Source organism: Achromobacter sp. 413638 (assembly GCF_043119405.1).
In the GTDB taxonomy this organism is placed as follows: Bacteria; Pseudomonadota; Gammaproteobacteria; order Burkholderiales; family Burkholderiaceae_B; genus Achromobacter.
In genome coordinates this window covers 56015-111319 of sequence record NZ_JBICCO010000010.1, presented here as the reverse complement: position 1 = coordinate 111319, position 55305 = coordinate 56015, and the positions used below count along the sequence as shown (strand labels likewise).

General features: G+C 69.4%; 48 protein-coding genes (1 of these 48 running past the window's edge). 29 read left to right on the top strand and 19 right to left on the bottom strand.

Features of this window, described 5'->3' with window-relative positions:
- Positions 1–40 precede the first annotated feature (40 nt).
- From ACEU5R_RS06690 to ACEU5R_RS06680, 3 genes are read right to left on the bottom strand one after another with little or no spacing between them, the layout of a single operon-like run.
- The gene (locus tag ACEU5R_RS06690; RefSeq protein WP_392409574.1) at positions 41–2248 is read right to left on the bottom strand and encodes a phosphocholine-specific phospholipase C; all 2208 of its coding nucleotides are present in this window, start codon (positions 2246–2248) and stop codon (positions 41–43) included.
- Between the two features lie 38 nt (positions 2249–2286).
- A complete protein-coding gene (locus ACEU5R_RS06685) occupies positions 2287–2457 on the bottom strand; it encodes a hypothetical protein (RefSeq protein WP_212319004.1) in 171 nt (56 codons plus the stop codon).
- Positions 2458–2478: 21 nt separating this feature from the next.
- Entirely contained in the window at positions 2479–4491 is a 2013-nt protein-coding gene (locus ACEU5R_RS06680) for a LamG-like jellyroll fold domain-containing protein (RefSeq protein ID WP_392409573.1), read from the bottom strand.
- A gap of 238 nt (positions 4492–4729) precedes the next feature.
- Here ACEU5R_RS06680 and ACEU5R_RS06675 point away from each other — a divergent pair, with 238 nt between their 5' ends.
- The 9 genes from ACEU5R_RS06675 (at position 4730) to ACEU5R_RS06635 (ending at position 10432) form a co-directional block, all read left to right on the top strand.
- On the top strand, positions 4730–5167 hold the full coding sequence (locus ACEU5R_RS06675) for a general secretion pathway protein GspC (protein ID WP_103273968.1): 438 nt from the start codon (positions 4730–4732) through the stop codon (positions 5165–5167).
- 65 nt (positions 5168–5232) lie between these two features.
- Positions 5233–5661, top strand: a complete 429-nt coding sequence (gene gspG, locus ACEU5R_RS06670; protein WP_103273967.1) for a type II secretion system major pseudopilin GspG — start codon at positions 5233–5235, stop codon at positions 5659–5661.
- Positions 5633–6121: a GspH/FimT family pseudopilin gene (locus ACEU5R_RS06665; RefSeq protein WP_392409572.1), complete on the top strand. Its 489-nt coding sequence runs from the start codon at positions 5633–5635 to the stop codon at positions 6119–6121. The genes gspG and ACEU5R_RS06665 overlap by 29 nt, the downstream gene beginning before the upstream one ends.
- 17 nt (positions 6122–6138) lie before the next feature.
- A complete protein-coding gene (gspI, locus tag ACEU5R_RS06660; protein ID WP_392409571.1) occupies positions 6139–6543 on the top strand; it encodes a type II secretion system minor pseudopilin GspI in 405 nt (134 codons plus the stop codon).
- Positions 6540–7154: a type II secretion system protein J gene (locus ACEU5R_RS06655; protein WP_392409570.1), complete on the top strand. Its 615-nt coding sequence runs from the start codon at positions 6540–6542 to the stop codon at positions 7152–7154. Before gspI ends, ACEU5R_RS06655 begins: the two co-directional genes overlap by 4 nt.
- Entirely contained in the window at positions 7151–8101 is a 951-nt protein-coding gene (gspK, locus tag ACEU5R_RS06650) for a type II secretion system minor pseudopilin GspK (protein WP_392409569.1), read from the top strand. The genes ACEU5R_RS06655 and gspK overlap by 4 nt, the downstream gene beginning before the upstream one ends.
- Entirely contained in the window at positions 8098–9090 is a 993-nt protein-coding gene (gene gspL, locus ACEU5R_RS06645; protein ID WP_392409568.1) for a type II secretion system protein GspL, read from the top strand. The genes gspK and gspL overlap by 4 nt, the downstream gene beginning before the upstream one ends.
- Positions 9087–9674, top strand: coding sequence for a type II secretion system protein GspM (gene gspM, locus ACEU5R_RS06640; protein ID WP_392409567.1), 588 nt, complete (start codon positions 9087–9089; stop codon positions 9672–9674). Before gspL ends, gspM begins: the two co-directional genes overlap by 4 nt.
- On the top strand, positions 9674–10432 hold the full coding sequence (locus ACEU5R_RS06635; protein ID WP_392409566.1) for a type II secretion system protein N: 759 nt from the start codon (positions 9674–9676) through the stop codon (positions 10430–10432). The genes gspM and ACEU5R_RS06635 overlap by 1 nt, the downstream gene beginning before the upstream one ends.
- A gap of 66 nt (positions 10433–10498) precedes the next feature.
- Here ACEU5R_RS06635 and ACEU5R_RS06630 read toward each other — a convergent pair whose 3' ends face one another.
- A complete protein-coding gene (locus tag ACEU5R_RS06630) occupies positions 10499–11437 on the bottom strand; it encodes a LysR family transcriptional regulator (RefSeq protein ID WP_392409581.1) in 939 nt (312 codons plus the stop codon).
- A gap of 138 nt (positions 11438–11575) precedes the next feature.
- Here ACEU5R_RS06630 and gcl point away from each other — a divergent pair, with 138 nt between their 5' ends.
- The 13 genes from gcl (at position 11576) to ACEU5R_RS06565 (ending at position 26446) form a co-directional block, all read left to right on the top strand.
- Positions 11576–13366 (top strand): glyoxylate carboligase, encoded by a 1791-nt coding sequence (gene gcl, locus ACEU5R_RS06625; RefSeq protein WP_392409564.1) that lies wholly within the window; start codon positions 11576–11578, stop codon positions 13364–13366.
- A gap of 74 nt (positions 13367–13440) precedes the next feature.
- A complete protein-coding gene (hyi, locus tag ACEU5R_RS06620) occupies positions 13441–14220 on the top strand; it encodes a hydroxypyruvate isomerase (RefSeq protein WP_103273956.1) in 780 nt (259 codons plus the stop codon).
- Between the two features lie 59 nt (positions 14221–14279).
- Complete coding sequence (gene glxR / locus ACEU5R_RS06615; RefSeq protein ID WP_392409563.1) at positions 14280–15182, top strand: 2-hydroxy-3-oxopropionate reductase; 903 nt, start codon at positions 14280–14282, stop codon at positions 15180–15182.
- Positions 15183–15185: 3 nt separating this feature from the next.
- Positions 15186–16520 carry a glycerate kinase gene (locus ACEU5R_RS06610; protein ID WP_392409562.1) on the top strand — a complete coding sequence of 445 codons (1335 nt, stop codon included), beginning with the start codon at positions 15186–15188 and terminating at the stop codon, positions 16518–16520.
- 3 nt (positions 16521–16523) lie between these two features.
- Positions 16524–17951, top strand: a complete 1428-nt coding sequence (gene pyk, locus ACEU5R_RS06605; protein ID WP_392409561.1) for a pyruvate kinase — start codon at positions 16524–16526, stop codon at positions 17949–17951.
- A gap of 57 nt (positions 17952–18008) precedes the next feature.
- Positions 18009–18359, top strand: coding sequence for a hydroxyisourate hydrolase (gene uraH, locus ACEU5R_RS06600; protein WP_212322525.1), 351 nt, complete (start codon positions 18009–18011; stop codon positions 18357–18359).
- Between the two features lie 221 nt (positions 18360–18580).
- Positions 18581–19852: a urate hydroxylase PuuD gene (locus ACEU5R_RS06595; RefSeq protein WP_392409560.1), complete on the top strand. Its 1272-nt coding sequence runs from the start codon at positions 18581–18583 to the stop codon at positions 19850–19852.
- 73 nt (positions 19853–19925) lie between these two features.
- Positions 19926–20870 (top strand): allantoinase PuuE, encoded by a 945-nt coding sequence (puuE, locus tag ACEU5R_RS06590; RefSeq protein WP_392409580.1) that lies wholly within the window; start codon positions 19926–19928, stop codon positions 20868–20870.
- Positions 20871–20887: 17 nt separating this feature from the next.
- Entirely contained in the window at positions 20888–22666 is a 1779-nt protein-coding gene (gene uraD / locus ACEU5R_RS06585) for a 2-oxo-4-hydroxy-4-carboxy-5-ureidoimidazoline decarboxylase (RefSeq protein WP_392409579.1), read from the top strand.
- A 17-nt stretch (positions 22667–22683) separates the two neighbouring features.
- Positions 22684–23913 (top strand): M20 family metallopeptidase, encoded by a 1230-nt coding sequence (locus ACEU5R_RS06580; protein ID WP_392409559.1) that lies wholly within the window; start codon positions 22684–22686, stop codon positions 23911–23913.
- A 170-nt stretch (positions 23914–24083) separates the two neighbouring features.
- Entirely contained in the window at positions 24084–25586 is a 1503-nt protein-coding gene (locus ACEU5R_RS06575; RefSeq protein ID WP_392409558.1) for a nucleobase:cation symporter-2 family protein, read from the top strand.
- Between the two features lie 186 nt (positions 25587–25772).
- Positions 25773–26027, top strand: coding sequence for a plasmid stabilization protein (locus ACEU5R_RS06570; protein ID WP_103273946.1), 255 nt, complete (start codon positions 25773–25775; stop codon positions 26025–26027).
- The gene (locus ACEU5R_RS06565) at positions 26024–26446 is read left to right on the top strand and encodes a type II toxin-antitoxin system VapC family toxin (protein ID WP_103273945.1); all 423 of its coding nucleotides are present in this window, start codon (positions 26024–26026) and stop codon (positions 26444–26446) included. Before ACEU5R_RS06570 ends, ACEU5R_RS06565 begins: the two co-directional genes overlap by 4 nt.
- Positions 26447–26477: 31 nt before the next feature.
- On the opposite strand, the gene gspE is transcribed toward ACEU5R_RS06565, so the two are convergent.
- Both gspE and gspD read right to left on the bottom strand, forming a co-directional pair.
- Positions 26478–27905: a type II secretion system ATPase GspE gene (gene gspE, locus ACEU5R_RS06560; RefSeq protein ID WP_212321123.1), complete on the bottom strand. Its 1428-nt coding sequence runs from the start codon at positions 27903–27905 to the stop codon at positions 26478–26480.
- A 34-nt stretch (positions 27906–27939) separates the two neighbouring features.
- A complete protein-coding gene (gene gspD / locus ACEU5R_RS06555) occupies positions 27940–30531 on the bottom strand; it encodes a type II secretion system secretin GspD (RefSeq protein ID WP_392409557.1) in 2592 nt (863 codons plus the stop codon).
- A 175-nt stretch (positions 30532–30706) separates the two neighbouring features.
- Here gspD and gspF point away from each other — a divergent pair, with 175 nt between their 5' ends.
- Entirely contained in the window at positions 30707–31912 is a 1206-nt protein-coding gene (gspF, locus tag ACEU5R_RS06550; RefSeq protein ID WP_392409556.1) for a type II secretion system inner membrane protein GspF, read from the top strand.
- Between the two features lie 124 nt (positions 31913–32036).
- Here the strand turns inward: gspF and ACEU5R_RS06545 are convergent, their stop codons facing one another.
- The 3 genes from ACEU5R_RS06545 to ACEU5R_RS06535 all read right to left on the bottom strand — a co-directional run bounded on the left by ACEU5R_RS06545 (position 32037) and on the right by ACEU5R_RS06535 (position 35463).
- Complete coding sequence (locus ACEU5R_RS06545; protein WP_103273941.1) at positions 32037–32375, bottom strand: P-II family nitrogen regulator; 339 nt, start codon at positions 32373–32375, stop codon at positions 32037–32039.
- A 63-nt stretch (positions 32376–32438) separates the two neighbouring features.
- Positions 32439–34079, bottom strand: coding sequence for an NAD+ synthase (locus tag ACEU5R_RS06540; protein ID WP_392409555.1), 1641 nt, complete (start codon positions 34077–34079; stop codon positions 32439–32441).
- A 73-nt stretch (positions 34080–34152) separates the two neighbouring features.
- Positions 34153–35463, bottom strand: a complete 1311-nt coding sequence (locus ACEU5R_RS06535; RefSeq protein ID WP_392409578.1) for a mechanosensitive ion channel family protein — start codon at positions 35461–35463, stop codon at positions 34153–34155.
- A 187-nt stretch (positions 35464–35650) separates the two neighbouring features.
- On the opposite strand from ACEU5R_RS06535, the gene argH reads away from it, so the two are divergent.
- Together argH and ACEU5R_RS06525 are read left to right on the top strand one after the other, a co-directional pair.
- Positions 35651–37072: an argininosuccinate lyase gene (argH, locus tag ACEU5R_RS06530; RefSeq protein WP_392409554.1), complete on the top strand. Its 1422-nt coding sequence runs from the start codon at positions 35651–35653 to the stop codon at positions 37070–37072.
- Between the two features lie 301 nt (positions 37073–37373).
- Positions 37374–38789, top strand: a complete 1416-nt coding sequence (locus ACEU5R_RS06525; RefSeq protein ID WP_392409553.1) for an MFS transporter — start codon at positions 37374–37376, stop codon at positions 38787–38789.
- A gap of 47 nt (positions 38790–38836) precedes the next feature.
- On the opposite strand, the gene ACEU5R_RS06520 is transcribed toward ACEU5R_RS06525, so the two are convergent.
- The 3 genes from ACEU5R_RS06520 to ACEU5R_RS06510 all read right to left on the bottom strand — a co-directional run bounded on the left by ACEU5R_RS06520 (position 38837) and on the right by ACEU5R_RS06510 (position 40601).
- Entirely contained in the window at positions 38837–39256 is a 420-nt protein-coding gene (locus ACEU5R_RS06520; protein ID WP_392409552.1) for a type II toxin-antitoxin system HicB family antitoxin, read from the bottom strand.
- Between the two features lie 72 nt (positions 39257–39328).
- A complete protein-coding gene (locus ACEU5R_RS06515) occupies positions 39329–39514 on the bottom strand; it encodes a type II toxin-antitoxin system HicA family toxin (protein ID WP_392409551.1) in 186 nt (61 codons plus the stop codon).
- A 160-nt stretch (positions 39515–39674) separates the two neighbouring features.
- Entirely contained in the window at positions 39675–40601 is a 927-nt protein-coding gene (locus ACEU5R_RS06510; protein WP_392409550.1) for a LysR family transcriptional regulator, read from the bottom strand.
- A 133-nt stretch (positions 40602–40734) separates the two neighbouring features.
- Here ACEU5R_RS06510 and ACEU5R_RS06505 point away from each other — a divergent pair, with 133 nt between their 5' ends.
- Positions 40735–41922, top strand: a complete 1188-nt coding sequence (locus ACEU5R_RS06505) for an MFS transporter (RefSeq protein WP_103273935.1) — start codon at positions 40735–40737, stop codon at positions 41920–41922.
- A 110-nt stretch (positions 41923–42032) separates the two neighbouring features.
- On the top strand, positions 42033–44042 hold the full coding sequence (locus ACEU5R_RS06500) for a PEP/pyruvate-binding domain-containing protein (RefSeq protein WP_392409577.1): 2010 nt from the start codon (positions 42033–42035) through the stop codon (positions 44040–44042).
- A gap of 54 nt (positions 44043–44096) precedes the next feature.
- Here ACEU5R_RS06500 and lpdA read toward each other — a convergent pair whose 3' ends face one another.
- The 6 genes from lpdA to cadR all read right to left on the bottom strand — a co-directional run bounded on the left by lpdA (position 44097) and on the right by cadR (position 50705).
- Entirely contained in the window at positions 44097–45500 is a 1404-nt protein-coding gene (lpdA, locus tag ACEU5R_RS06495; RefSeq protein WP_103273933.1) for a dihydrolipoyl dehydrogenase, read from the bottom strand.
- A gap of 2 nt (positions 45501–45502) precedes the next feature.
- Positions 45503–46825 (bottom strand): dihydrolipoamide acetyltransferase family protein, encoded by a 1323-nt coding sequence (locus ACEU5R_RS06490; RefSeq protein ID WP_103273932.1) that lies wholly within the window; start codon positions 46823–46825, stop codon positions 45503–45505.
- A 4-nt stretch (positions 46826–46829) separates the two neighbouring features.
- Positions 46830–47873, bottom strand: a complete 1044-nt coding sequence (locus ACEU5R_RS06485) for an alpha-ketoacid dehydrogenase subunit beta (protein WP_103273931.1) — start codon at positions 47871–47873, stop codon at positions 46830–46832.
- A gap of 2 nt (positions 47874–47875) precedes the next feature.
- Positions 47876–49108, bottom strand: coding sequence for a 3-methyl-2-oxobutanoate dehydrogenase (2-methylpropanoyl-transferring) subunit alpha (locus tag ACEU5R_RS06480; RefSeq protein WP_392409549.1), 1233 nt, complete (start codon positions 49106–49108; stop codon positions 47876–47878).
- Positions 49109–49469: 361 nt separating this feature from the next.
- Positions 49470–50063, bottom strand: coding sequence for a nitroreductase (locus ACEU5R_RS06475; RefSeq protein WP_392409548.1), 594 nt, complete (start codon positions 50061–50063; stop codon positions 49470–49472).
- 204 nt (positions 50064–50267) lie between these two features.
- Positions 50268–50705 (bottom strand): Cd(II)/Pb(II)-responsive transcriptional regulator, encoded by a 438-nt coding sequence (gene cadR / locus ACEU5R_RS06470; RefSeq protein WP_103273920.1) that lies wholly within the window; start codon positions 50703–50705, stop codon positions 50268–50270.
- Positions 50706–50807: 102 nt separating this feature from the next.
- Between cadR and ACEU5R_RS06465 the strand changes: the two genes are divergently transcribed.
- The gene (locus ACEU5R_RS06465; RefSeq protein ID WP_392409547.1) at positions 50808–53189 is read left to right on the top strand and encodes a heavy metal translocating P-type ATPase; all 2382 of its coding nucleotides are present in this window, start codon (positions 50808–50810) and stop codon (positions 53187–53189) included.
- Positions 53190–53280: 91 nt separating this feature from the next.
- Here the strand turns inward: ACEU5R_RS06465 and ACEU5R_RS06460 are convergent, their stop codons facing one another.
- On the bottom strand, positions 53281–53868 hold the full coding sequence (locus tag ACEU5R_RS06460) for a TetR/AcrR family transcriptional regulator (protein ID WP_392409546.1): 588 nt from the start codon (positions 53866–53868) through the stop codon (positions 53281–53283).
- A 73-nt stretch (positions 53869–53941) separates the two neighbouring features.
- Here ACEU5R_RS06460 and ACEU5R_RS06455 point away from each other — a divergent pair, with 73 nt between their 5' ends.
- Positions 53942–55305: the 5' portion of an MFS transporter gene (locus ACEU5R_RS06455; protein WP_392409545.1), read on the top strand. The gene runs 16 nt beyond the window's last position; 1364 of the gene's 1380 nt are visible here — the first part of the coding sequence; its start codon is at positions 53942–53944; its stop codon lies off the right edge, out of view.

Sequence of the window (55305 nt, the reverse complement as noted above, 5' to 3'; positions counted from 1 at the left end):
CCCCCCCCCCCCCCCCCCCCCCCCCCCCCCCCCCCGGGACTCAGGAGCCCATCGCGGGATCGGACGAGCCGTGCCTGCCGGTTTCCACCCGGCCGGCGAAGCGGCGCAGATAGGCCGGATCTTCGTTCAGCGTGACGCTGAAGTCGTACCAGGCGTTGCTGTTGGCCAGCGGCCAGGCCTGTTCCACCTGCCCGCCCGCCGGCACGGTCAGCGTCCAGCGCTCGTGGTTCACGTAGTAGGCGTTGGGCGTGACCACGAAGGTGCACGGCGCGACGCCATTGTTCATGAACTTGGCGTAGACATCGCCGTTGGCGATGTCGTAGCAGACGCGGATTTCGGCATCCAGCTGCGCCGTGCGCGCCAGGGCCAGGTCGCCGGCGAAATGCCGCAGGAAACCGTTGTGGCCCATCACCCACAGATCGTACTTGCCGCCGTCGGCGGCGGCATCCCAGCGGCCCTCGAGCTGCTTGCCGGGTTCCACCGTATAGCGGCGCGGGATGCGGTCCAGATGCAGCTTGTCATAGACATGGAACACCGAGGCCGGCACCGACATCTTGGGAAAGTCCGCCGTGTTGGCGAACACCAGGCCCACGGCGGAAGCACCCGCTTGCGCGCGGCAGCTGACGTGCTGCTCGTAGGGCAAGGCGCGCGAGTAGCGCACGCCGGTGCGCTGCTGCGGCTTGGCCTGCACGCTGGGATCGGGCACCGTGACCTGCGGCAGGGCCTGCTGGTCCGTGCGCAACTGATCGGCGCCGGCGCGCGTCAGCAGCTTCAGGTCCGGCAGCGTTTCATTGTTGGGCGTGACGAAGTTGAAGGCCGAGGTCAGGTCGCCCAGCACCGCGCGGCGCCACGGGCTGATGTTCTCTTCCTTGATCTTGAAGCGCGCCTCCAGGAAGCGCAGCACCGAGGTGTGGTCGAAGGACTGCGAGTTGACCCAGCCGCCGCGGCTCCAGGGCGAGACCACATACATCGGCACGCGTGGGCCCGGGCCATAGACGCGGTGATCGGCCGGGTCCTGCTGCGAGGGCCGGGTGTGACGATCCAGATCGGTATTGACCGTCGACGCGCCGGCCAGCGCGCCGCTGACGGCGCCGGCGGGCAGCGTGCCGTCGGCGGTATCGAGCGAGGGCGCGGCGGGCGGCGGCACATGGTCGAAATAGCCGTCGTTCTCGTCGAAGTTGATCAACAGCACCGTCTTGCTCCAGACGTCCGGATTCGCGGTCAGCGCGTCCAGCGTCTCCTGGATGTACCAGGCGCCCTGCACCGGGCTCGACGGGCCGGGGTGCTCGGAGTAGTTGGCCGGCGCCACGATCCAGGACACCTGCGGCAGCGTGCCGTTGAGCGCATCGTCGCGCAGCGCCTTCAGGAAGCCGCCGTCCGGCATGGTGTTGGCCACGCCCTTGTACAGCGGATTGGCCGCGTCCACCGACGGCGACCACGGGGCGTTGGGATTGTTGCCCGCCAGTTCGTTGGCGCGGCGGAACTGCTTGAAGCCGGCCAGCGGGTTGTCGGTGAAGTTGTCCGGCAGGTTCTGGTAGACCTTCCAGGTCACGCCGTTTTCCTGCAGGCGCTCGGGATAGGTCTTCCAGCTCCAGCCGGTGCTGGACGCGCCCATGCTGTCCCACTGGTTGCGGGTCGACGGGCCGTTGCTCATCGCCAGCGGGTCATTGGTGCCGGTCCAGTGGAACAGGCGGTTGGTATTGGTGCCGCCATGCGTGGAACAGTGATAGGCATCGCACAGCGTGAAGGCTTCGGCCAGCGCGTACTGGAACTCCACCTCCTGCTGCTCGTAGTAGCCCATCGACTGGTTCTGCTTGTAGCGCGGCCATTGGTACATGCGGCCGCCGTCCCAGGCCTGCTGCGCGTCCATGTAGTCGTGCGGCGTGCCGGATACGCGCTGGGCATTGCCCTGCTTGCTGTCCAGGTGGTACGGCATGACCACGCGGGTGCCATTGTGCTGTTCCCAGACGCTGCGGTTCTGCGGCAGCGGGATGGTGATGCGGTCGCCGAAGCCGCGCACGCCCTTGTAGGTGCCGAAGTACATGTCGAATGAGCGGTTCTCCTGCATCAGGATGACCACGTGCTCGACGTCGTTGATGGTGCCGGTGCGGTTGTTCGCCGGAATCGCCAGCGCGCGCCGGATGGCCGGCGGGAACATCGACATGGCGGTCAGGCCCGCGGTCGAGGCGGCGGCGTTGCGCAGGAAGCGGCGCTTGCCGGCATGGACCAGGTCTTTATCGGACTTCACGGATTTCTTTCCTTTCGCGGTATTGGGCTGGGCGCGGCTCAGGGCGCGCAACGCAGTTCGGGCTTGGCCGGCGGCTGCGGCGTCACGGGCGGGTTGCCCGGATCGGCCTTGTCGTCGTCCTTGTCGCTGCCGCAGGCGGCCAGCGACACGCTCAGCGTCAGCGCCGCGCCCAGGCGCAGGGCGTAGCGCAGGATCAGAGGGAGGTTCATGCTTTCTTTATCCTTGGAACATCAGGGGAACAGTTCGAACATCGACTTGCCGGACAGCGCCAGCGACTTGACCTCATCCTCGGTCAGCGCGCGCGACCAGAAGGCCAGGTCGTCGAAATACATGGTGTAGGGGCCCTTGGTGCCGGCGCAGCACACGCCGTACTTGCCGGTGCCGTCCTCGTTCAGCCCCAGGAAGGGACCGTAGCTGCCGGCGATCTGCGCGAAGTTGACCGCGCCCGTGGCGACCGAGCGCTTGGAAAAGCCCAGCTCGCTGTCATACACATAGGCGGTCATGGTCTTGGCCGGCTTATCGATCACCATGGCGATATAGACGGGCTTGTTCGGCGTGAACTTCATGCCGGGACTCTGGACGTCCACGCGTGAGCCGCCGCCGGCCAGGTTGAAGCGCAGCTCCGGACCGGACCACTGGGCGATGGTGATGCCGGGGTTGCCGCCGGAGTTGTAGTCCTTGTTGCCCAGGATCGAGCGGTCGTTGGCGGTGCCATCGGACTGGTACCAGAAACCGATGGTGAAGACCTGCGTGGAGGTCAGCAGCCCGGCCGGGTATTGCCACTTGAACGCGCCCACGGGATCGCCGCTGCGCTCGTTCTGGAAGGTCTTGCCGAACACGCCCGGGCTCTTGAAGACCGGCGCCTGCACGCCGTCGAACGGCACGATGGAGCCGCCGCCAACCGCCTTGTCGGCGAGATCGCCCTCGAACGGGAAGTACATGGTCAGGCCGGTGCGCAGCGAGGCCAGCAGCTGCGGCGGCTTGACGTACACCACCGTGGCGCGCAGCGCGCTGGTCACGCCGCCCAGGGTGATGCCGTAATTGAGCACATGCGTGCCTTCCTCGGTGAAGGTGAAGCCGCTGTCCTCGTACTGCGTCGCCGTCGCGGGCAGCGTCGCGATCTTGGCGCCGTCGCGGGTGATCGTGATTTCGCCAGAGGCATCGCCCAGGCGCACCCAGCTCAGCGCCACGCGCTTGTTGTCCATGGACGTGCGCACCGATGTGCGACGCACCGAAGCGGCGCCCGACAGGGTCGAACCCGCCAGGTCGTTCTTGTCGGCGGCGGGCAAGGCGCCCAGGTAGCCCAGCACCGTGGGCGCGACATCCGCCGCGCTCGGCAGGTCGTACCAGCCCGAGTCCCAGCGACCGTCATAGGAGGCATCGTCGGCGCGGCCGCCCAGCATGGCGATGTTCATCGCCAGCGGCACGGTCTTGTTCTGCGACACCGGCGTGCTGTCGACGGCGCCCGGCCGGCCCGAGCCGCCCAGGCCATAGGCGCTGGTGGCGACCAGCAGCCAGTTTTCCTTCGGGTTCTGCGCGCGGCGCTCGGCGATCTGCTTGAGCAGCGCCGCCACGGCCGCGTCGGTCTTGCGCAACTCGGCGTCGTAGCCTGCGCCGAAGCCGGACTCGGCCGCCACGCGCGCCGGCCCGCCGAACTGAGCCACGACCACGTCATAGCCTTCATTGATGCGGTCGCGCGCCTGCGAGACGACACAGTCGTCGGCGCCGGCGCAGTCGCTCAGGCTCAGCAGGTTGCCGGCCTTGCCGTCGGCGGCGAACAGGCCCGCCACGTCCGTCGAATTGAACGCCGCCGCGCTGCGCAGCGCCGGCTTGGCCTGCTTCAGGCGCGCGAACAGCGTCGCGCTCTTGATGACCTGGCCCGCCGTGTCGGCGCGCACGCCATGCTGGTCGGCCCATTGGCCAGTCAGCAGCGTGGCCCAACCCGGCGCCGGCAGCGTGGGCTGCTGCGTCGGCGCGCCGTTCACGCCGCCGGTCCAGGCGCGCGACAGCGTCAGCTGGGCCAGGCCCGGCAGCGACTTGTCGGCCACGCCGCGATGCCAGGCGTCATAGGTCGCGCCATCGACGCCGACGAACAGCACCTTGGTGGCCGCGACCGGATCGGGCTTGGTCGGCGGCGGCGCGACGGGCGCGGCCTCGTCATCGCCATTGTCTCCGCCGCAGGCGGCAAGCGATCCCAGCATCGCTAACGCGACGCTCCATCGCTTCCAGTTCTTCAATTGCATGGTTCTTTCCCTTGTGACAGCACACTGATGTGATGGCCGACATGGTGCGGCCCCAAGGTGAAAGGTCAGTTAAGGGTAAGGAAGATTCGCTGATCGACGGATCAGGATTTTTTGCTTCAAGCCTCGAAGATCCCAAGCGCGCCGCTGTCGTTCACGGCCAGGACGCGGGCCTGTCATCAAGACCCGCTATAGTCGCGCGCATCGCCACACGCTCGCGCCTTGCCGCGCCGCACCCGCCATGCTGTCCTTGCGCCCCGCCCTGCCCTCCGCTCCTTCCCTGCTGCGCGTGCTCGCCATGCTGGCCGCCGCCGGCGGCATCGGCCTGTGGGGCGCGACGCTGTTCGCGCCGCGTCCCGCCGCCATGCCGCCCGCGCTGGCCCCCGCCGCGCCACGCGCGCCTGACAATGGCCCGGTGGCGCTGTGGTTCGGCAAGGACGAGGCGCTGCGCACGCAGATCAGCGTGCTGGGCGTGATCGCCGGCAATGACGGCGCGGCCGTGCTCAGCGTGGACGGCGGCCCGCCGTCGGCCTGGCGGCTGGGCGACGAGATCGCGCCCGGCATCGCGCTGCGCGGCATCGAGGCCGGCGCCGTGATCGTCGAGCAAGGCGGGCGCAGCAGCCGCCTGCCCGCGCCCCTCATGCCGCCGGCGCCCGCCGCGATCACGCCGGCGCGCTGACCACATATTGCTGTCATATTTCATGTCCACAATTCCCGTCTTCGAATTCAGACCGGAGTTGTAAAGTGCGTCAGTCAGCGCGCGGGCTAGCCCGCCAGCGGGGGTTCACCCTGATCGAGATCATGGTGGTCATCGTCATCATGGGCATCCTGGCGGCCCTGATCGTGCCCCGCGTGCTGGACCGGCCCGACCAGGCCCGGCAGGTCGCCGCGCGCCAGGACATCGCCGGCATCATGCAGGCGCTCAAGCTCTACCGGCTCGACAACGGCCGCTATCCGACCACGACCCAGGGCCTGCGCGCGCTGGTCGAGAAACCCGAGGGCGCGGCCAACTGGCGCGGCTATCTGGACAAGCTGCCCAACGATCCCTGGGGCCATCCCTATCAATACCTGAGCCCCGGCGTGAAGGGCGACATCGACGTGTTCTCGTTCGGCGCCGACAACAAGCCGGGCGGAGAAGGCGGCGATGCCGACATCGGCTCCTGGGAACTCTGAGCGCGGCTTCACGCTCGTCGAGGTGCTGGTCGCGCTGGTGATCGTCGCCATCGCCGCCAGCCTGGTCAGCCTGTCCGTGGGCCGGGGCGACAACCGGCTGCGCGCCGATGCCCAGCGCCTGGCCGACGCCTTCGCGGTGGCCCAGGGCGAGGCCCGCAGCGACGGCCGCCCCATCCGCTGGCTGGCCGACGCTCAGGGCTGGTCCTTCGAGCGGCCCGGCCGCGCCGACGAGCCGGCCGCGTCCACGCATGCCGCCGCGCCCGCCGACAGACTGGAACGCGATCCGATCCTGCGCCCGGCGCGCTGGAGCGCCGGGTCCGTGGATCTCCGGCTCGATCCGTCCCGGCCGCTGGTCTTCAACACCGAGTGGGTCGCCGATCCGCTCGTCCTGCATCTGCGCGCGGGCGAAGCCAGCGTGACGCTGCTGCGCGACGCCGCCGGCCGCTATGAAGTCCGCTGACGATGCCGCACGCTGACATGCGCCGCGCGCGTCAGACGGGCCGCACGCGCCTGCGCCGCCAGCGCGGCCTGACCCTGATCGAGGTGCTGGTGGCGCTGGCCATCATCGCGGTCGCGCTGGCCGCCGCGCTGCGCGCCACCGGCCTGATGGCGGCCAACAACCGCGCCCTGCAGGACAAGGCGCTGGCCCTGATCGCCGCGCAGAACGCGCTGGTGCTGCTGCGGCTGGAACAGACCCTGCCCGCGGCCGGCTCGCGCACCCAACCCTGTCCGCAAGGCGGACTGCGGCTGGAGTGCGAGCTGGTCTTCACCAATTCCATGAACCGCAGCTTCCGCCAGGTCTCCGTGCGCGTGCGCGACGCGGATGCGCCGCGCGGCGGCGCGCTGGCGCAGCTGGACGGGCTGCTGTCGAGCCTGCGATGAGAGCGCCCCCCGCCCGCCGCGCCCAGCGCGGCTTCACGCTGATCGAAGTGCTGGTCGCGCTGGCGCTGATGGCGCTGGTCAGCCTGATCTCATGGCGTGGCCTGGCCAGCGTCTCCAGCGCGCGCGACTGGATCGAATCGCAGGCCGAGGATACCGACGCCATCGTGCGCAGCCTGGGCCAGCTGGGCCGCGACGTGGAGCTGTCCTACGACGGCCCGGTGTTCGATCCGGTTGGCGGCGACGCGGTCGCGCTGTCAGCCGGCGTGCGCCTGCTGCGCCCGCCCAGCGGCGGCGTCGTGCTGGAGATCCTGCGCCCGCATCCGGACAGCCCCGGCCTGTGGCAGCGCGTGCACTGGCGCGTGCGTCCCGACGGCCTGTGGCGCGCCAGCGGCGCCGCGTCCGCGCGCGGCCCGCTGCCGCCGGTCGGCGACGGCGCGCTGCTGCTGCCCGGCGCCAGCAGCATGACGCTGCGCGTCTGGATTCCCGGCACCGGCTGGGCCGAGGCCGCCCGCGCCGCGTCGGCCACCGCCGCGACCGGCCTCGAAGTCACCGTGCAGCGCGGCGACGCGCAGGCCCCGCAACGCTATTCGCGCGTGATGGAGCTGCCATGATCCGCCCCATCCCCGCCCCGCCCCGGCGCGATCAGCGCGGCGCCGCCGTGATCAGCGCGCTCATCATCGTCGCCATCGTGGCGGCGCTGACCACCAGTCTGTTCCAGCGCCAGACCGCCAGCGTGCGCCGGCTGGAGAACGAGCAGTCGCGCCTGCAGGCCCGCATGCTGCTGGCCGGCGGCATCGACTGGGCGCGGCTGGTGGTGCGCGACCACGGCAAGCGCGAGGCGGTCACGCGCAAGGACCAGATCTGGGCCACCCCCATCCTGGACACGCGCATCGAGCGTCCCGGCGACGAGCGCGTGGCCGTGTTCTCCGGCGGGCTGGAGGACGAACAGGGCAAGTACAACCTGTACAACCTGGCGCGCGCCGGCGTGCCGCAGCCGGCCGAGGAACAGGTGCTGCTGCGACTGCTGGGCCTGCTGCGCCTGCCGGACACGCTGGCGCCGCGCATCATCGACGTCGTGGCCATGGGCCAGCCGCTGGCGCAGCCCGCCGAAGCCCCCGCCGCCGCCGCGCAGCCGCCCGCCCGCGCGCCGCTGCCGCGCGGCGTGCAGGAACTGGGCGCCGCGCTCGGCCTGGACCCCGCCGTGCGCGACGAACTGCAACGCACCATGACGCTGCTGCCCGCGAACACGCAGGTCAACGTCAACACCGCCCCGCCCGAAGTCATCGCCGCGCTGGCGCCCGGCCTGTCGATCAGCCAGGCCCGCGCCATCGCCGGCGAGCGCGACCGGGGCAACGCCTTCAACAACAGCGGCGACTTCGCCAACCGCCTGGCGGGCGCCGGCTTCAAGGGCACGCCACCCGCCGTCGTCACCGCCAGCGGCTGGTTCATGGCGCGCGGCGTGGTGGTCTACGAACGCGCCCGCCTCACAGCGCAGGCGCTGCTGCGCGCCACGCCCGGCGCCGCGCCCGCGACCGTCTGGATGAGAGAAGACAATTGAAGAACACCCTACGCATCGCCCTTCCCCCCTTGGCGACGCTGGACGCGGACACACCGCTGCCCTATGCCTGGTTCGACCGGCGCGGCCGTTACGCGCGGCAGGGCGAGCTGGCGCTGCGCGCGCTCGGCCAGGCCTATGCGCAGCCGGCCTGCGAGGCGGTGCTGCATCCCGAGGACGTGATCGCGTCCTCGCTGCAGATCCCCGCCCTGCCCAAGGCGCGCCAGGCCGCCGCCGTGCGCAGCGTGCTGGAACCCATGATCCTGGGCGACATGGACGACCTGGCCATCGGCCACGGCCCGCGCGCGGCCGATGGCAGCGTGGCGCTGGCCTGGACGCCGCGCGAACCGCTGCGGCGCGCCTGGGCGCTGCTGGGCGAACATGGGCTGCGCGTGCGCGCGCTGATCGCGCCGCAGACGCTGGAACCCGTGACCGACGCGCCGCTGCGCGAACCCGGCGATCCGCGCTGGCAGGCGGCCGCGCCATCCTGGTCGCTGGCCACGCCGCAATGGGCGCCGACCCGCGTCTCGCGCTGGCGTCCGGTGTGGCGCTGGACCGTGATCGCCTGCGCGATCTGGCTGGGCGGCCTGAACCTGTATGCCGCGCAGTTGCGCGGCGAAGCCCGCTCATTGCAGACACAGATGCGCGAACAAGTGCAGAAGGCCTACCCCAGGCTGCCCGTGGTGCTGGATGCCGCGCGCCAGGCGCGCCAGGAGCTGGACGCGCTGCTCGCCAGACAGGGTTCGTCGTCGGCCGGCGACTTCCTGCCGCTGGCGCGCGCCACGGCCCAGGCCATGCCGTTCGCCGCCGACCGCGTCGCGCGCCTGTCCTACGCCGACCACGCCCTCACGCTGACCCTGGCCGATGCCGGCGAGCAGGCGCAGCGCGTGGCCGAAACGCCCGCGCTGGTGCAACAAGCCGCCGCGCTGGGCCTGAAACTCGAACGCGGCGACAAGGACGCCACCTGGCGCATCACGCCCGCCCAACCATGAACCTGATCGACAAACTCCACGCGTCCTGGCGCGCCAGCCAGCAACGCTACGCCCCCGCCGTCCACCGCGCCCGCCAAGGCTGGCAGGCGCTGGCGCCGCGCGAACGCCGGCTGGTCCAGTGCGCCGGCGCCGTGCTGGGCGCCGCGCTGGTCTGGACGCTGCTGATCGAGCCGCCGTTGAAGACGCTGAATCAATACCGCGACGACCTGCCGAAGCTGCGCGCCCAGGCCGCGCAGGTGGCCGACCTGACCGCCCAGGCCGACCTGCTGCGCCGCCGCGCCCCCGCCGCCTCCAGCGCCATGCCCGCCGCCGAGGAGCTGGCCGCCAGCCTGGCCCGCGCGGGCCTGTCGGCCGAGCAATGGAAGCTGGAGCCGGCCGAAGGCAAATCCCCCGCGCTGGTCCTGATCGTGCGTCAGGCGCCGTCGTCGGTGCTGATGAACTGGCTCGACGGCGCCAGCCGCGACTGGGGCCTGACGGTGGCTGGCGCGGAACTGGAGCGCGCCGCCAATCCCCATGGCCGTCCGCTGCCGGGCCTGGTCAACGGCCGCGTCACGCTCGCGCCCGCCGCCGGACAGGCGTCCTGATGGCCTTGCCCCGCCCGTCCCGGCGCGGCCTCCTCCTGGCCCTGGCCTGTTCCGTCGCCGCGCTGCTGGCGGCGCTGTCCGCTCTGCCCGCCCGCTGGCTGCTGCTGGCCGCGCCGCAAGGCGGCATCGTCAGCGTGGCCGACGCCAGCGGCACCGTCTGGAACGGCAGCGCCTGGATCGCGCTGGGCCCGCCCGGCGCGCGCCGCGTGCTGCCGCAGGCCCTGCAATGGCAATGGCATTGGCGCACGCTGGAAATGGAACTGCGCCATCCCTGGCTGCAAGGCCCGCTGCGGCTGAGCCCCGGCTGGACCGGCGCCACGCTGTCGGCGCAATCACTGCGCGCGCCGGCCGCCGCGCTGTCGGCGCTGGGCTCGCCCTGGAACACGCTGGCGCCGCAAGGCACGCTGGAACTCAAGTGGCAGACGCTGCCGCTGGGCGGCCGCCTGCCCGCTGGGCCATTGGCCGAACTGCGCTGGCGCGACGCCGCCACCGCGCTGGCGCCGGTCAATCCGGTGGGCAGCTACGTGTTGCGCCTGCAGGGCGATGGCAAGTCCGGCGGCGCGCTGGCCTTGAGCACGGAAAGCGGCTTGCTGGACGTCAGCGGCCAGGGCAGCCTGAGCCCGCGCGGCGCGAAGTTCCAGGGGCGCGCGACCTATGCCCCCAAGGCGGACGTGGCCGAACGCGCGGCGCTGGACGGCCTGCTGTCCGCGCTGGGACGACGGTCGGAGGATGTGGTGACGTTCGGGACGGGCGGCTGAGCAGCGCGGCCGGATAGCCGGTCTCGGCCCGGCATCATGAAGTACAACATGAGCGCGACATCGAACCTACCGAGATTGCTCATGGCTCATGGCGCCGCGCATGTCCGCGCGCCACCACTCGTCCCTGAACCTGCCCTTCAGCCACGCGACCAGCTCCTGCACCTTGGCCGGCACCATGCGCGGCGACGGATACACCGCGTGGATCTCCTGCCCCGGCAGACGCCAGTCCTCCAGCAGCGGCAAGATGGCGCCCAGGCGCAGGTCTTCGTCGGCCACATAGCGCGGCAGCACGGCGATGCCGAAGCCGTCGCGGGCGGCATCCAGCAACACGGACAGGTTGTTCGAGCGCAGCCGTTCCTTCACCGGAATGGCCAGGGTCTGCGCGCCGCTGCCGGCGAAATGCCAGATGGCGTCGCCCTGCGCGGTGCTGTAGACCAGCGCCGCGTGATCGGCCAGCGCTTCGGGCCGGACGGGCGCGCCGCGCCGTTCCAGGTAGGCGGCCGACGCGACCACGACCCAGGGACTGTTGCCCAGGTAGGTCGCGCCCAGCGAGGAATCGGCCAGCCGGCCCATGCGCACCGCCACGTCCACGCCCTGCTCGACCAGGTTGACGTAGCGGTCGTCGAAGCTCAGGTCCACCGTCAGCAGCGCATGGTCGCGCATGAAGTCCAGCACCATCGGCGCCAGCACGCGGCGACCGAAGGCGACCGAGGTGCTGATGCGCAGCGTCCCCTGCACCTGCGACTGCGTCAGCGCGGCCACGGAGCGGGCTTCCTCGTCGTGGTGCACGATGAGCTTGCATTTCTCGTAGTAGCGGATGCCGACATCGGTGGGCGACACGCCATGCGTGGACCGATGCAGCAGGCGCGCTCCGAGTTCCTGCTCCATGCGGGCGACCTGCTTGGTCGCCGCGGGCTGGCCGATGCCCAGCTCGAGCGCGGCGCGGCTGAAGGAGCCCAGGTCCACCACCCTGGTGAACAGGCGTAGCGCTTTGATCCGATCCATGTCGCGATTAGAGTCCGAGTCGCCTTCGATCCGGTATTCCACCATGGAATATGCGTCATTCGCCATACCCGTCTTCCGTCGCCGGGCCCGACTTGGGACCATCTGTCCCACCCCTAGTCGGCACCGCAGGAGATGCGCATGGCCAAGATGAGGGCGGCAATGGCCGCCGTGCTGGTTCTCGAGAAGGAAAACGTCACGCAGGCGTTCGGCGTGCCGGGCGCCGCCATCAACCCGTTCTACGCGGCCTTGCGCGAGCGGCAGAGCATCGCCCACGTGCTGGCGCGCCACGTCGAGGGCGCCTCGCACATGGCCGAGGGCTATACCCGCGCCCAGGCCGGCAATATCGGCGTGTGCATCGGCACCTCGGGGCCGGCCGGCACCGACATGATCACGGGGCTGTACTCGGCCAGCGCCGACAGCATCCCCATCCTGTGCATCACCGGCCAGGCGCCGCGCGCCCGCCTGTACAAGGAGGACTTCCAGGCGGTGGACATCGAGTCCATCGCCAAGCCGGTGACCAAGTGGACGGTCACCGTGCGCGAGCCGGCGCTGGTGCCGCGCGTACTGCAGCAGGCCTTTCACCTGATGCGCTCGGGCCGCCCCGGCCCGGTGCTGGTGGACCTGCCCTTCGACGTGCAGATGGCCGAGATCGATTTCGATATCGACACCTACGAACCCTTGCCGGTGTACCAGCCCCGCGCCACGCGCAAGCAGGTCGAGAAGGCGCTGGACATGCTGGCCGCGTCCGACCGCCCCCTGATCGTGGCCGGCGGCGGCGTCATCAACGCCGACGCGTCCGCGCTGCTGGTGGAGCTGGCCGAGCTGACCGGCGTGCCGGTCATCCCCACGCTGATGGGCTGGGGCGCGATACCCGACGACCATCCGCTGATGGCCGGCATGTGCGGCCTGCAGACCAGCCACCGCTACGGCAACGCCACGCTGCTGGCCAGCGATTTCGTGCTGGGCCTGGGCAACCGCTGGGCCAACCGCCACACCGGCTCCGTCGAGACCTATGTGCGCGGCAGGAAGTTCGTGCACGTGGACATCGAACCCACGCAGATCGGGCGCGTCTTCAACCCGGACCTGGGCATCGTGTCGGACGCCGGGGCGGCGCTGGCGCTGTTCATCGAAGTGGCGCGCGAGCGCAAGGCCGCCGGCCGGCTGCGCGACTACACGGACTGGGCGGCGCGCTGCGCCGAGCGCAAGCGGCTGATGCTGCGCCGGACGGATTTCGACAACGTGCCGATCAAGCCGCAGCGCGTCTACGAGGAAATGAACGCGGCGTTCGGCCGCGACACGATCTATGTGTCCACCATCGGCCTGTCGCAGATCGCCGGCGCGCAGTTCCTGCACGTCTACGGCCCGCGCCGCTGGATCAACTGCGGCCAGGCCGGTCCGCTGGGCTGGACCGTGCCGGCCGCGCTGGGCGTGGTCGCGGCCGATCCGTCGCGGATGGTGGTGGGCCTGTCCGGCGACTATGACTTCCAGTTCATGATCGAAGAGCTGGCGGTGGGCGCGCAGTTCAACCTGCCCTACGTGCAGGTGCTGGTGAACAACAGCTACCTGGGCCTGATCCGCCAGGCGCAGCGCGGCTTCGACATGGACTACTGCGTGCAGCTGGCCTTCGAGAACCAGAACGTATCGGACCCCGCGCTGCAGGGCTACGGCGTGGACCACGTGCAGGTGATCCAGGGCCTGGGCTGCAAGGCGATCCGCGTCACCGACCCGGGCAAGCTGCGGGCCTCGCTGCTGGAGGCGCAGGCGCTGGCGCGCAAGCACCGCGTGCCGGTGGTGGTGGAAGTGATCCTGGAACGAGTCACCAATATCGCCATGGGCACCGAGATCGACAACATCGTCGAGTTCGAGGACATCGATTGCCGCCATCCGGAAGGCGCCAAGGGCCTGGCCGAGGCCGGCCTGCTGGCCTAGCGCCGTCCGGTCGCGGCCGGCCCCCAAGGACGGCCGCATTCCGTTTCCCGCCATCTTGCTTCAGTGAGAGTTCCATGCCCCGCTATGCCGCGAACCTGACCATGCTGTACACCGAAGTCCCCTTCCTGGACCGCTACGCCCTCGCCGCCGAGGACGGCTTCGAGGCCGTCGAGTTCCTGTTTCCCTACGCCTGGCCCGCCTCGGAGATCCGCCGCCGCCTCGACGACTACGGTCTTGAGCTGGTCCTGCACAACCTGCCGGCCGGCGACTGGGACGCCGGCGAGCGCGGCATCGCCTGCCACCCGGACCGGGTCGAGGAATTCCGCGCCGGCGTCGACCGCGCCATCGAGTACGCCCAGGCGCTGGGCGTGAAGCAGCTGAACTGCCTGGCCGGCAAGGCGCCCGCCGGCGTCGAGGATGCGCGCCTGCGCGCCACCTTCATCGACAACCTGCGCCATGCCGCCAGCGCCCTGAAGCAGGCGGGCCTGAACCTGCTGATCGAGCCGATCAACACGCTGGACATTCCCGGCTTCTACCTGAACCGCACGGCCCAGGCCGCCGCCATCCTGGCCGAGACCGGCGCGGACAACGCCTTCCTGCAGTACGACATCTATCACGCGCAGCGCATGGAGGGCGAGCTGGCGGCCACGCTGCGCCAGTACTTCCCGCTGATCCGCCACGTGCAGCTGGCCGACAACCCGGGCCGCAACGAACCCGGCACCGGCGAGATCAACTATCCCTATCTGCTCGCCCTGCTGGACCGGCTCGGCTACGCCGGCTGGGTCGGCTGCGAATACAAGCCCGCCACCACCACGGCCGCCGGCCTGGGCTGGCGGCAAGCGCTGGCGCGGTGACGCCCGTCCGGCTCCACCTTCACAACAACACGCGTTTTCCCTTCCGCAGGAGACAAGCAATGACTGCATCGCCGCTCAAGATCGGTTTCGTCGGCCTGGGCATCATGGGCGCGCCCATGGCCGGGCACCTGGCCCGCGCCGGCCACCCGCTCTACGTGCACACGCTGGGCAAGTTGCCCGGCGAGATCGCCGAGACCACCGCCGTGCCCTGCCTGAACGGGCGCGACGTGGCCGAGCGCTCGGACATCGTCTTCATCATGGTGCCGGACACGCCCGACGTGGAGTCCGCGCTGTTCGCGCAGCACGGCATCGCCGCCGGCCTGACCGAGGGCAAGACCGTGGTCGACATGAGCTCGATCTCGCCGATCGCCACCAAGCGCTTTGCCGAGAAGATCCGCGCGCTGGGCTGCGACTACCTGGACGCGCCGGTCTCCGGCGGCGAGGTCGGCGCCCGCAACGCCACGCTGTCCATCATGGCCGGCGGCGACGAGGCGGTCTTCGCGCGCGTGAAACCGCTGTTCGAGCTGATGGGCAAGAACATCACCTTGGTGGGCGGCAACGGCGACGGCCAGACCGCCAAGGTGGCCAACCAGATCATCGTGGCCCTGAACATCCAGGCGGTGGCCGAGGCGCTGCTGTTCGCGGCGCGCGCCGGCGCCGACCCGGCGCGCGTGCGCCAGGCGCTGATGGGCGGTTTCGCGTCCAGCAAGATCCTGGAAGTGCACGGCGAGCGCATGATCAAGCGCAGCTTCGACCCGGGCTTTCGCATCGAGCTGCACCAGAAGGACCTGAACCTGGCGCTGTCCAGCGCCCGCGCGCTGGGCGTGTCGCTGCCCAACACCGCCACGGCCCAGGAAATGTTCAACGCCTGCGCCGCGCACGGCGGCAAGACCTGGGATCATTCGGCGCTGGTGCGCGCGCTGGAGCAGCTGGCCAATTTCGAAATCGGCCAGCAGGCCTGAGCCATGCACAGTCCCGACGCCCTGCTGCGCCGCATGTTCGACGCCATGGTCGCCTCCGCCCAGCCGGAGCGTTGCGTGGCCGCGCAACTGCCCGCGCCGGACACGCTGCGCGGCGGCCGCGTCATCGTCATCGGCGCCGGCAAGGCCTCGGCGGCGATGGCCCAGGCGGTCGAATCCCGCTGGAACGGGCCCCTAACGGGCCTGGTGGTCACGCGCCACGGCTATGCGGCGCCCTGCGCGCGCATCGAGATCGTCGAGGCCGCCCATCCGGTGCCCGACGAGGCCGGGCTGCGCGCCGCCCGCCGCATGCTGGACCTGGTGAGCGGCTTGCGCCCGGAAGACACCGTGCTGTGCCTGATCTCGGGCGGCGGCTCGGCCCTGCTGCCGCTGCCGCTGGACGGCCTGACGCTGCGGGACAAGCAGGCCGTCAACCGGGCGCTGCTGGCCAGCGGCGCGACCATCAGCGAAATGAACTGCGTGCGGCGCCACCTGTCCGCGATCAAGGGCGGCCGGCTGGCGGCGGCCTGCCATCCGGCGCGGGTCATCACCCTGTTGATGTCCGATGTGCCGGGCGACCGGCCGCTGGACATCGCGTCCGGCCCCACCTGCGCCGACCCCACCACCTGCGCCGACGCGCTGGACATCGCGCAGCGCTACGGCATCGCCCTGCCCGAGGCCGCGCTGGACGCGCTGCGCTCGGGCCGCGCCGAGTCCGTCAAACCCGGCGATCCGCGCCTGGCGCGCGCCGAGATCCGCATGGCGGCCACGCCGCAGATGGCGCTGGAGGCGGCCGCCGCCGTGGCGCGCCAGGCCGGCTACGACGCCCACATCCTCGGCGACGCGCTGGAGGGCGAGGCGCGCGACGTCGGCAAGGTGCTGGCCGGCATCGCGCTGCAGGCCGCCGAGCGCGAACAGCCATTCCGCCCGCCCTGCGTGCTGCTGTCGGGCGGCGAAACCACCGTGACCGTGCGCGGCCAGGGCAGCGGCGGGCGCAATGTCGAATGCCTGCTGTCGCTGACGCTGGCGCTGCGCGGCCATCCGCGCATCCACGCCCTGATGGCCGACACGGACGGCGTGGACGGCGCCGAGGACATCGCCGGCGCCCGCATCGGCCCGCAGACGCTGGCGCGCGCCTGGGCGCTGGGCATCAAGCCCGCGCAGGCCCTGGCCGACAACGACGGCCACGGTTTCTTCAAGGCGCTGGGCGCCTCGATCGTGACCGGCGCCACGCGCACCAACGTCAACGATTTCCGCGCCATCCTCATCGACGCCAAGCCCGGCGACCCCTGGCCCGACGTCGCGCAAGCCCCCGCCCCCGCTTTCACACAGAGAACCTGAGCCATGTCCCTACGCCGCAACCGCCGCGCCAAGATCGTCGCCACGCTGGGTCCGGCCAGCAGCGACCGCGATACCCTCCGCAGCCTGTTCCATGCCGGCGTGGACGTGTTCCGGCTGAACTTCAGCCACGGCAGCGCCGAGGATCACGCGGTCCGCATGGCCATCCTGCGCGAGATCGAGGCCGAGACCGGCCGCCCCATCGGCGTGATGGCCGACCTGCAAGGCCCCAAGCTGCGCGTGGGCGCCTTCGCGCAGGGGCCGGTGCAATTGCAGCCCGGCCAGCGCTTCCGCCTGGACCTGGACCCGCGCCCCGGCAACGCCGAGCACGTCTGCCTGCCCCACCCCGAGATCTTCGCCGCGCTGGCGCCCGGCGCCGAGCTGCTGCTGGACGACGGCCGCCTGCGCCTGCGCGTCGACGCCTGCGACGCGGCCAGCGCGGATACCCGGGTGCTGGTGGGCGGACGGCTGTCCGACCGCAAGGGCGTCAACGTGCCGGGCGTGGTGCTGCCGATCTCCGCGCTCACGCCCAAGGACCTGCGCGACCTGGACACGGCGCTGGCGCTGGGCGCCGACTGGATCGCGCTGTCCTTCGTGCAGCGGCCCGAGGACATCATCGAGGCCCGCGAGCGGATCGGCGACCGCGCCCGCATCATCGCCAAGCTGGAGAAGCCCTCGGCGGTCGAGCGGCTGGACGAGATCATCGCCCAGGCCGACGCGCTGATGGTGGCGCGCGGCGACCTGGGCGTGGAACTGCCGGCCGAACAGGTGCCCGCGATCCAGAAGCGCGCCGTGCGCGGCTGCCGCCGCGCCGGCAAGCCGGTGATCGTGGCCACGCAGATGCTGGAATCCATGATCGAAAGCCCGGTGCCCACGCGCGCCGAGGCCTCCGACGTGGCCACCGCCATCTACGACGGCGCGGACGCCGTCATGCTGTCGGCCGAATCCGCCACCGGCAAGCACCCGCAGGCCGCGGTCGCGATGATGAGCCGCATCATCGAGGGCACCGAGGCCGATCCGCAGTACCGCCAGCTGATCGACGCCTCGCATTCCCCCGCCGTGCCGGGCCAGTCGGACACGGCCCAGGCCGTGTGCTGCGCGATGCGCCACGCCGCCGCGCTGCTCAAGGCGGCCGCGATCGTCTGCTTCACCAGCTCCGGCGCCACCAGCCTGCGGGCGGCGCGCGAACGGCCCGAGGCGCCGGTGCTCAGCCTCACGCCCAGCCTGGCGGCCGCGCGGCGGCTGACGCTGGTGTGGGGCGTGCATTCCGTGCATGTGGACGACGTGGCCGACATCGCGCAGTCCACCCGCCTGGCCTGCGCCGTGGCGACGCAGGAGCGCTTCTGCCGCGCCGGACAGACGCTGGCGATCATCGCCGGCATGCCTTTCGGCAAGGCCGGCACCACCAACCTGCTGCGCATCGCCACCGTTTGAAAAATCAAATATAAACATGGCTCGCGCCGCGATCCCGCGGCCAGCCAAGGAGACAAGATGGGCTTGACCACGCACGTACTCGACACCATGCACGGGTGTCCCGCGCAGGGCATGGAGGTGGCGCTCTACGCCACCCAGGGCGACGACGCCACCCTGATCCGCCGTTTCGCGCTCAACCACGACGGCCGCAGCGACCAGCCGCTATACACCGCGCAGGACCTGAAGATAGGCACCTACCGGCTGGTCTTCGACGTGGCCGGCTATTTCAGGCAGCGGGGCGTGGCCCTGCCCGAACCCAACTTCCTGAACCGGGTCAGCCTGGACTTCGGCGTGGCGCACACGGACCAGCACTATCACGTGCCGCTGCTGGTCAGCCCCTGGAGCTACTCCACCTATCGCGGCTCATGACGCCGGGTGGCAGGCGCCCCGGATCAGGGTATTCCTGATGCCGTCGGGACGCCTGCGGGGGTAGTTTTGCCGCCACTCTTTGCATACAATTTTCGTATCTTGATCGCAGCGGTGCGGGGTCCTGCGGACCTTGTGCGCGATCTGTTTTCTGCTTACAGCGCCCGCGGTGGTAAGCAGTGCGGCAGAGCCCATGGCCGGCTCTGCCCACTGCGGGAGCGTAAATGGAAGGCTATTACCTGGATTGGGTCAATCTGCTGCTGCGCTGGGCCCACATCATCGCCGCGATCGCCTGGATCGGCGCCTCGTTCTACTTCGTCATGCTGGACAACAGCCTGGAAAAGCCCCGCGACCAGGAGTCGCTGGACAAGGGGGTCGGCGGCGAGCAATGGGCGGTGCATGGCGGCGGTTTCTACAACATGCAGAAATACGCTGTGCAGCCCACGCGGCTGCCCGAGCATCTGCACTGGTCGTTCTGGGAAAGCTACAGCACCTGGCTGACCGGCTTCGCGCTGTTCACCGTGTCCTACCTGTGGAACGCCAGCACCTACCTGATAGACCGATCGAAGATGGACTGGCAGCCCGGCACCGCCGTGGCCGTCGCGCTGGCCTTCTTCGTGGTCTTCTGGCTGGTCTACGACGGCATCTGCCGGCTGTTCGGCCGTGGCAGGCACGGCGACGTCGTCGTCGGCGCGCTGGTGGCGGTGTTCATCGCGGCGGCCTCGTGGCTGGCCTGTCACTGGTTCGCCGGCCGCGCCGCCTTCCTGCTGGTGGGCGCCATGATGGCCACCACCATGAGCGCCAACGTGTTCTTCTGGATCATTCCCGGCCAGCGCAAGAACGTCGCCGCGATGAAGGCCGGCCTGCCGGTGGACCCCGTGCACGGCCAGCGCGGCAAGCAGCGCAGCGTGCACAACACCTATTTCACGCTGCCGGTGGTGTTCGCCATGATGAGCAACCACTACAGCGTCACCTACACCCATCCGCAGAACTGGCTGGTGCTGCTGCTGATCATGCTGGGCGGCGCGGCCGTGCGCCAGTTCTTCGTGGTGCGCCACCGCTTCAAGCTGGGCAACGCCCGCAATCCGCTGGGCTATGCGCTGCTGGGCGTCGCCGTGCTGGGCCTGACGCTGATGTGGATGCGTCCCGAGCCGCGCCCCGAGATCCGCGCCGACCGTTCCGCACCGGCCCCTTCGGCCGCCGCGACGCTGGCCGCCTCGGTGGTGCCGCCGGCGGCCGCCGCCCCGGCCCCCGGCGCGGATTTCGGGCGGGTGCAGAAGGTGGTGGAACAGCGCTGCCTGCTGTGCCACGGCGCGCAGGTGCAGATGAAGAACGTGCGCCTGGACTCGCCCCAGGAAATCGCCAGCCACGCGCAGGCCATCTACCAACAGGTGGTGGTATCGCGCGTGATGCCGATGAGCAATTCCACCGGCATGACCGACGACGAACGCGCGCTGATCGACGCCTGGTTCAAGGCGGGCGCGCCCACGCGCTAGGCCCGCCGGCGGGAGCGGCCTGTTGCCGCTCCCGTTCCGCCCCTTCCCCTTCCATCCTTCCTCCCTCGCCTTCATGCCCATCTACGACGCCACGCTGCCCTACCCCCGCGACCTGGCCGGCTACGGCCGCAATCCGCCGCACGCGCGCTGGCCGGGCGGCGCGCGCATCGCCGTGCAGTTCGTGCTGAACTACGAGGAAGGCGGCGAGAACTCGGTGCTGCACGGCGACCCCGGCTCCGAGCAGTTCCTGTCCGAGATGTTCAATCCGGCCAGCTACCCGGACCGCCACCTTTCCATGGAGAGCATCTACGAATATGGCTCGCGCGCCGGCGTCTGGCGCATCCTGCGCGAGTTCGAGAAGCGGCGGCTGCCGCTGACGGTGTTCGGCGTGGGCATGGCCTTGCAGCGCCATCCCGAGCTGGCCACGGCCTGCGTCGAACTGGGCCACGAGATCGCCTGCCACGGCTGGCGCTGGGTGCATTACCAGGACGTGGACGAGGCCACCGAGCGCGAACACATGTTCCTGGGCATGCAGGCCATCGAACAGTTGACCGGCGCGCGCCCGCTGGGCTGGTATACCGGCCGCGACAGCCCCCGCACACGCCGCCTGGTGGCCGACTATGGCGGCTTCGAATACGACAGCGACTACTACGGCGACGACCTGCCGTTCTGGATGCAGGTGCGCAGAAGCGACGGCGAGGTCGTGCCGCAGCTGATCGTGCCCTACACGCTGGACTGCAACGACATGCGCTTCGCGCTGCCGCAGGGCTATTCCCACGCCGAGCCCTTCTTCCAGTACCTGAAGGACAGCTTCGACGCGCTCTACGCCGAAGGCGACGAGACCCCCAAGATGCTCAGCATCGGCATGCATTGCCGCCTGCTGGGCCGGCCGGGCCGCATCGTGGCGCTGCAGCGCTTCCTGGACTACATCGCGGCGCGCGATCGCGTCTGGATCTGCCGCCGGCTGGACATCGCCCGACACTGGCGCGCCATCCATCCCTTCCCCTCCACCCGTTGATGTCGACTCCGACCCACATGGCCTACACCCTGGAACAGCTCAATGCCGCCACGACCGACGAGGCCGTGGCCATGCTCGACGGCCTGTACGAGCATTCGCCCTGGATCGCCCGGCAGGCCCTGGCCTCACGGCCGTTCCGCTCGCTGCCGCAGCTGCAGGACGCGCTGCGGCGCGTGCTGGACGAGGCCGACGCCGAGGCCGGCCTGGCGCTGATCCGCGCCCACCCGGAGCTAGCCGGCCGCGCCATGCAGGACAACAGCCTGACGGCCGAATCCACCCACGAGCAGGACAAGGCCGGCCTGACCCATTGCTCGCCCGAGGAACTGGCGCGGCTGCGGCAGCTCAACGCCGACTATCTGGCCCGCTTCGGCTTTCCCTTCATCCTGGCCGTGCGCGGTCCGCGCGGCATCGGCCTGACGCGCGGCCAGATCATCGCCACCTTCGAACGCCGGCTGGACAATCCGCCCGATGTCGAATTCCGCGAGGCGCTGCGCAACATCCACCGCATCGTCGAGATCCGCCTGGCCGACAAGTTCGGCCTGGATCTGACACTGGGCAACGACATCTGGGACTGGCATGAGCGGCTCAGCGTCCACAGCGATCCAGGCTACGCCGAACAGGGCCAGCTCACCGTCACCTACCTGACGGACGCGCACCGCGCCTGCGCCCAGCGCATCAGCCACTGGATGCGCGACTGCGGCTTCGACGAAGTCGAGATCGACGCCGTGGGCAACGTGGTCGGCCGCTACCGCGCCGAGCGGGCCGACGCCGCCACGCTGATGACCGGCAGCCATTACGACACGGTGCGCAACGGCGGCAAGTACGACGGCCGGCTGGGCATCTTCGTGCCCATGGCCTGCGTGCGGGAACTGCACCGCCAGGGCCGGCGCCTGCCCTATCACCTGGAAGTGATCGGCTTCGCCGAGGAGGAAGGCCAGCGCTACGCCGCCACCTTCCTGGGCTCGGGCGCGCTGGTCGGCGACTTCAAGCCGGAATGGCTGGACCAGCGCGACGCCCAGGGCACCACGATGCGCGAAGCCATGCAGCACGCCGGCCTGTGCATCGACGACATCCCCACGCTGCGCCGCGATCCCGCGCGCTACCTGGGTTTCGTCGAAGTGCACATCGAACAAGGCCCGGTGCTGTTCGAGATGGGCCTGCCGCTGGGCGTGGTCACCTCGATCAACGGCAGCGTGCGCTACCGGGGCCGCATCGTCGGCATGGCCAGCCATGCCGGCACCACCCCCATGGACCGCCGGCGCGACGCGGCCGCCGCCACGGCCGAGCTGGCCCTGTATCTGGAACGGCGCGCGGCGCGCGACGGCGATTCGGTCGGCACCATGGGCATGCTGGACGTGCCCAACGGCTCGATCAACGTGGTGCCCGGCGAATGCCGCTTCAGCCTGGACCTGCGCGCGCCCGGCAACGCCCAGCGCGACGCGCTGGCGACCGACGTGCTGGCCGAGCTGGCCGCCATCTGCCAGCGCCGGGGCCTGCGCTGCGAACTGGAAGAGACCCTGCGCGCCGCCGCCGCGCCCAGCGCGCCGGCCTGGCAGGCGCGCTGGGAACGCGCGGTCGAGGCGCTGGGCCTGCCCGTGCATCGCATGCCCAGCGGCGCCGGCCACGACGCCATGAAGCTGCACGAAGCCATGCCACAAGCCATGCTGTTCGTGCGCGGCCAGAATTTCGGCATCAGCCACAATCCGCTCGAATCCACCACCGCCAACGACATGCAGCTGGCGGCGCAGGCCCTGCGCCACCTGCTCGATGCGCTGGCGCATGAGATGACACGTTGAACCCGGAGACACACAAGATGACAGACTATTCGAAACTCGACGCCTGGGTGGACGCCCACTTCGACGAGGAAGTGCGCTTCCTGCAGGAACTGGTGCGCGTGCCCACCGATACCCCGCCGGGCAACAATGCCCCGCATGCCGAACGCACCGCCGAGCTGCTGCGGGCCTTCGGCATGCAGGCCGAGGCCCACCCCGTGCCCGAACAGGAAGTACGCGACTACGGCCTGCAATCGATCACCAACCTGATCGTGCGGCGCGAGTACGGCCCTGGCCGCCGCGTGGCCCTGAACGCCCACGGCGACGTGGTGCCGCCCGGCGAGGGCTGGCGCCACGACCCCTACGGCGCCCAGATCGAGGATGGCAATCTGTACGGCCGCGCCGCCGCCGTCAGCAAGAGCGACTTCGCCAGCTTCACCTTCGCCGTGCGCGCGCTGGAGGCCGTGGCCGCGCCCCGCCATGGCGCGGTCGAGCTGCATTTCACCTATGACGAGGAATTCGGCGGCCTGCTGGGACCGGGCTGGCTGCTGCGACAGGGCCTGACCAAGCCCGACCTGCTGATCGCGGCCGGCTTCAGCTACGCCGTGGTGTCGGCGCACAACGGCTGCCTGCAGATGGAAGTCACCGTGCACGGCGAAATGGCGCACGCGGCCGTGCCCGAGACCGGCGTGGACGCGCTGCAGGGCGCGGTCCGGGTCCTGAACGCGCTGTACGCGCAGAATGCGCGCTATCGCGAGGTCCGCTCGCAGGTGCCGGGCATCACCCACCCCTACCTGAATGTCGGCCGCATCGAAGGCGGCACCAACACCAACGTGGTGCCCGGCAAGGTCAGCTTCAAGCTGGACCGCCGCATGATCCCCGAGGAAAACGCCGCCGAGGTGGAAGCCGACATCCACCGCGTCATCGAAGACGCCGCCGCGACCTTTCCCGGCATCCGCGTCGAGATCAAGCGGCTGCTGCTGGCCAACGCCATGCGTCCGCTGCCCGGCAACAAGCCGCTGGTGGACGCCATCCAGCGGCACGGCCGGGAGATCTTCGGCGAGGACATCCCGGCGCTGGGCACCCCGCTCTACACCGACGTGCGGCTGTATGCGGAGGCCGGCATCCCCGGCGTGATCTATGGCGCCGGCCCGCGCACGGTGCTGGAGTCCCACGCCAAGCGCAACGACGAACGCGTCGCGCTGGAAGACCTGCGCCGCGCCACCAAGGTCATCGCCCGCGCGCTGGCCGACCTGCTGCAACCACAGTAGCCCCTGTCCCCAGGCCTTGATCCGCGCCCCGCAGCCCCCCGGCCGCGGGCGCGCGCGGCATCCCGCGATTCACCGTCGAATTCCCATTTCCGAATACACAAACCAAGCCAGCCAGAAGTCAGACTAGGCACATACGTAACGCAGCAGTTGTATCCACCAGGAGACCACGCATGCCGTCCACGCCGTCCGCTTACTCCCAGGGGTGTCCGCCAGACCGGCATCCCGTCGACCAACGCCTTCCCAATATCAAGCTGGCCGCCCTGGGCCTGCAGCACGTGCTCGTGATGTACGCGGGCGCCGTCGCGGTACCGCTCATCATCGGCCGGGCGCTGCAGCTCAGCGCCGAGGAAGTGGCCATGCTGATCTCCGCCGACCTGTTCTGTTGCGGGCTGATCACGCTGATCCAGACGCTGGGCGCCACGCGCTGGTTCGGCATCCAGCTGCCCGTCATGATGGGCGTCACCTTCGCCTCGGTCGCGCCCATGGCGGCCATGGCCACGGCCGAGCCGGGGCCGGCGGGCGCGCAGCTGCTGTTCGGCTCCATCATCGGCGCGGGCGTGGTGTCCATCCTGATCGCGCCCGCCGTCAGCCGCATGCTGCGCTTCTTTCCGCCGGTGGTCACCGGCACCATCATCGCCGTCATCGGCATCACGCTGATGCGGGTGGGCATCAACTGGATCTTCGGCAACCCCGTCGGCCCGACCGCGCCCGCCATCGTCGACCCGGCCTACGCCAAGTGGCTGGCCGACGTGACCGCGCCCGGCGGCCAGGCGCCGCCCCTGCCGCAGGGCTTCGCCATCCAGCCCTCGGTGCCCAACCCGAAATACGCCGACCCGGTCGGCCTGGGCATCGCGGCCGTGGTGCTGCTGTCCATCCTGCTCATCGTCAAGTACGCGCGCGGCTTCGTCGCCAATATCTCGGTGCTGCTGGGCATCGTGGTCGGCGCCATCGCCGCCTCGGCCGCCGGCATCATGACCTTCGAGAAAATGGACCAGGCCGCCTGGTTCGACATCGTGCTGCCCTTCCACTTCGGCATGCCCCGCTTCGACATCATGATGATCCTGACCATGTCGCTGATCATGGTGGTGGTGATGATCGAGTCCACCGGCATGTTCCTGGCGCTGGGCTCCATGACGTCGCGCGAAATCACCCAGAAGGACCTGGCCCGGGGCCTGCGCACCGACGGCCTGGGCACGCTGCTGGGCGGCATCTTCAACACCTTCCCGTACACCAGCTTCTCGCAGAACGTGGGGCTGGTGGCGGTGACCGGCGTCAAGAGCCGCTATGTCTGCGCCGCCGGCGGGCTGATCCTGCTGGTGCTGGGCCTGCTGCCCAAGATCGCCGCGCTGGTCGAGTCGCTGCCCACCGTGGTGCTGGGCGGCGCCGGCATCGTCATGTTCGGCATGGTCGCCGCCACCGGCATCCGCATCCTGTCGGGCGTGGACTTCAAGACCAACCGCAACAACGCCATGATCGTGGCGGTCTCCATCGGCATGGTGCCGCTGATCGCGCCCCACTTCAAGCAATGGATGCCGCATTCCGTGCATCCGCTGGTGGAGTCCGGCATCCTGCTGTCGTCGGTGACGGCGGTGCTGCTGAACCTGTTCCTGAACGGCGCGCAGCATGATGAACGCGCGGTGATCGCGGCGGCGAGCCAGGCGGAGAGTCATTGAAGGGGTGAGCCGCCAGGTGTGCCGTAGCTGACATACCGCCAACGGCACCCTCATGACGTTTCATCTCCATTTACGGCCCGTCGCGGATTTGGTCCGACAATCGGTGGAGCTGGACGCATGTGGATTGAGAGTTTGCTTGCATATTGATAAAATGCAAGCAAATCCATCAATTGGAGGATTTGAAACATGCCATCCGTGACCATCCGTAATGTACCGGACGAGGTGCATCGCGCCATCCGCGTGCGAGCCGCTCAACACGGGCACAGCATCGAAGCGGAAATGCGAGACATCCTGGAAAGCGCTGTAAAGCCGGCTGGCCGGGTCAAGTTGGGTTCCCTGCTGTCCGAGATCGGACGCAAGGTCAAACTGACCGAAGAAGAGCTCGCCCTTTTCGACAGCGGGCACGACCAGGCGCAAGCCCGAGCAGCGAGTTTTGAATGATCCTGCTCGATACGAACGTCATTTCGGAACCGCTGCGCCCCTCGCCCGAGATTCGTGTCATTGATTGGATAGACGCGCAGCCGCTGGAAACGTTGTACCTGTCAGCCATCACTGTCGCCGAACTGCGTGCGGGCATCGCGCTGATGCCCGCAGGCAAGCGCCGTACCGCGCTGCACGAGCACATCGAAAAACGCGTATTGCCGATGTTTGCCGGGCGCGTCCTGCCGTTCGATATGGCCTGCACGAATGCCTACGCCGAACTGATAACAAAGGTGCGCGAGGCAGGAAGCGGTATCCAGACCGCCGACGCCTGCATCGCGGCGGTGGCGCTTGCCAACGGATTTGCCGTTGCCACGCGCGACACCAGCCCCTTCCTGGCCGCCGGCCTGGACGTTATTGATCCTTGGAAGCACGCGTAGGGCCCAGGTCGCGCAAACGCGACCTCCCGCCCTACGCGTCCCTGGTCACCCGCAAGATCTCCTCCGGCGACGTCCGCCCCTCATCCACCCAGCGCTGCCCGTCTTCCCGCATGCTGCGCATGCCGGCGGCCGTGGCCGCGATCCGCAGTTCGCGCTCGTCGCGGCCCTCGTGGATCAGACGGCGGGCCTCGTCGTCCACGCTGAACAGCTCGTGGATGCCCGAGCGGCCGCTGTAGCCGGTGTGGTTGCAGGCGGCGCAGCCGACCGGATGGTAGACGCGGCGGCCCTCGTGTTCGGCCGGCTGCTTGCAGGCCGGGCACAGCTGGCGCACCAGGCGCTGGGCCAGCACGCCCAGCAGCGACGAGGCCAGCAGGAAAGGCTCCACGCCCATGTCGGTCAGGCGGGTGACGGCGGACACGGCGTCGTTGGTGTGCAGCGTGGCCAGCACCAGGTGGCCGGTGAGCGAGGCCTGCACCGCGATCTGCGCGGTTTCCAGGTCGCGGATCTCGCCGATCATGATGACGTCGGGGTCCTGCCGCAGGATGGCGCGCAGCGCCAGCGCGAAGCTCATGTCGATCTTGGCGTTGACCTGGGTCTGGCTGATGCCGGGCAGGTCGTACTCGATCGGATCCTCGACGGTGAGGATGTTGCTGGTGGACGCATCCAGCCGGCTCAGCGCGGCGTACAGCGTGGTGGTCTTGCCGCTGCCGGTGGGGCCGGTGACCAGCACGATGCCGTGCGGCTGGCGGATCAGGCGGTCCAGCCGCTCCAGCACGCCGGCGCTCATGCCCAGGCGTTCGAGCTTGAGCCGGCCGGCTTCCTTGTCCAAAAGGCGCAGCACGGCGCGCTCGCCGTGGCCGGTCGGCAAGGTGGACACGCGCACGTCGATGGGCCGTCCGCCCACGCGCAGCGCGATGCGGCCGTCCTGCGGCAGGCGTTTCTCGGCGATGTCCAGGTGCGCCATGATCTTGATGCGCGAGATCAGCGCGGCATGCAGCGCCTTGCGCGGGCTGACCACGTCGCGCAGCGTGCCGTCGACGCGGTAGCGCACCACCGAATGGGTCTCGAAGGGCTCGATGTGGATGTCGCTGGCGCCGTCGCGCGCGGCCTGGGCGAACAGCGCGTTGATCATGCGGATGACGGGCGCGTCGTCCTGGGCCTCCAGCAGGTCGGCCACCTCGGGCATGTCCTGCAGCAGCCGGTCCAGGTCGATCTCGTTCTCGGCCACGCCCATGACCGAGGCGGCGTCCTCGGCATGGCTGTAGGCCGCCGTCAGCAGTGTTTCCAGCGCCTCGTCCTCGACCTGCGCCACCTCCACGTCGCCGTGGCAGCGGCGGATCTCGCGCAGCGCCCATTCCGGCGTGCGCGGGCTGACCGTCAGCTGGGCGCGGCCGCCGCGCAGCGACAGCACGGCGCGCTGGGCGCGCGCCCAGGCATAGGGCAAGGGGTGGGCGCTCATGCGGCCGCCCCCGCCGTCGCTTGCAAGGCGGCGTTCATAGGTGCGACACCACTTCGCTCTTGTAGCCCAGCTCGCGCAACAGGCGGGTGGCGGTGGACACCGTGCCCGGATCCTTGGCGACCTGGCTGCGCACCACATAGCCCATGCCGCCGGGACCGGCCTGCACATAGGCCTGCAGGCCGCTGCCGCGCACGCGCTGGGCGATGCGCTCGGCGTCGGACTGCGAATCCACCGAGGCGAATTGCAGCGTGGCGCTGGACTTGTCGGCCTCGCCATACAGCGAGGCGGGGTCGCGCGCCACGCTCACGCCCAGCGGCATGCTGACGCGGAACGGCTGGGCCGGATCGCTGGTCTGGCGCGCGGCCGGATACTGGCGCACGGCGAAGGACTCCACCGTCGCGGGCGGCGGGCGGCGCATGGTCTCGGCCAGGTTCTCCGGCCGCATGTCGTAGGCATTGCCCGACACCGACGGCGCCGAGCCCGGCGCCGTCAGCATGGGCGCCTGCTGGTTGGGCAGCAGCCAGTGATCGCCCGGCTGCGCGCCGGCCTGGGCCCGGCGCATGTAGTCGTAGCGATCCATGGTGACGCCGGCGGCGCGGTTGGCGTCGCGCATCACGTAGGGGCGCAGGAACACCATCAGGTTGGTCTTGGTGCGCTTGCGGCTGTCGTAGCGGAACAGATTGCCCAGCACCGGAATGGCGCTCAGGCCCGGAACGGCGTTGGAGCTGAGCGTGACGCTGTCTTCCAGCAGGCCGCCCAGCACGATGATCTGGCCGTCGTCGACCAGCACGCTGGTGTCGATGGCGCGCTTGTTGGTGACGATGCCGTTGGTGATCGACGAACGACTTTCGTCGATGCTGCTGACTTCCTGGTAGATGTCCAGCTTGACCGTGCCGCCTTCGGAGATCTGCGGGCGGATGTTCAGCTTCAGGCCCACGTCCTCGCGCTCGATGGTCTGGAACGGGTTGTTGCTGCCGTTGCTGCCGTTGGTGACGTACTGGCCGGTCACGAAGGGCACGGTCTTGCCGACCAGGATGCTGGCGGACTGGTTGTCCAGCGTCAGCAGGTTCGGCGTGGACAGGATGTTGGCCTCGCCGGTGTTCTGCATGGCGCGCGCCAGCACGCCCAGGTTGATGACCTTGTTGCCCAGCACGTCGACCGTGCCCTTGACCACGCCCAGCGTCATGCCGCCGCCCAGCGCGTCGATCGAGGTCGGCCCCTTGCCGGACAGGCCGCTGCCGCCCAGGTTGGTGCCGCCGATGAAGCTGGTGCCGCCGCTGTTGATGTTGCCGGCGCCGGTCATCCACTGGATGCCGAACTCGGCCGCCTTGGCCTCGCTGACTTCCACGATCAGGCTTTCCACCAGCACCTGCGCGCGGCGCTGGTCGAGCTGGTCGATCACTTCGCGCAGACTGCGGTACAGCGGCTCGGGCGCGGAGATGATCAGCGAGTTGGTGGCCGGATCGGCCTGGATGGTGGCGCCGCCGGCGGAATACGACACCGCCTGGTTGCCGTTGTCGTCGCGCGCGATGCGATCCTGTTCGCCGGACAGCCCGCCCTTGTTGGACGAGGTCGACGAGGAACCGCCCAGTCCCTGCTGGCCGCCCTGGTTCATGGACGTGCGCTGGGCGCGCGCGCCGCCGCCCTGCGCGCCCGGTGCGGTCGCGCCTTGCGGGGCCCCGGCGCCGGTGGCGGCGTTGGCCTGCCCGGTCAGCAGGCCGCCCAGCACCTCGGCGATGCGGGTGGCCTGGGCGTTGCGCATATAGACCACGTGCAGGTTGCCGCCTCGGTTCTGCTGCGCGTCCAGCTTCTGGATCAGCTCGCGCGCCAGCTTGGTACGCGCGGGACTGCCGGCGCGCACCAGCACGCTGTTGCTACGCGGATCGGCCACCACCGCGATGCGCTGGGTCGGGTCATTGCCCTGCGTGTCCAGCAGCTGCGAGGCCAGCACGGCGATGTCGGACGCAATGCCGGAGCGCACCGGCACCACGTCGGTGTCGATGGAGCTGGGCACGTCGATGCGGGCGATCACCGCCGCGATGCGCTCCAGGTTGTCGGCGTAGTCGGTGACCACCAGCGTGTTGTTGCCGGGATAGGCGTTGACCGGATTGTTGGGCGGCACCATCGGGCGCAGCACCGGCACCAGGTTGGCGGCGTTCTCGTACTTGAGCGGGAACACGCGGGTCAGCATCTCGCCGCCGCCTCCCACGCCGCGCGCGAAGCTGGACACCGACACCGGCGCGCCCTTGGCCGCCGGACGCGGATCGCCCACCACCGCGCTGCCCTGCAGCTTGGCGTCGGCTTCGGGCACCACGCGGGTCACGCCGTCCACATCGACAATGGCGAAGCCCTGCAGGCGCAGCGCGCCGGTCAGCATGGACAGGGCCTGGTTGCTGTCCACCGGACGGTCCGAGACCAGCGTGAGCTTGCCCTTGACGCGCGGGTCCACCAGGAAGTTGCGCTGCGTGAAGAGCGACAGCGCGCGCAGCACGGCGGGAATATCGGTATCCACGAAATTCAGGCTGACACGATTGTCGGCCTGTTGGGCGTAGGCGGGGCTGGCCGCCGGCCCGATCTGGCTGGCGGCCAACAGGACCGCCAGGCTGAGTTGCGCGAATTGACGCATGACGAAGGTGTGCCTGAGACGTGAAATCGTGTGAAAAAACGTGAATTCGCGTCGGAGTATACGGGGTGACACTGCAACACTACGGTCATATTCCAAGGGCAAGGTGGCGGCCTGGAAACCCTTTGAATATGCGGCTCTCCGGGCGATTCTTCGCACCGGGATCTGAACCAGGAACATGCCATCCTTTCGTTACGAAGCGACTGACGCGCTCGGAAAAATCGTGCGCGGCACGGTCGAGGCCGACACCGAGCGCGGCGCCCGCAACCAGCTGCGCGGCCGCGGCCTGCTGCCGCTGTCCACCGCCCCCGCCGCGCGCGCCGAGGGCCTGGGCGGCGCGCTGCGCGCGCGCCTGTCCGACGCCGACCTGGCCTGGCTGACGCGCCAGCTGGCCAGCCTGCTGGCCGCGCGCCTGCCGCTGGACGCGGCCCTCAGCGCCACGCTGGACCAGGCCGAGAAAAAGCACATCGCCACGGTGCTGCTGGGCGTGCGCGACGACGTGCGCGCCGGCCACAAGCTGTCGGCGGCGCTGGCCGCTAGGCCGCGCGACTTTCCCGAGATTTATCGCGCGCTGATCGGCGCCGGCGAGGAATCCGGCGACCTGGCGCAGGTGATGGAAAAACTGGCCGACTACATCGAGGAACGCAACGCGCTGCGCGGCAAGGTGATGACGGCCTTCATCTATCCCGTCGTGGTGGCCTGCGTGTCGGTGATCATCGTGGTGTTCCTGCTGGGCTATGTGGTGCCGCAGGTGGTGTCGGCCTTCAGCCACGCCAAGCAGCAGCTGCCCATGCTGACCCGCGTGATGCTGGCGCTGTCGGACTATGTGCGCGAATGGGGCCTGGTCACCGGCGCCGCGCTGGTCGCCGCCTTCGCGCTGTGGCGCTACGCGCTGCGCGCGCCGGCGGCGCGCACCGCCTGGCACACGCGCGTGCTGCGCCTGCCGCTGGTCGGGCGCTTCGTGCTGGGCGTGAACGCGGCGCGCTTCGCATCCACGCTGTCCATCCTGTGCGGCAGCGGCGTGGCGCTGTTGACCTCGCTGGAGGCCGCGCGCCGCACGCTGAGCAACGACGTGCTGCGCCAGGCCGTGGACGAGGCCTCGGCGCGCGTGCGCGAGGGCGCGCCGCTATCGACCGCGCTTGGCGCGCAGAAGGTATTCCCCAGCCTGCTGGTGCACCTGATCGGCAGCGGCGAGAAGACCGGCCAGCTGCCCGAGCTGCTGGACCGTGGCGCGCGCAACCTGTCGCGCGACCTGGAGCGGCGCGCCATGGCCATGACCGCGCTGCTGGAGCCGGCCCTGATCCTGGTGATGGGCGGTTTCGTGCTGCTGATCGTGCTGGCGGTGATGATGCCGATCCTGGAGATGAACCAGCTGATCCGCTAGACGCCGCCCCATGGCCGGCATGGCGCGCCGCCCGGATGGCCGCCACGCCATCCAGACAAGCCGCAAAAACAAAGGCCGCGCGACCCGATGGGCGGCGCGGCCTGTGCCGGACGACAGGAACGCGTCAGAGCGCTTCTTCGTCGGCTTCGCCGGTGCGGATGCGGATGGCCTGCTCGACCGGGGTGACGAAGATCTTGCCGTCGCCGATCTTGCCGGTGCGCGCGGCCTTGACCACGGCCTCGATGGCCTGCTCGACGCGGTCGTCGGGCAGCACCACCTCGACGCGGATCTTGGGCAGGAAATCGACCACGTACTCGGCGCCGCGGTAAAGCTCGGTATGGCCCTTCTGGCGGCCGAAGCCCTTGACCTCGGTGACGGTCAGGCCGCTGACGCCGACCTCGGCCAGCGCTTCGCGAACTTCGTCGAGCTTGAAGGGTTTGATGATGGCGGTGACTTGTTTCACTTTGCTTGTCCTGGTTTTTCGATCTGCGTGGAAGGCCGGGCGCGGCCGGGGCGCTCGCGGCGCCTATTTGCCGATGGCTTCGCGGAATCCGTTGGTGACAGGATAACGCCAATCCCGGCCGAACGCGCGCGGCGTGATGCGCGGTCCGGGCGGCGCCTGGCGGCGCTTGTACTCATTGATGCGGATGAGGCGCACGACCTGCTCCACCGCCTCGGGCGGATAGCCGGCGGCGACGATCTCGCCGGCCGATTCGTTGTGTTCCATGTAGCGTTCCATGATGCCGTCCAGCACATCATAGGGCGGCAGGCTGTCCTGGTCGGTCTGGTCGGGACGCAGCTCGGCCGAGGGCGGCCGGGTGATGATGCGCTCGGGAATGACCTCGCCATTGCGGTTGCGCCAGACGGCCAGGCGGTAGACCAGGGTCTTGGGCACGTCCTTGATGACGGCGAAGCCGCCGGCCATGTCGCCGTACAGCGTGCAATAGCCGGTGGTCATCTCGGACTTGTTGCCCGTGGTCAGCACCAGGCGGCCGGTCTTGTTGGACAGGGCCATCAGCAGCGTGCCGCGCACCCGCGCCTGGATGTTCTCTTCGGTGGCGTCCACCGGCAGGCCGGCGAACTGCCCGGCCAGCAGGCCCTCGAAGGCGTCCACGGCCGGGCCGATGGCGATGTCGTCATAGCGCACGCCCAGCCGCCGCGCCATGTCGGCGGCGTCGATCTGGGAAATGTCGGCGGTATAGCGCGTGGGCATCATGACGGCGCGCACATTGTCGGCGCCGATGGCGTCCACCGCCACGGCCAGCACCACGGCCGAATCGATGCCGCCGGACAGGCCGATGATGGCGCCGGGAAAACGGTTCTTGCCCAGGTAATCACGCACGCCCAGCACCAGCGCGTTCCAGACCTGCTCTTCCAGGCAGTACGGCGCCACGTCGGCCTGCGCCGAGGCCGGCTTGACGCCGCCCTGGGCGTCGACCTCGACGAAATTCACGCCCTCGGCGAAATCGGGCAGGCGCGCCGCCGGCTCGCCGGCGGCGTCCAGCGCGAAAGACGCGCCATCGAACACCAGCTCGTCCTGGCCGCCCACCATGTTGGCGTAGATCAGCGCGTAGCGGTTCTCGCGGGCGCAGCGACGCGCCACTTCCAGCCGCTCTTCCTGCTTGCCGGTGTTGTACGGCGAGGCGTTGGGCACCAGCAGCACCTGGGCGCCGGCCTGGGCGGCGGCGCGCGGGGCTCGGTCGAACCAGATGTCCTCGCAGATGTTGACGCCGAAACGCACGCCCTTGACGTTGAACACCAGCGCTTCGCCGTGAGCCGAGAAATAGCGCTGCTCGTCGAACACCGAATAGTTGGGCAGCTCGCGCTTGCAGTAGGTGCCCAGCACGCGGCCCTCGCACAGCACCGAAGCGGCGTTGTACAGGCGGCCCTGGCGCGCCTGGACGTGGCCCACCAGCACGTGAAGTCCGGCCAGCCCGGCCAGATCCTGCCGCAGGCGGTCCAGCACATCCTGCTGGGTCTGGACGAACAGCGGGCGCAGCAACAGGTCCTCGGGCGGGTAGCCGGTCAGGACCAGCTCGGGCGTGACCAGCACGTCGGCGCCTTCGGCATGCGCCTTGCGGGCGGCCTCCAGCACCTTGGCGGCATTGCCCGCCAGGTCCCCCACCAGGGCGTTGATCTGCGCAATTCCTACACGGGCGGCGCTCATGGACAGCGTTTCCAAATACGTGACAATCGATCGGAAAATTATCGCATGAGGCGGCCTGGGCGGGCGGCCGGGGCTAGCGTGGCAATTCCTGCCCCTGCGGCCCGACGCCGTCGCGGCCCATTTCCCGCATCGCGCTCTCGCGCAGGTGGCCGCCCATTTCGCCGATGTCGGCGCCAGAGGGCTGCTGGTACAGGCGCATGCCCAGCTCGGGCAGGATGGCCAGCAGGTGGTCGAAGATGTCGCCCTGGATGCGCTCGTATTCCACCCAGGCGGTGACGGCGGTGAAGCAATAGACCTCGACCGGGATGCCGTCGGATTGCGGCTCCATCATGCGCACCATCATGGCCATGTCCTGGCGCACCTCGGGATTCTGCTTCAGGTAGGCCAGCGCATACACGCGGAAGGTGCCGATATTGGTCAGGCGGCGGCGGTTGGCCGGCACGGCGGCCTGCTCGCCCATATGCTGGTTGGCCTGGGCGATGTCGCTGGTCTTGGCCTGCAGGTAGTCGCGCAGCAGCCGGAAACGCATCAGGCGCCCGGCTTCCTCGTCGGTCAGGAAGCGCACGCTGGCCGCGTCGATGCGCAGCGTGCGCTTGATGCGGCGCCCGCCCGACTCGAACATGTGGCGGTAATTGCGGTAGCTCTCGGAGAACAGCTTGTAGGTCGGCACCGTGGTGACGGTGTTGTCCCAGTTCTGCACCTTGACCGTGTGCAGGGCGATGTCCTTGACGAAGCCGTCGGCGTTGGACTGCGGCATCTCGATCCAGTCGCCGATGCGCAGCATGTCGTTGCTGGTGAGCTGGGTGCTGGCCACCAGCGACAGCAGCGTGTCCTTGAACACCAGCAGCAGCACGGCCGACAGCGCGCCCAGGCCGGAGATCATCCACAGCGGCGAACGGTCGATCAGGATCGAAAGCACCAAAACGGTGCATATGGCCATCAGCACCAATTTGCCGATCTGGATATAGCCCTTGATCGAACGCGTCTGCGCCCGCGTGGTGGCTGAATAGGTGTCCTGCCAGGCGCTCAGCACGCCGGACAGGGCCACGAACACGCAGATCCAGGCCCCGGCGTGCGCCAGCCGGCCGACGATCTCGGCGGCGCGGTCCACGTGCGGCACCAAGTCGATGCCCATCGACACCACGGCAAAGGGCACGGCGTACCACAGGTTCTGGTAGGCGCGGCGGCGCTGCAGCGCCTTGTCCCAGTCGTCATGGCCGGTCAGCACCAGCAGGCGGTGGGCCAGCAGCAGCACCACCCGCGCCACCACCCACTGCACGAACAGGGCGGTCAGCACCAGCACGCCGATGCCGATCAGGGTCTGCGCCCAGACTTCCTTCGGCAGCTGGGCGTCGATTTGGGTCACCAGGTCTTCCCAGTCCATGGGCATAGGGTTTCCACTCACTCAAACGGATCGAATCAAAGCCGAATTATCCGACACCCGCTCCCGTGCCGGGGTTCCTCGGACCGACACGGCCCGCCGGCGCCGCCCTGGCCCCCGCCGGAGACAGCGCCGCGCGCCGGCGTCCGGCCCGCGGACGCCCCCGGCAGGCCCTATAATCCCGCCCATCATGGCAAACACCCCCTCCCCCGACCAAAACCAGTTCGCCAACAAGGCGCAAGCCTGGTCCGCCCGGTTCTCGGAACCGGTTTCCGAACTCGTCAAACGCTACACCGCGTCCGTGGATTTCGATAAGCGCCTGGCGCGCCACGACATCCAGGGTTCGCTGGCCCACGCCGACATGCTGGCCGCCCAGGGCATCATCAGCGCCCAGGACCTGTCCGACATCCAGCGCGGCATGGCCCAGATCCGCGCCGAGATCGAGGCCGGCAGCTTCCAGTGGCTGCTGGACCTGGAAGACGTGCACCTGAACATCGAAAAGCGCCTGGTGGAGCTGGTGGGCGATGCGGGCAAGCGCCTGCACACCGGCCGTTCGCGCAACGACCAGGTCGCCACCGACATCCGCCTGTGGCTGCGCGAGGAAATCGACACCCTGATCGAGCTGCTGCGCCAGCTGCGCCGCGCCCTGGCCACGGTGGCGCTGGACAACGCCGGCACCATCATGCCCGGCTTCACCCACCTGCAGGTGGCCCAGCCCGTCACCTTCGGCCACCACCTGCTGGCCTACGCCGAGATGTTCGGCCGCGACGCCGAGCGCCTGGCCGACTGCCGCAAGCGCGTCAACCGCCTGCCGCTGGGCGCGGCCGCGCTGGCCGGCACGTCCTACCCCATCGACCGCGAGCGCGTGGCGCGCACGCTGGGCTTTGATGGCGTCTGCCGCAACTCGCTGGACGCCGTGTCCGACCGCGACTTCGCCATCGAATTCTGCGCCGCCGGCGCGCTGATCATGACGCACGTCTCGCGCCTGTCCGAAGAACTGGTGCTGTGGATGAGCCCGCGCGTGGGCTTCATCGACCTGGCCGACCGTTTCTGCACCGGCAGCTCGATCATGCCGCAGAAGAAGAACCCCGACGTGCCCGAGCTGGCGCGCGGCAAGGCCGGCCGCGTCAACGGCAACCTGGTCGCCCTGCTGACCCTGATGAAGGGCCAGCCCCTGGCCTACAACAAGGACAACCAGGAAGACAAGGAAGGCCTGTTCGACACGGTGGACACGCTGCGCGACACGCTGACCATCTTCGCGGACATGGCCGGCGGCATCAAGGTCAAGGCCGACAACATGCGCGCCGCCGCGCTGCAGGGCTTCGCCACCGCCACCGACCTGGCCGACTACCTGGTCAAGCGCGGCCTGCCCTTCCGCGACGCCCATGAAGTCGTGGCCCACGCCGTGCGCGACTGCGAACAGCGCGGCTGCGACCTGGCCGACCTGACGTTGGCCGAGCTGCAAGCCTACAACGCCGGCATCGGCGAGGACGTGCATCAGGTACTGACGCTGGAAGGCTCGGTCGCGGCCCGCAAGCACGTGGGCGGCACCGCCCCCGAGCGTGTCGCCGAGGAAGCCCGCCGCGTGCTGGCGGAGACGGCTGGCGAATAACACCCGCCGCGCATCCGCAGCGCCACGACATCGGCCCTGGACAATTCCAGGGCCGATTTCTTTTGTGCCCAAGCCCGCCGCCCCGCACGCCGTGGACCCCTTCGGGGATCAGGGGCATTGAGCGGCCCGCCCCCGCAGGCTCCTATACTCAAGCGTTTTTTTGCGCCGACGCTCCCGCCGCCACCTGGCTGCGGAACGTTCGCCGCAAGCCGGCTACCCCCGAAAGCGCGATCACGCCGTTTTCCCAGCCTTTGGCGTTGCGCCCGACAGGATCCCACTCCTTCCTCGACCCCGACGCCACATGCCGACCGCCGCCTCAGCCAGCGCACCCGCCCCCGCCGACGAAGAAGGCTTCGACATTCCCCGCCGGTATTTCGCGGCGGCCGCCATCCTGATCGGCGTGCTGATGTCGGCGCTGGACAGCTCCATCGTCAATATCGCGCTGCCCACCATCTCGGCCGATCTCGGCGTCAGCGCCGCCTCGGTCATCTGGGTGGCGAACGGCTACCAGGTGGCCAGCGCGGCGGCCATGCTGACCTGTGCCTCGCTCGGCTCCCGAATCGGCGAACGGCGCTTCTACACCGCCGGACTGGCGCTGTTCACGATCGCCTCGCTGGGCTGTGCGCTGGCGCCCAGCTTTCTTGTCCTGGTGGCGATGCGCATCCTCCAGGGCCTGAGCTACGCGGTGCTGATCAGCGTGGGCTACGGCATGTACCGGGTGATCTTCCCGGCGCGATCGCTGGGCACCATCTTCGGCGTGAACGCGCTGGTATTCGCGGTAGGCACGGCGCTGGGGCCGGCGCTGGGCGGACTGCTCGTGTCGTATGCCTCATGGCCCTGGCTGTTCTACATCAACCTCCCGCTCGGCATCGCGGCCATCGCCTTCTCGCTCATGGCGCTGGGCAAGGACACGCAGCGCGAACGCGGCTTCGACGTGCTCGGCGCCGCGACCTCGGCGGCGGCCTTCGGCCTGTTCGCGCTCGCCGTCGACCAGATCGGCCGCTGGAGCAACCGCAGCGTGCTGCTGCTCGCCGGCGCAGCGGCGGCGCTGGCGGTTGTGTTCGTCCGTAGCCAGACCCGCGCCCGCAGTCCGCTGCTGCCGCTGGACATCTTCACATCGCGCCGCTACAGCTTCGCGGTGCTGACCTCGGTCACCATGTTCGTCTCGCAAGGCATCGCGCTGGTGGCGCTGCCCTTCGTGCTGCAGGCCGCACACGGCTACAGTGTGCTGGAATCCGCGCTGGTGTTCACGCCCTGGCCCATCGCGGTGGCGCTGTGCGCGCCCATCGCCGGCCGGCTGGTGTACCGGCTGAACGCGACCCAGGTCTCCAGCGCCGGCGTCTTCATGTTCTGCCTGGGCCTGGGCTCGCTCATGCTGCTGCCGGAACACGCGACGATCACGGACCTGGTGTGGCGCATCGCGCTGTGCGGCATGGGCTACGGCTTCTTCCTGCCGCCGAACAACAAGGAAATGTTCGCCAACGCGGCGCGGAACCGCACCGGCACGGCCTCTGGCGTGCTGTCGACGGCCCGGACCACGGGCCAGTCCATCGGCGCGGCCCTGGTCGCCGTCGTGATCGCGCTGACGGGCGGCATCGGCGACGGCGCGGGCGCGTCGTTTGCCACATATGTGTTCGCCCTGGCCTGTGCGATCGCGGCGCTGTCGCTGGTCGCCAGCCTGGCGCGGGTGTATCGGCGGCGGGATGGGGCGCAGTAGGCGCGACTGCAGCGCCGGCCAAGCATCCCAAGTGCTGTTGAGGTACCTCAGGCGATAGACACGTCCAGACGGCGTCCCAGCAGTCCCAAGGCGGTTTCGACCATTTCTATCTTCGACGAATGGCGCAGGTTCAAAAGCCGATCCACCTGCGGCATATGCACGCCCAGCCGGCGCGCCAGCTCCGCCTTGCGCACGCCCTGCCGGATCATTTCATTGGACAGGAACACCTTGCTGGTCACCAAGGCGCGCAAGGTGATGCAAGGCTGCCCCTTCCCTGTGCGCGATGGCATGGGAATCGGGCGGCGCTCGTCGAAATAGATTTCCAATGCCGCCTCCAGCGCCTCCTGGGCGTTGACAGCTGCCTCCTGTTCGTCGTCGCCGGTCGTAATGGCTTCGGGAATATCGGAAAACTGCACGAACCAAGTACCGTTCGTGTCGCGGGTCATCGTGTAGGGATAAGTCAGCATGCAAGTCTCCGACAACGGACTGCGTCGGTATCGAACAAATTGGCTGGACAAGGAACGCTCGGGAGTTCGGCATTACTTCAAACCCAGCTGCTTCTTGATGGCGTTCTCCAAAGCCGCGCCCATCTCCCTGGATCCGTGAAATGGGAAAATCGTGGACACGCCATTCAGTGTGACGCGATAGTGGCTGCTGCCTGAGCGGTGCGGCACGAATACGGCACCCTGGCGCTCCAGCCATCTCTTGAACTCGCTGTACTTCATTCCAGGCTGAATACAGCATGGAAAGAATACAACATAAAAGATTCGTTTATAAACATTTATGTTCCACCATTGACCAAGAGTCTATGCCGGCAAAGGGTATTCTTCCGCCCACGGAATGGGACCATGCAACGCCTGATTTCAGACCACAAGAAGGCCTCCCTCACTCGACCCTCACCCCCTCCCCCAACATTTCCAGCGTCGCGTCCACCTTCGGCAGCAGTTGCCGGCTGGTCTGCCAGACCAGACGCAGCGGCAGGCCGGGCGCTTCCCAGCCGGGCAGCACCTGGACCAGGCGGCCGTCGCGCAGGGCGTCGCCGGCCAGCCAGGTCGCCAGCTGGGCGATGCCGCAGCCGGCGATCACGGCGTCGAACTGGGCCTCGGCATCGCCCAGCGTGATCGCGCCTTCGATGGGCATGCTGCCCATGGCGGCGGCCAGGCCGGCGGGCGGCATCTCGCCCAGCGGCACGCGCCAGGCGGCCGCGCCGTCGGCCCGTGCATACGCCACGGCGTCATGGCGCGAAAGTTCGTCCACGTCCTTCGGCGCGCCACGGCGGTCCAGGTAGTCCGGCGCGGCGCAGAACACCAGCCGTTCCACGCCCAGCTGGCGATGGCTCAGGCCCGGCATGCGCCGGTCGGGGCCGCCGATCCGCACGGCCAGGTCGATGCCCTCTTCCGCCAGGTCCACGAAACGGTCGGTGAACGTGACGCGCGGCTGCAGCCGTGGATGGCGGCGCGCGAATTGCAGCAGCAGGGGCAGGACCTTGCGCTTGCCGAAGGTGGCGGGCAGGTCCACGCGCAGGCAGCCCGCCGGCTCCTGCCGCTGCGCGGCCAGCGCCGCCTCGGCTTCCTGCAGCTCGTCCAGCACCCGCACGCAGGTCCGATGAAAGGCCGCGCCCGCGTCCGTCAGCGCCAGCCGCCGGGTGCTGCGCTCGAACAGCCGCGCGCCCACCCGATCCTCCAGCCGCGCCACGCTCTTGCCGACGGCCGACGCGCTCAGGCTGAGGCGGTCGGCGGCGGCGGTGAAGCTGCCGGCGTCGGCGACGCAGACGAAAACCTCGATGCCTTTCAGGCGTTCAGACGGGATCATTCCAGGCGCTCCAAGGGGTCGTGCTTACCCCGATACAGGAATTAAATTCCTAAATCTAAGGAATATATACCTTGGATAGGATTTTCATTCTTCAATATCGTTCAGGGCTGGATACACGCAACCCATCTGCCCCATGCCACACCCGATTTCCCCCGCCACGCCGGCCACGGCTTCCGGCCCGGCCATCATCATCCTGGCCCTCGCCGCCTTCGTCATCGTCTCCACCGAATTCCTGATCGTCGGCCTGATCCCGGCGCTGGCGCGCGATTTCGGCGTGTCGGTCCCGCAGGCCGGGCAACTGGTCGCGCTGTTCGCCTTCACGGTCATGCTGGCCGGCCCGCCGCTCACGGCCGCGCTGGCGCACGTGGAACGCAAGCGCCTGTTCGTCGCCATCCTGCTGGTCTTCGCCGGCGCCAATGCGCTGGCCGCGCTGGCGCCGAACCTGTGGGTGCTGGCGCTGGCGCGCTTCATTCCTGCGCTGGCGTTGCCGGTGTTCTGGGGCACGGCCAGCGAGGCCGCCGCGCGCATGGCCGGGCCGCTGCGCGCGGGCCAGGCCGTGTCGCGCGTCTACCTGGGCATCTCCGCCGCCCTGCTGTTCGGCATCCCGATCGGCACGCTGGCGGCGGCCGCCATCGGCTGGCGCGCCAGCTTCTGGGGGCTGGCGGCGCTGTCGTTGCTGCTGGCCGCGCTGATGGCGCGCCACATGCCGGCGCTGAGCCAGTCCGCCAGGACGCCCCTGCGCGACCAGGCCCGCATCCTGAAAGATCCTCTGCTGCTGGCCCATATCGGCCTGTCGGTGGCGGTGTTCACCGCCATGTTCACCGCCTACACCTACCTGGCCGACATCCTGGAGCGGCTGGCCGGCGTGGCGCCAGCGCAGGTCGGCTGGTGGCTGATGGGCTTCGGCGCGGTCGGCCTGATCGGCAACGCGTTGGGCGGCAAGGCAGTGGACCGGCATCCGCTGCGCGCCACGCTGGCCTTCACGCTGCTGCTGGGCCTGGGCACGCTGGCCAGCATGCCGCTGGCCGCAAGCCTGGGCGGCCTGCTGCCGGCGCTGGCGGCCTGGAGCATCGCCAACACCGCGCTCTATCCCATCTGCCAGGTGCGCGTGATGCAGGCCGCGCCGCAGGCCCAGGCGCTGGCCGGCACGCTCAACGTGTCCGCTGCGAACGCCGGCATCGCGCTGGGCGCGGCGCTGGGCGGGCTGGCGATTCCGCGCTGGGGCCTGGACAGCGTGGGCTACGCGGCGGCGGCCGTGGCACTGCTGGCGGCGCTGATGATCGCGCCCATCGCGCGGTTGCGGCCGGCGCGTCCTGCCTGAATGGACCGCCGCGACCAGCCCGCCGCCGTCCGGGCCTGCCCGGCGGCGTCCGCGCGCGGCGTCGCCGAGTCCTTTATGATCCCGCCATTCCAGCATTCTCAATGGCATCCATGGATTCCTTCCGCGCCTTGTCCCGCCTCATCGGCCCGAGCCTGCGCCTCGCTCCCCTGGTCGCGCTGTGCGCGCTGTCGCTGGCCGCCAGCCACGACGCCTCGGCACAGACCGCGCGCAAGCCCTCGCCCTATGAACTGCGCCTGGAAGGACCTCCCATCGAGTCTGGCCCGGACGACCCCAAGGCGCCGGCCTACCTGGACCGCATCGGCAGCCGGGAAGACTTCATGCGCCTGGCGCGCGTCTACAACCCCGGCACGCCGCTGGAGATGCCACACCTGATCTTCGTGATCGACCGGCGCCAGGCCAACCGCATCTACTACATCAACACGCCGCGCTACGTGCTGCACGAGCAGTTCGCCCGCCGCGAGGGCCTGGCGCCCAAGCTGGACAAGGCCACGCTGATCTCGCAGTACAAGGATCCCAAGCGCCGCTTCCTGTTCGGCACGCTGAGCTGGCAGCGCGACCTGCCCGGCTATACCTACGAATTCTGGGAGGGCGACCGGCTCACGCCCGAGCTGCTCAAGCAGACCGATGACGTGGTGCGCGCCTCGTTCTATGAAGCGCCGCGCTTCAAGGCCAACTCCACGCTGCACGAACAGACCGCCGAACGCGCCGGCCTGGCCTTCGTGACCCAGGAGGCCCTGCTGCGCGAGCAGCCCTTCCTGCCGCTGAACACCGGCCGCGCCCAGGGCCGGCTGCGCATCATCAAGTCGGTGGAGCAGACCGGCGACCTGTCGCCCCAGGACATCCTGGTGCTGGACGAGGTGCCGGTCTGGCTGCCGCCGGTGGCCGGGCTGGTGACGCAGCGCCCGTCCACGCTGCTGTCGCACGTCAACCTGCTGGCCAAGGGCTGGGGCATCCCCAACGCCTATGTGCGCGATGCGCAAGCGGCGCTGCGCCAATACGACGGCCAGTGGGTGGAGCTGAATGTGAGCGCGCAGGACTACCGGGTGCAGCCAATGGCCCGCCCCGACGTCGTCCCCCACGTCACGCCGCCCAAGCAGGCCGCGCGCAAGCTGCCCAAGCCGGACCTGTCGGTGACCGCGCTGAAACCGCTGTCCGCCCTGAAAGCCCGCGACAGCCGCTACTGCGGCGTCAAGGCCGCCAATCTGGGCGCGCTCAAGTCCGCCCTGCCGCCCGCCGCCCGCGTGCCGGACGGCTTCTGCGTGCCCTTCTCGCAATACGAGGCCTTCATGCGACGCCTGCAGGTGGCGCAGAAGATCGCGGCGCTGGAACAGCGCCACGATTTCCAGACCGACGCCAACGCGCGACGCGAAGCCTTGGCGGCGCTGCGGGCCGAGATCGCCGGCGCCGAGCCGGACGCGGCGCTGGCGCAATCCTGGCTGGCGCAGTGGAACAGCCAGCTCAAGGGTCAGGGCGTGTTCGTGCGCAGCTCGTCGAATTCGGAAGACCTGCCCGGCTTCAGCGGCGCGGGCCTGTACACCACGGTGCCCAACGTGACCCAGGCCGAGGCGCTGGCGCGCGCGGTGCAGACCGTATGGGCCTCGGTTTACAACTTCGAGGCCTATGAGGCGCGCCGCGCGGCCGGGCTGGGCCAGGACGCCGTGGCGATGGCGGTGCTGGTGCAGCTGGCGGCGCCATCGGACAGCTCGGGCGTGATGATCACGCGCGATCCCTTCGACGCCGGCCGGCGGCACGTGACCTACATCTCGGCCAAGCGCGGCCTGGGCATCAAGGTGGTGGAAGGCAAGCGCCAGGCCGAGCAGGTGATGTATTCGAGCTGGTCCAAGGCGGTGCAGGTGCTGAGCCGCTCGGCCGAGGACACGCAGCTGGTGCCCGACGCCGCCGGCGGCGTGCGCGAGGTGCCGCTGCAAGGCTCGCGCCAGGTACTGACGGATGCCTTGATCGCGCGGCTCGCTACCGTGGGCCGCCAGGTCAAGCAGGCGCTGGGCGGCGCGGACCAGGACATCGAATGGGCCGTGGTCGGCGACGAACTCATCATCCTGCAGTCGCGCCCCTACGTGGACGGCTCGGCCCGCAAATGAATATGGCCCGGGACGGCCTGACGCCGTCCCGGGCCATATGGGCAGTGCGATGCGCTAGATGTGCAGCGCGTGGCCCAGCGCCTTGAGCGCCGCTTCCTGCACCGCCTCGCCCAGCGTGGGATGGGCGTGGATGGTGCCGGCCACGTCTTCCAGCGTGGCGCCCATCTCCAGCGACTGCGAGAACGCCGCCGCCAGTTCCGACACGCCGCGCCCGACCGCCTGCCAGCCCAGCACCAGGTGATTGTCGCGCCGCGCGACCACCCGCACGAAGCCGTCGGTGGACTCCAGCGTCATGGCGCGGCCGTTGGCGGCGAAGGGGAAAGACGCCACCAGGCAATCCAGCCCCGCCGCCTCGGCCTCGGCCGGCGACAGGCCCGCCGTCACCACTTCCGGATCGGTGAAGCAGACCGCCGGGATCGCGGCCGGCTGGAAGTGGCGGCGCTTGCCCGCCACCAGCTCGGCCACCATCTCGCCCTGCGCCATGGCGCGGTGCGCCAGCATGGGTTCGCCGGCCAGGTCGCCGATGGCCCAGACGTCGCGCATCGAGGTGCGGCACTGATCGTCGATCAGCAGCGCGTTGCCCTTGCGGTCCAGTTGCAGGCTTTCCAGCCCCCAGCCTTGCGTGCGCGGGCGGCGTCCCACCGCGATCAGCACGCGGTCGGCGGCCAGCTGCGTCTCGGCGCCGGCGGCATCCTGCAGCCGCACGGCATTGCCTTCGGCGTTCAGGCCCAGCACCTTGCGACCCAGGTGCAGCTCGATGCCCATGCGCGCGAGCGCCGCCGCCACCGGCTTGGTCAGCTCGGCGTCGTAGGTGGGCAGGATGCGGTCCTGCGCTTCCACCACGGCCACCTCCGCGCCCAGCTTGCGGTACACGGTGCCCAGCTCCAGGCCGATATAGCCGCCGCCGACCACCACCAGCTTCTTCGGGATGCTGTCGGGCGACAGCGCCTCGGTGGACGAGACCACGATGCCGCCGAACGGCACCGAGGGCAGCGGCGTGGGCTCGGAGCCGGCGGCCAGCAGCAGGTTCTCGCACTGGATGCGCAGGCGGCCACCGTCGGCGGTCGCCACCTCGACGGTCTTGCCGTCCAGCAGCGTGGCCCAGCCGCGCACCACTTCGACGCCGTTCTTCTTCAGCAGCGCGCCCACGCCGCTGGTGAGCCTGGAGACGATGCCGTCCTTCCAGACGACGGTGCGCGCGATGTCGATGGACGGCGCCTGCACCGAGATGCCCAGCGCCGACTCGCCGGCGTAGTGGCGCGCCTTGTCGAATTCCTCGGCCGCGTGAATCAGCGCCTTGGACGGGATGCAGCCGATGTTCAGGCAGGTGCCACCCAGCCGGTCGCCTTCGACCAGGATGGTGGGCACGCCCAGCTGACCGGCGCGGATGGCGGCCACGTAACCGCCCGGGCCGCCGCCGATCACCAGCAGGCCCGTTGTTTTTGTGATCTGGCTCATGCTTACTCCACGAAAAGCAGCGCGGGTTGTTCAAGCAGCGCGCGCACCGCCTGGATGAAGCGCGCCGCGTCCATGCCGTCGACCACGCGGTGATCGAACGAGGACGACAGGTTCATCAGCTTGCGCGCCACCACGGCGCCGTTGCGGATGGCCGGCCGCTCGACGATGCGGTTCACGCCCACGATGCCCACCTCGGGATGGTTGATCACCGGCGTGGTGACGATGCCGCCCAGCGGCCCCAGGCTGGTGATGGTGATGGTCGAGCCGGACAGCTCGTCGCGGCTGGCAGCGCCGGTGCGCACGGCCTCGGCCAGGCGGATGATCTCGGCCGCCATGGACCAAAGGTCGCGCGCCTCCGCGTGGCGCATCACCGGCACCATCAGTCCGCCGTCGCTTTGCGTGGCGATGCCGATGTGGACCGCGCCGTAGCGCGTGACCACGCCGGCCTCGTCGTCGTAGCGCGCATTGATCTGCGGGAAATCGCGCAGCGCCACCACCATGGCGCGGGCCAGCAGCGGCAGCAGCGTGAGCTTGCCGCGCGTGGCGCCCCACTTCTGGTTGAGGCTGGCGCGCAGCTCTTCCAGCTCGGTCACGTCGATTTCCTCGACGTAGCTGAAGTGCGGAATGCGGCGCTTGGACTCGGCCATTTTCTGCGCGATCTTCCTGCGCAGCCCGATCACCGGCACGTTTTCCTCGTCGTTGCGCTCGGCATAGGCGACGCCGCCACGGGCCTGGCCCGCTGCGCCCTGTCCTTGCAGATAGGCGTCCAGATCCTCGTGCAGGATGCGGCCGGCCGGGCCGCTGCCGTGCACATAGCGCAGCTCGATGCCCAGGTCCCAGGCGCGCTTGCGCACGGCGGGCGAGGCCAACGGCTTCTCGCCAGGCTGGCGCGCGACAGCGGCGGGCGCTTGCCGCGCGGGCTTGGACGGCGCCGGCGCTGCGGCCTTGGCGGGCGCAGCCGCCACAGCCGCGGCAGGCTTGGGCGCGTCGACGGGCGCTTGCGGCGCGGCGGCAGGCGCGGCTGCGGCAGCGGCCGGCGCCTTGGCCGGCGGCGCGTCCGCGCCCGGCTTGAGGTTGCCCTCGCCTTCGACTTCCAGGCGGATCAGTTCACCGCCCACGGCCATGACCTGGCCCACTTCGCCGCCCAGCGCGACCACGCGGCCGACCACCGGCGCGGGAATCTCGACCGTGGCCTTGTCCGTCATGACGTCGGCCAGCGGCTGGTCCTCGGCGACCATGTCGCCGACCTTCACATGCCAGGCGACCAGTTCGACTTCCGCGATGCCTTCGCCGATGTCGGGCATCTTGATGACATGAATACCCATTCTCTCAACCCTCCATCGCGCGCTTGAACGCTTCGCCAACCCGGCGCGGGCCGGGGAAGTACGCCCATTCCTGCGCGTGCGGATACGGCGTATCCCAGCCGGTCACGCGCTCCACGGGCGCCTCCAGGTGATGGAAGCAGTGTTCCTGCACCAGCGCGATCAGCTCGGCGCCGAAGCCGCAGGTGCGCGTGGCTTCATGCACCACCACGCAGCGGCCGGTCTTCTTGACCGAGTTGACGATGGTGTCCAGATCCAGCGGCCACAGGCTGCGCAGGTCGATGACCTCGGCGTCGATGCCGGTTTCCTCGGCCGCGGTCAGCGACACGTGCACCGTGGTGCCGTAGGTCAGCACGGTCAGCGCGTTGCCGGGCCGCACGATGGCGGCCGAATCCAGCGGCACGGTGTAGTAGCCGGTGGGCACCACGCTGCCCGGCCGTCCGGTCCAGGGCGTGACGGGCCGGTCGTGATGGCCGTCGAAGGGGCCGTTGTACAGGCGCTTGGGTTCCAGGAAGATCACCGGATCATCGTTCTCGATGGCGGCGATCAGCAGGCCCTTGGCGTCGTAGGGGTTGGACGGCATGACCGTGCGCAGGCCGCAGACCTGCGTGAACATGGCCTCGGGGCTCTGGCTGTGGGTCTGGCCGCCGTAGATGCCGCCGCCGCAGGGCATGCGGATCGTCATCGGCGCGATGAACTCGTTGACCGAGCGGTAGCGCAGGCGCGCCGCCTCGGACACGATCTGGTCGGAAGCCGGATAGAAGTAGTCGGCGAACTGGATCTCGCACACCGGCCGCAGGCCGTAGGCGCCCATGCCCACCGCCACGCCGACGATGCCGCCCTCGGAGATCGGCGTGTCGAACACGCGCGAGCTGCCGTACTTGGTCTGCAGGCCTTCGGTGCAGCGGAACACGCCGCCGAAATAGCCCACGTCCTGGCCGAACACCACCACGTTGTTGTCGCGCTCCAGCATCACATCCATGGCCGAGCGCAAAGCCTGGATCATGGTCATCGACGCGGACGCCGGACCGATATTGTTGTCGCTTGCCATGATCAGACTCCGAGCTGCTGGCGCTGCCGGCGCAGGTGCTCCGGCATGTCCTTGTACACGTCTTCGAAAATGCTGGCGGCGCTGGGGACGTGGCCGTCCACCAGGGTGCCGTAGCTTTCCGCTTCCTTTTGCGCGGCCAGGATCTCGGCGTCGAGTTCGGCGCGCACGGCTTCGTGCTCGGCTTCGGACCAGATGCCGCGCAGGATCAGGTGCTTCTTGAAGCGTTCGATCGGATCGCCCAGCGGGAAGTGGTTCCAGTCGTCGCCCGGACGGTACTTGGAAGGATCATCGGAGGTGGAGTGCGGGCCGGCGCGGTAGGTCACCCATTCGATCAGGGTCGGGCCCAGGTTGCGGCGGGCGCGCTCGGCGGCCCAGCGCGAGGCCGCGTACACGGCCAGGAAATCGTTGCCGTCCACGCGCAGCGAGGCGATGCCGCAGCCCACGCCACGACCGGCGAAGGTGGCGCCCTCGCCCCCGGCGATGGCCTGGAACGTGGAGATGGCCCACTGGTTGTTGACCACGTTCAGGATCACCGGCGCGCGGTACACGTGGGCAAAGGTCAGCGCGGTGTGGAAGTCGGCCTCGGCGGTGGCGCCGTCGCCGATCCAGCCGGAGGCGATGCGCGTGTCGCCCTTGATGGCCGAGGCCATGCCCCAGCCCACCGCCTGGATGAACTGCGTGGCCAGGTTGCCCGAGATGCTGAAGAAGCCATTCGCGCGGTCGGAGTACATGACCGGCAGCTGGCGGCCCTTGAGCGGGTCGCGCTCGTTGGACATGAGCTGGCACATCATGGTGACCAGCGAGACCTCGCGCGCCAGCAGGATGCTCTGCTGCCGGTAGGTCGGGAAACACATGTCGCCCTGTTCCAGCGCCAGCGCGTGGGCCGACCCAATGGCCTCCTCGCCCAGGCTCTGCATGTAGAAGGAGATCTTCTTCTTGCGCTGCGCGGTCAGCATGCGACCGTCGAAGATGCGCGTCTTCAGCATGGTCCGCATGCCGGCGCGCAGCAGCTCGTCGCTGATGTCCGGCGCCCACGGGCCAACGGCCTGGCCGTCCTCGTCGATCACGCGGATCAGGCTGTAGGCCAGATTGCCGGTGTCGATCGCGGCGACATCAATGGGGGGTTTGGGAACCTCGCCGGCGGGCGAGACGCGCAGATAGGAAAAGTCTGTCTTGCAACCCGGACGCCCTGTGGGCTCGGGGACGTGCAACTTCAACGGCCCGTACTGGCTCATAAATTGTCTCCACGCTTGATCGTGTCATGCGCATTCTTCTTCACAAGACAAGGCCCGAGTGGGTAGTCGCGGGCCTTGCCATCGCTGGCCATCGCGCGCGATTGGAGCGCGTGGCCGCCGGCCAGAGTAACACGGGCCAGGGGCCGGCGACGAGCCTTGAGCGTGGACGCGGTCCGGCGCCTTGTCTTGCCTGCGCGGGCCTTGGCGCGCCTTGCCCGCGCGCCGCCAGGCCGCGCCGGCATTGGTTGTGCGCCGCGCGCATGCCTGCCGTTGCGAATCCGGCGGACATGAAAAAACCCGGCCTGAGCCGGGTCTTGTCGTATCGCGCCGCGTGGCGTCCGCGCTGACGCGCGGCGTCCGATCAGACGGGACCGTTCCACTCCGTGACGAATTCACGGAAGTCCGGACGCGTCGCCTGCGGCACCGCGCAGGCCGGCGTGCCCACCGCCAGATAGCCCAGGAAACGGTAGTCCAGCGAGTCCAGGCCCAGCGCGTTCTGCACGTCCTCGACATAGGTGCCCATGCCGGTGCTCCAGAACGCGCCATAACCCAGCATATGGACGGCGTTCAGCAGGTTCATGGCGGCGGCGCCGGTGGCCAGCAGCTGTTCCTGTTCGGGGATCTTGGTGTTGTCGTGCGCGATCTTCTGCGCCACGGCGATGAACAGCGGCACGGCGGCCATCCATTCGCGCACGGACTTTTCCTTTTCGGGCGTCATGCGCGGATCGCCGCTGCGCTTGACCGCGCCGATGGCCACGTCGGCCAGCTTGCCGATGGCCTCGCCACGGATCAGCACGAAGCGCCAGGGACGCAGCGCGCCGTGGTCGGGCGCCGACATCGCCGCCTGCAGGATCTGTTCCAGTTCGTCCTGCTTGGGCGCCGGGGCGCGCAGGAATTTGACGGAGCGGCGGGAAGTCAGGGCGTGCAAGGGGGGGGCGGTCTGGGTAGTCGTCATGGCGTCTGCGAAATCTGGATTTCCCTTGGCGCCGGCCTGGGACGGGACGACGCCAAATGGGAAAGAATCATATTCTCATATGTTACGCGATCCCCGCGTCCAAGGGCGCTATCCCCCGGCGGGCATCAAGGGAATCCGCGCGGCCGCCCAAGGACAGTCCGGGAAATCCTGGCATTGTGCCGGGCGCGCGGCGGGAATGGACCGTCAGCCCAGGTGCGTGTGCCGCTCCTGCCGCTCCTCGACCTGCATCTCGCTCAAGCCATGCAGAATGCCGCAGTCCTCGGCGTCGGGCCGCGCCGACAGGCAGCGCTGGCGCAGTTCCGTCAGCTGGGTCTTGAGCTGGGTCAGCTCGGCGATGCGCTCGTCCACGTGCGAGATGTGCTCGTCGAACAGCTCGTTGATCGGGCCGCAGCCGCCATTCTGATGATTGTCCGCCAGGGACAGGATGGCGCGGATCTCTTCCTGCGTCATGTCCAGCGCCCGGCAATTGCGGATCAGTCGCAGGCGCTCCAGTTGCAGCGGCCCGTAGCTGCGGTAATTGTTCAGCCCGCGCTCGGGCGCCGGCAGCAGGCCTTCCTTCTCGTAGTACCTGATGGTCTCGACCGTGGTGCCGGTCGCCGTGGCCAGTTCACCAATACGCATTTCCGCCTCCTGGATCGCATCCGATTGATGTAAGGGGGTTGACCCTATAGTAACTCCAAGGTGTCGAATAGGGTCACTGAGCATATTTCGAGGCGTGACGCGATGTCTTTAGCACCGATCAAACAAGAGCCACATCCCCGGTCCGGCCACGACCATGACCATGACCATAGCCATGATCACGCGCATGGCCACGATCACGCACATGGCGACCACAGCCATGACCATGACCACGACCATGACCACGACCACGACCACGACCACGACCATCAACATGTTCACGCCCAGGACAGCTGCTGCGCCCACGGCGCCGCCGTCCCGCTGACCGCCGCGACAGCCGCCGCCTCGACGCTGCAGGCCGGTCCCGGCCAGTTGCTGGCGCGCCTGCGCATCGGCCAGATGGACTGCCCGACGGAAGAAACCCTGATCCGCAAGAAGCTCGGCGGCCTGGACGGCGTGCACGCGCTGGACTTCAACCTGATGCAGCGCGTGCTGACCGTGGTTCACGCCGAAGGCGCGCTGGAGCGCATCACGGCCGCCATCAAGTCGCTGGGCATGACGCCCGAGCCGCTGGCCGAGAACGCGCCGCGCCCGCCCGCCCCCGCCGCCAAGCCCGTGAACTGGTGGGCCATCGGCGGCGCCGGCCTGATGGCCGCGCTGTCCGAGTTCTCGCATTTCGCCGGCTGGTCCGTCTACGTCACCGCCGCGCTGGCCGTGGCCGCCATCCTGGCCTGCGGCCTGGACACCTACCGCAAGGGCTGGATCGCCGTGCGCAACGGCAATCTCAACATCAACGCCCTGATGAGCATCGCCGTCACCGGCGCGGTGCTGATAGGCCAATGGCCCGAGGCGGCCATGGTGATGTTCCTGTTCAACGTGGCCGAGCTGATCGAGGCGCGTTCGCTCGATCGCGCCCGCAACGCCATCCGCGGCCTGCTGGACCTGGCCCCCGAGACCGCCACGCGCCGGCAGCCTGACGGCACGTGGCAAGAGGTGCCGGCCGCGCAATTGCAGCCAGGCGACATCGTGCGCGTGCGGCCCGGCGAACGCATCGCCGCCGACGGCGAGATCGTCAGCGGCCGCTCGGCCGTGGACCAGTCGCCCATCACCGGCGAAAGCCTGCCGGTGGAAAAGACCGAGGGCGACCCGGTCTACGCCGCCACGGTCAACGCCTCGGGCTCGTTCGAATACCGCGTCACCGCCGCCGCCGGCAACACTACGCTGGCCCGCATCATCCATGCCGTGGAGCAGGCCCAGGGCGCGCGCGCGCCGACGCAGCGCTTCATCGACCGCTTCTCGCGCATCTATACGCCGGTGGTGGTGGGCGTGGCCGTGCTGGTGGCAGTGGTGCCGCCGCTGCTGTGGAGCCAGCCCTGGTTCGACGCCATCTACCGCGCGCTGGCGCTGCTGATCATCGCCTGCCCCTGCGCGCTGGTGATCTCCACGCCGGTAAGCATCGTCAGCGGCCTGACCGCCGCGTCGCGGCGCGGCATCCTGGTCAAGGGCGGCGTCTACCTCGAAGAAGGCCGCAACCTGCAATGGCTGGCGCTGGACAAGACCGGCACCCTGACCCACGGCAAGCCGGTGCAGACCGACCTGCAGGACTGGGAACCGTCCGACCTGAGCCGCCAGCCCGCGGCGCTGGTCGCCGCCAGCCTGGCGGCGCGCTCCGACCACCCCGTGTCGCTGGCCGTGGCCAATGCGGCGCGCGAGGCCGGCCATCAGCTGCTGGACGTGGCCGACTTCGCCGCCCTGCCCGGCCGTGGCGTGGCCGGCGTGATCGACGGCGTGACCTTCCAGCTCGGCAACCGCCGCCTGATGCGCGAAGCCGGCGTGGCCAGCGACGCGCTGGAAGCGCGCATGGACGAACTGGAGCGCCAGGGCAAGAGCGTGATCGGCCTGACCGACGGCAGCCGCGTGCTGGCGCTGGCCGCCGTGGCCGACACCGTCAAGCCCACCAGCGCCGCCGCCATCGCCGAGCTGCACGCGCTGGGGGTGCGCATGCTGATGCTGACGGGCGACAACACGCCCACGGCCCGCGCCATCGCGGCCCAGGTCGGCATCGACGAGGCACGCGGCGACCAACTGCCCGAGGACAAGCTGGCGGCCATCGAAAGCAAGCTGAGTCCGGCCGGCAAGGTCGGCATGGTCGGCGACGGCATCAACGACGCGCCCGCTCTGGCGCGCGCCGACATCGGCTTCGCCATGGGCGCGGCCGGCACCGGCACCGCCATCGAGACCGCCGACGTGGCGCTGATGGACGACGACCTGCGCAAGATCGGCGTGTTCCTGCGCCTGTCGCGCGCCACGCACAGCGTGCTGGTGCAGAACATCGCGCTGGCGCTGGGCATCAAGGCCGTGTTCCTGGCGCTGGCCATGACCGGCAACGCCACGCTGTGGATGGCCGTGTTCGCCGACGTGGGCGCCAGCCTGCTGGTGGTGGCCAACGGGCTGCGGCTGTTGCGCGCCGCGCCGGCCGCGCGCTAAGACAGATCACCGGTCCGTGGATCGACAGATTCGCGGGCCGGAAAGCGAACCTGCTACCCCCCGGTCCCCAAGGAACATCGGACCTGGCGCTTCAGCCTGTTGTCTGACCGGCAACGACAGCAATACTCGTCAATAGCGCGACCAGCCCCTGCACCGCCTGCTCGTAAGGAGCGGTCGAGTCGGCTGCCCGCGCCAGCACATACCCTCCTTGGCGCACCGCAAGCACGGTGGCGGCAATAGATTGCGGATCGTACCCCGCTGGCAGGCGGCCGCCGAGCTGGGCTTCTCGCAACAACGCAGCCAGGCGTTCGGTAATCCAGGCAAAGGTATCTTCCAGCGGCTTGCGCAAGGAAGGGTCGGCCACCACGTCCGGATCGGCAGCCAGTCGCCCGATACGGCACCCCTTGAGGACATCGCGCTCCAGCCTCAGATAGGCCAGCAGCCGGTCCAGCGGATCGCCCAGGCCATCAAGTAATTGGCGCACTTCCTCGATCAATTCGGCGGCGGAACGTTCTTCCGCCGCCTGCGCCAGCGCGGCCTTGCTGCGGAAATGGTGATACATGCTGCCCTGGCCCACGCCGGCGCGGTCCTGGATGGCCCGTGGGCTGGTCCCCACATATCCGCGCTCCCATAGCAGCGCCTGAGTCGTCTCGATCAACTTGTCGGTGGATGTGTTCATGACGAAATTGTACCAACTAGTATGTTGGCGTGCTACATTCCAAACATACTAGTTGGTACAACCAGGAAATCCCATGTCCCTTTCAGGTCATCTCCAAGCCGCCGCGACGGACAGCCATTCCACAAACCCTGCCTGGGGACTGGCCGCCATCTGCCTCGGCATGTTCATGGTCACGGTCGACGGCGTCGCGCTGAACCTGGCGCTGCCCACGATCCAGCACGAATTCCACGGCTCGGTATCGCAGCTTGAATGGGTGGTCACGGCATACACCCTGCCCTTGGCGAGCTTGCTGCTGACAGCCGGCGCATTGGGCGACCGCTGGGGTTCGCGCAGACTGTTCATCGGTTCGCTCCTGGCGTTTGCGCTGACTTCCTTGTTCTGCGCATTGAGCCCCTCTTTGTCCTGGCTGATCGCGGCGCGCGCGCTGCAAGGCGTGGCCGCGGCGGGGTTGCTGCCCATGGTGCTGTCGCTGGTCGCCAAGAGCTGGCCGGACAGGACGGCACGCATACGCGCGGTCAACACCCTTGCCACCGTGGGAGGCATCGCCATGGTCGTGGGACCGTTCGGCGGCGGATGGATGACGCAATACCTGGGTTGGCCTTCGATCTTCCTGGTCAATGTCCCGATCGGCCTGGCGGGCGCCTGGCTGGCCCGCCGCCACTTGCATGAAACCCCGCTGCGCCGCGCGCCGATCGATGTTCCCGGCGCCGCCACGGGCACGCTCGCGCTGACGGCGCTGATCGCCGGGCTGATCGAAAGCAACACGCTGGGGCGCACGCATCCGCTGGTCATCGGCCTGGTCGCGGGCGCCATCGTCGGCCTGGCCGCATTCATCCGGGTTGAACGGCGCGCGCCGCACCCGATGCTGCCACTGGACATTTTCCGCAACCGTCCATTCGCCGCCGCCGTCGCAGGCGGGTTCGCCTTCCAGTTCAGTTGCTATGGCCTGTTGTTCATGCTGGCGCTATTCGTGCAGCAAGCCTGGCAGGTCACGCCATTGCAAGCCGGAACGCTGCTGCTTCCATTCGCGATCGCGCTGATCCTGACCACGATGGTTCTCAATCCCTGGCTGCTCAAGCGCGGCGCGCGCTGGATGCTCTGGGTGGGCGGCTCATGGGCATTGCTGGGCGGCCTGGTCACGCTGGGGATTTCGACGCCGTCAACCTGGCCGGCGTTCGTGGCCGGCACCGTGCTGATTGCCATGGGCACAGCCATCTATTCCCCCACGTTGAACGTGGTGGCGACAACCACCGTCGAGCCAACCTATGCGGGACTGGCCTCCGGCGTCTACAACACTTCCCGGCAGATCGGCATGGCCATGGGCATCGCCATCCTGGGATCATTGGTTGGCGGCGCGATTCCCATCCTGACGGGTTTGCGGATCGGGCTCCTGCTGATCATTGCCTGCATGATCGCGGTCATCATCCTGGCGCTGCG

Coding starts and splice junctions, on each gene's coding strand:
- ACEU5R_RS06685 (WP_212319004.1), bottom strand. CDS start 2,457: ATGAACCTCCCTCTGATCCTGCGCTACGCCCTGCGCCTGGGCGCGGCG.
- ACEU5R_RS06680 (WP_392409573.1), bottom strand. CDS start 4,491: ATGCAATTGAAGAACTGGAAGCGATGGAGCGTCGCGTTAGCGATGCTG.
- ACEU5R_RS06675 (WP_103273968.1), top strand. CDS start 4,730: ATGCTGTCCTTGCGCCCCGCCCTGCCCTCCGCTCCTTCCCTGCTGCGC.
- ACEU5R_RS06665 (WP_392409572.1), top strand. CDS start 5,633: ATGCCGACATCGGCTCCTGGGAACTCTGAGCGCGGCTTCACGCTCGTC.
- gspI (WP_392409571.1), top strand. CDS start 6,139: ATGCGCCGCGCGCGTCAGACGGGCCGCACGCGCCTGCGCCGCCAGCGC.
- ACEU5R_RS06655 (WP_392409570.1), top strand. CDS start 6,540: ATGAGAGCGCCCCCCGCCCGCCGCGCCCAGCGCGGCTTCACGCTGATC.
- gspK (WP_392409569.1), top strand. CDS start 7,151: ATGATCCGCCCCATCCCCGCCCCGCCCCGGCGCGATCAGCGCGGCGCC.
- gspM (WP_392409567.1), top strand. CDS start 9,087: ATGAACCTGATCGACAAACTCCACGCGTCCTGGCGCGCCAGCCAGCAA.
- ACEU5R_RS06635 (WP_392409566.1), top strand. CDS start 9,674: ATGGCCTTGCCCCGCCCGTCCCGGCGCGGCCTCCTCCTGGCCCTGGCC.
- ACEU5R_RS06630 (WP_392409581.1), bottom strand. CDS start 11,437: ATGGATCGGATCAAAGCGCTACGCCTGTTCACCAGGGTGGTGGACCTG.
- gcl (WP_392409564.1), top strand. CDS start 11,576: ATGGCCAAGATGAGGGCGGCAATGGCCGCCGTGCTGGTTCTCGAGAAG.
- hyi (WP_103273956.1), top strand. CDS start 13,441: ATGCCCCGCTATGCCGCGAACCTGACCATGCTGTACACCGAAGTCCCC.
- glxR (WP_392409563.1), top strand. CDS start 14,280: ATGACTGCATCGCCGCTCAAGATCGGTTTCGTCGGCCTGGGCATCATG.
- ACEU5R_RS06610 (WP_392409562.1), top strand. CDS start 15,186: ATGCACAGTCCCGACGCCCTGCTGCGCCGCATGTTCGACGCCATGGTC.
- pyk (WP_392409561.1), top strand. CDS start 16,524: ATGTCCCTACGCCGCAACCGCCGCGCCAAGATCGTCGCCACGCTGGGT.
- uraH (WP_212322525.1), top strand. CDS start 18,009: ATGGGCTTGACCACGCACGTACTCGACACCATGCACGGGTGTCCCGCG.
- ACEU5R_RS06595 (WP_392409560.1), top strand. CDS start 18,581: ATGGAAGGCTATTACCTGGATTGGGTCAATCTGCTGCTGCGCTGGGCC.
- puuE (WP_392409580.1), top strand. CDS start 19,926: ATGCCCATCTACGACGCCACGCTGCCCTACCCCCGCGACCTGGCCGGC.
- uraD (WP_392409579.1), top strand. CDS start 20,888: ATGGCCTACACCCTGGAACAGCTCAATGCCGCCACGACCGACGAGGCC.
- ACEU5R_RS06580 (WP_392409559.1), top strand. CDS start 22,684: ATGACAGACTATTCGAAACTCGACGCCTGGGTGGACGCCCACTTCGAC.
- ACEU5R_RS06575 (WP_392409558.1), top strand. CDS start 24,084: ATGCCGTCCACGCCGTCCGCTTACTCCCAGGGGTGTCCGCCAGACCGG.
- ACEU5R_RS06570 (WP_103273946.1), top strand. CDS start 25,773: ATGCCATCCGTGACCATCCGTAATGTACCGGACGAGGTGCATCGCGCC.
- ACEU5R_RS06565 (WP_103273945.1), top strand. CDS start 26,024: ATGATCCTGCTCGATACGAACGTCATTTCGGAACCGCTGCGCCCCTCG.
- gspE (WP_212321123.1), bottom strand. CDS start 27,905: ATGAGCGCCCACCCCTTGCCCTATGCCTGGGCGCGCGCCCAGCGCGCC.
- gspD (WP_392409557.1), bottom strand. CDS start 30,531: ATGCGTCAATTCGCGCAACTCAGCCTGGCGGTCCTGTTGGCCGCCAGC.
- gspF (WP_392409556.1), top strand. CDS start 30,707: ATGCCATCCTTTCGTTACGAAGCGACTGACGCGCTCGGAAAAATCGTG.
- ACEU5R_RS06540 (WP_392409555.1), bottom strand. CDS start 34,079: ATGAGCGCCGCCCGTGTAGGAATTGCGCAGATCAACGCCCTGGTGGGG.
- ACEU5R_RS06535 (WP_392409578.1), bottom strand. CDS start 35,463: ATGGACTGGGAAGACCTGGTGACCCAAATCGACGCCCAGCTGCCGAAG.
- argH (WP_392409554.1), top strand. CDS start 35,651: ATGGCAAACACCCCCTCCCCCGACCAAAACCAGTTCGCCAACAAGGCG.
- ACEU5R_RS06525 (WP_392409553.1), top strand. CDS start 37,374: ATGCCGACCGCCGCCTCAGCCAGCGCACCCGCCCCCGCCGACGAAGAA.
- ACEU5R_RS06520 (WP_392409552.1), bottom strand. CDS start 39,256: ATGCTGACTTATCCCTACACGATGACCCGCGACACGAACGGTACTTGG.
- ACEU5R_RS06515 (WP_392409551.1), bottom strand. CDS start 39,514: ATGAAGTACAGCGAGTTCAAGAGATGGCTGGAGCGCCAGGGTGCCGTA.
- ACEU5R_RS06510 (WP_392409550.1), bottom strand. CDS start 40,601: ATGATCCCGTCTGAACGCCTGAAAGGCATCGAGGTTTTCGTCTGCGTC.
- ACEU5R_RS06505 (WP_103273935.1), top strand. CDS start 40,735: ATGCCACACCCGATTTCCCCCGCCACGCCGGCCACGGCTTCCGGCCCG.
- ACEU5R_RS06500 (WP_392409577.1), top strand. CDS start 42,033: ATGGATTCCTTCCGCGCCTTGTCCCGCCTCATCGGCCCGAGCCTGCGC.
- lpdA (WP_103273933.1), bottom strand. CDS start 45,500: ATGAGCCAGATCACAAAAACAACGGGCCTGCTGGTGATCGGCGGCGGC.
- ACEU5R_RS06490 (WP_103273932.1), bottom strand. CDS start 46,825: ATGGGTATTCATGTCATCAAGATGCCCGACATCGGCGAAGGCATCGCG.
- ACEU5R_RS06485 (WP_103273931.1), bottom strand. CDS start 47,873: ATGGCAAGCGACAACAATATCGGTCCGGCGTCCGCGTCGATGACCATG.
- ACEU5R_RS06480 (WP_392409549.1), bottom strand. CDS start 49,108: ATGAGCCAGTACGGGCCGTTGAAGTTGCACGTCCCCGAGCCCACAGGG.
- ACEU5R_RS06475 (WP_392409548.1), bottom strand. CDS start 50,063: ATGACGACTACCCAGACCGCCCCCCCCTTGCACGCCCTGACTTCCCGC.
- cadR (WP_103273920.1), bottom strand. CDS start 50,705: ATGCGTATTGGTGAACTGGCCACGGCGACCGGCACCACGGTCGAGACC.
- ACEU5R_RS06465 (WP_392409547.1), top strand. CDS start 50,808: ATGTCTTTAGCACCGATCAAACAAGAGCCACATCCCCGGTCCGGCCAC.
- ACEU5R_RS06460 (WP_392409546.1), bottom strand. CDS start 53,868: ATGAACACATCCACCGACAAGTTGATCGAGACGACTCAGGCGCTGCTA.